The 56,476-nt window shown below is 61.1% G+C and carries 51 protein-coding genes (1 of these 51 cut by a window edge); 26 read left to right on the top strand and 25 right to left on the bottom strand.

The window, feature by feature from the left end; genetic code table 11:
- Both AC6CIA_RS16255 and uvrD read right to left on the bottom strand, forming a co-directional pair.
- Positions 1 to 366, bottom strand: partial view of a Tim44 domain-containing protein gene (locus tag AC6CIA_RS16255; protein ID WP_339529698.1) — the 5' portion only. 495 nt of this gene lie to the left of the window's left edge; 366 of the gene's 861 nt are visible here — the first part of the coding sequence; it begins with the start codon at positions 364 to 366; its stop codon lies off the left edge, out of view.
- Positions 367 to 670: 304 nt separating this feature from the next.
- Positions 671 to 2,854 carry a DNA helicase II gene (uvrD, locus tag AC6CIA_RS16250; protein ID WP_498313425.1) on the bottom strand — a complete coding sequence of 728 codons (2,184 nt, stop codon included), beginning with the start codon at positions 2,852 to 2,854 and terminating at the stop codon, positions 671 to 673.
- 279 nt (positions 2,855 to 3,133) lie between these two features.
- Here uvrD and AC6CIA_RS16245 point away from each other — a divergent pair, with 279 nt between their 5' ends.
- Together AC6CIA_RS16245 and hexR are read left to right on the top strand one after the other, a co-directional pair.
- Complete coding sequence (locus AC6CIA_RS16245; protein WP_498313423.1) at positions 3,134 to 6,007, top strand: putative bifunctional diguanylate cyclase/phosphodiesterase; 2,874 nt, start codon at positions 3,134 to 3,136, stop codon at positions 6,005 to 6,007.
- A 173-nt stretch (positions 6,008 to 6,180) separates the two neighbouring features.
- Positions 6,181 to 7,047, top strand: a complete 867-nt coding sequence (hexR, locus tag AC6CIA_RS16240; RefSeq protein ID WP_003177007.1) for a transcriptional regulator HexR — start codon at positions 6,181 to 6,183, stop codon at positions 7,045 to 7,047.
- A gap of 112 nt (positions 7,048 to 7,159) precedes the next feature.
- Here hexR and AC6CIA_RS16235 read toward each other — a convergent pair whose 3' ends face one another.
- Positions 7,160 to 7,339 (bottom strand): hypothetical protein, encoded by a 180-nt coding sequence (locus AC6CIA_RS16235; RefSeq protein WP_498313673.1) that lies wholly within the window; start codon positions 7,337 to 7,339, stop codon positions 7,160 to 7,162.
- Between AC6CIA_RS16235 and AC6CIA_RS16230 the strand changes: the two genes are divergently transcribed.
- Positions 7,277 to 7,474, top strand: coding sequence for a PA3496 family putative envelope integrity protein (locus AC6CIA_RS16230; protein WP_084378319.1), 198 nt, complete (start codon positions 7,277 to 7,279; stop codon positions 7,472 to 7,474). The two genes, AC6CIA_RS16235 and AC6CIA_RS16230, sit on opposite strands and share 63 nt — an antisense overlap.
- Here AC6CIA_RS16230 and AC6CIA_RS16225 read toward each other — a convergent pair.
- Positions 7,404 to 8,378: a LysR family transcriptional regulator gene (locus AC6CIA_RS16225; RefSeq protein WP_339529704.1), complete on the bottom strand. Its 975-nt coding sequence runs from the start codon at positions 8,376 to 8,378 to the stop codon at positions 7,404 to 7,406. The two genes, AC6CIA_RS16230 and AC6CIA_RS16225, sit on opposite strands and share 71 nt — an antisense overlap.
- A 195-nt stretch (positions 8,379 to 8,573) precedes the next feature.
- Between AC6CIA_RS16225 and AC6CIA_RS16220 the strand changes: the two genes are divergently transcribed.
- Positions 8,574 to 9,989, top strand: a complete 1,416-nt coding sequence (locus tag AC6CIA_RS16220; RefSeq protein ID WP_084378317.1) for an acetyl-CoA carboxylase biotin carboxylase subunit — start codon at positions 8,574 to 8,576, stop codon at positions 9,987 to 9,989.
- Positions 9,990 to 10,001: 12 nt separating this feature from the next.
- Positions 10,002 to 11,810: a sodium-extruding oxaloacetate decarboxylase subunit alpha gene (gene oadA, locus AC6CIA_RS16215; protein ID WP_498313421.1), complete on the top strand. Its 1,809-nt coding sequence runs from the start codon at positions 10,002 to 10,004 to the stop codon at positions 11,808 to 11,810.
- Positions 11,811 to 11,892: 82 nt separating this feature from the next.
- On the opposite strand, the gene AC6CIA_RS16210 is transcribed toward oadA, so the two are convergent.
- Complete coding sequence (locus tag AC6CIA_RS16210) at positions 11,893 to 13,215, bottom strand: autotransporter outer membrane beta-barrel domain-containing protein (RefSeq protein ID WP_498313419.1); 1,323 nt, start codon at positions 13,213 to 13,215, stop codon at positions 11,893 to 11,895.
- 110 nt (positions 13,216 to 13,325) lie between these two features.
- Entirely contained in the window at positions 13,326 to 16,289 is a 2,964-nt protein-coding gene (locus AC6CIA_RS16205) for an autotransporter outer membrane beta-barrel domain-containing protein (RefSeq protein ID WP_498313417.1), read from the bottom strand.
- A gap of 247 nt (positions 16,290 to 16,536) precedes the next feature.
- On the opposite strand from AC6CIA_RS16205, the gene AC6CIA_RS16200 reads away from it, so the two are divergent.
- Together AC6CIA_RS16200 and AC6CIA_RS16195 are read left to right on the top strand one after the other, a co-directional pair.
- On the top strand, positions 16,537 to 17,811 hold the full coding sequence (locus AC6CIA_RS16200; protein WP_498313671.1) for a HipA domain-containing protein: 1,275 nt from the start codon (positions 16,537 to 16,539) through the stop codon (positions 17,809 to 17,811).
- Entirely contained in the window at positions 17,808 to 18,086 is a 279-nt protein-coding gene (locus AC6CIA_RS16195; RefSeq protein ID WP_339529714.1) for a helix-turn-helix domain-containing protein, read from the top strand. Before AC6CIA_RS16200 ends, AC6CIA_RS16195 begins: the two co-directional genes overlap by 4 nt.
- Positions 18,087 to 18,089: 3 nt before the next feature.
- Here AC6CIA_RS16195 and AC6CIA_RS16190 read toward each other — a convergent pair whose 3' ends face one another.
- Both AC6CIA_RS16190 and AC6CIA_RS16185 read right to left on the bottom strand, forming a co-directional pair.
- Entirely contained in the window at positions 18,090 to 18,923 is an 834-nt protein-coding gene (locus AC6CIA_RS16190; protein ID WP_498313415.1) for an amino acid ABC transporter permease, read from the bottom strand.
- The gene (locus AC6CIA_RS16185; RefSeq protein WP_339529718.1) at positions 18,920 to 19,741 is read right to left on the bottom strand and encodes an ABC transporter substrate-binding protein; all 822 of its coding nucleotides are present in this window, start codon (positions 19,739 to 19,741) and stop codon (positions 18,920 to 18,922) included. The genes AC6CIA_RS16190 and AC6CIA_RS16185 overlap by 4 nt, the downstream gene beginning before the upstream one ends.
- 111 nt (positions 19,742 to 19,852) lie before the next feature.
- On the opposite strand from AC6CIA_RS16185, the gene AC6CIA_RS16180 reads away from it, so the two are divergent.
- Entirely contained in the window at positions 19,853 to 20,755 is a 903-nt protein-coding gene (locus AC6CIA_RS16180; RefSeq protein WP_498313413.1) for a homocysteine S-methyltransferase family protein, read from the top strand.
- 141 nt (positions 20,756 to 20,896) lie between these two features.
- On the opposite strand, the gene AC6CIA_RS16175 is transcribed toward AC6CIA_RS16180, so the two are convergent.
- The 3 genes from AC6CIA_RS16175 to AC6CIA_RS16165 are packed head-to-tail and all read right to left on the bottom strand — an operon-like array spanning position 20,897 to position 22,657.
- The gene (locus AC6CIA_RS16175; RefSeq protein WP_498313411.1) at positions 20,897 to 21,568 is read right to left on the bottom strand and encodes a GNAT family N-acetyltransferase; all 672 of its coding nucleotides are present in this window, start codon (positions 21,566 to 21,568) and stop codon (positions 20,897 to 20,899) included.
- Positions 21,569 to 21,578: 10 nt separating this feature from the next.
- A complete protein-coding gene (locus AC6CIA_RS16170; protein WP_498313409.1) occupies positions 21,579 to 22,025 on the bottom strand; it encodes a GNAT family N-acetyltransferase in 447 nt (148 codons plus the stop codon).
- On the bottom strand, positions 22,022 to 22,657 hold the full coding sequence (locus tag AC6CIA_RS16165; protein ID WP_498313407.1) for an FMN-binding negative transcriptional regulator: 636 nt from the start codon (positions 22,655 to 22,657) through the stop codon (positions 22,022 to 22,024). The genes AC6CIA_RS16170 and AC6CIA_RS16165 overlap by 4 nt, the downstream gene beginning before the upstream one ends.
- Positions 22,658 to 22,760: 103 nt before the next feature.
- Between AC6CIA_RS16165 and pdxR the strand changes: the two genes are divergently transcribed.
- On the top strand, positions 22,761 to 24,311 hold the full coding sequence (pdxR, locus tag AC6CIA_RS16160) for a MocR-like pyridoxine biosynthesis transcription factor PdxR (protein WP_498313405.1): 1,551 nt from the start codon (positions 22,761 to 22,763) through the stop codon (positions 24,309 to 24,311).
- A gap of 10 nt (positions 24,312 to 24,321) precedes the next feature.
- Here pdxR and AC6CIA_RS16155 read toward each other — a convergent pair whose 3' ends face one another.
- The 6 genes from AC6CIA_RS16155 to aspA all read right to left on the bottom strand — a co-directional run bounded on the left by AC6CIA_RS16155 (position 24,322) and on the right by aspA (position 31,988).
- A complete protein-coding gene (locus AC6CIA_RS16155; RefSeq protein WP_498313403.1) occupies positions 24,322 to 25,413 on the bottom strand; it encodes a polyamine ABC transporter substrate-binding protein in 1,092 nt (363 codons plus the stop codon).
- A complete protein-coding gene (locus tag AC6CIA_RS16150; protein ID WP_498313401.1) occupies positions 25,410 to 26,447 on the bottom strand; it encodes a histone deacetylase family protein in 1,038 nt (345 codons plus the stop codon). Before AC6CIA_RS16150 ends, AC6CIA_RS16155 begins: the two co-directional genes overlap by 4 nt.
- A gap of 155 nt (positions 26,448 to 26,602) precedes the next feature.
- Positions 26,603 to 27,595: an AraC family transcriptional regulator gene (locus tag AC6CIA_RS16145; RefSeq protein ID WP_498313399.1), complete on the bottom strand. Its 993-nt coding sequence runs from the start codon at positions 27,593 to 27,595 to the stop codon at positions 26,603 to 26,605.
- A 50-nt stretch (positions 27,596 to 27,645) separates the two neighbouring features.
- Positions 27,646 to 28,632, bottom strand: coding sequence for an asparaginase (locus tag AC6CIA_RS16140; RefSeq protein ID WP_498313397.1), 987 nt, complete (start codon positions 28,630 to 28,632; stop codon positions 27,646 to 27,648).
- Between the two features lie 72 nt (positions 28,633 to 28,704).
- Entirely contained in the window at positions 28,705 to 30,156 is a 1,452-nt protein-coding gene (locus AC6CIA_RS16135) for an alanine/glycine:cation symporter family protein (protein WP_339529734.1), read from the bottom strand.
- A gap of 407 nt (positions 30,157 to 30,563) precedes the next feature.
- A complete protein-coding gene (gene aspA / locus AC6CIA_RS16130) occupies positions 30,564 to 31,988 on the bottom strand; it encodes an aspartate ammonia-lyase (RefSeq protein WP_339529736.1) in 1,425 nt (474 codons plus the stop codon).
- A 181-nt stretch (positions 31,989 to 32,169) separates the two neighbouring features.
- Between aspA and AC6CIA_RS16125 the strand changes: the two genes are divergently transcribed.
- Positions 32,170 to 33,075, top strand: coding sequence for a LysR substrate-binding domain-containing protein (locus AC6CIA_RS16125; protein ID WP_498313395.1), 906 nt, complete (start codon positions 32,170 to 32,172; stop codon positions 33,073 to 33,075).
- Between the two features lie 43 nt (positions 33,076 to 33,118).
- Here AC6CIA_RS16125 and AC6CIA_RS16120 read toward each other — a convergent pair whose 3' ends face one another.
- Entirely contained in the window at positions 33,119 to 33,688 is a 570-nt protein-coding gene (locus AC6CIA_RS16120) for a zinc metalloprotease (protein WP_498313393.1), read from the bottom strand.
- 390 nt (positions 33,689 to 34,078) lie between these two features.
- Between AC6CIA_RS16120 and purE the strand changes: the two genes are divergently transcribed.
- The 4 genes from purE (at position 34,079) to AC6CIA_RS16100 (ending at position 36,631) form a co-directional block, all read left to right on the top strand.
- The gene (purE, locus tag AC6CIA_RS16115) at positions 34,079 to 34,570 is read left to right on the top strand and encodes a 5-(carboxyamino)imidazole ribonucleotide mutase (protein ID WP_084378277.1); all 492 of its coding nucleotides are present in this window, start codon (positions 34,079 to 34,081) and stop codon (positions 34,568 to 34,570) included.
- Between the two features lie 12 nt (positions 34,571 to 34,582).
- Positions 34,583 to 35,668, top strand: coding sequence for a 5-(carboxyamino)imidazole ribonucleotide synthase (locus AC6CIA_RS16110; RefSeq protein WP_498313392.1), 1,086 nt, complete (start codon positions 34,583 to 34,585; stop codon positions 35,666 to 35,668).
- A 104-nt stretch (positions 35,669 to 35,772) separates the two neighbouring features.
- Entirely contained in the window at positions 35,773 to 36,018 is a 246-nt protein-coding gene (locus tag AC6CIA_RS16105; protein WP_105521296.1) for a GlsB/YeaQ/YmgE family stress response membrane protein, read from the top strand.
- A 76-nt stretch (positions 36,019 to 36,094) separates the two neighbouring features.
- Positions 36,095 to 36,631 (top strand): DUF3299 domain-containing protein, encoded by a 537-nt coding sequence (locus AC6CIA_RS16100; RefSeq protein ID WP_498313390.1) that lies wholly within the window; start codon positions 36,095 to 36,097, stop codon positions 36,629 to 36,631.
- Between the two features lie 31 nt (positions 36,632 to 36,662).
- Here AC6CIA_RS16100 and AC6CIA_RS16095 read toward each other — a convergent pair whose 3' ends face one another.
- Both AC6CIA_RS16095 and AC6CIA_RS16090 read right to left on the bottom strand, forming a co-directional pair.
- Positions 36,663 to 37,562, bottom strand: coding sequence for a D-hexose-6-phosphate mutarotase (locus AC6CIA_RS16095; protein WP_498313388.1), 900 nt, complete (start codon positions 37,560 to 37,562; stop codon positions 36,663 to 36,665).
- A 56-nt stretch (positions 37,563 to 37,618) separates the two neighbouring features.
- Positions 37,619 to 38,023: an acyl-CoA thioesterase gene (locus tag AC6CIA_RS16090; RefSeq protein ID WP_003176975.1), complete on the bottom strand. Its 405-nt coding sequence runs from the start codon at positions 38,021 to 38,023 to the stop codon at positions 37,619 to 37,621.
- Positions 38,024 to 38,453: 430 nt separating this feature from the next.
- Here AC6CIA_RS16090 and AC6CIA_RS16085 point away from each other — a divergent pair, with 430 nt between their 5' ends.
- The 8 genes from AC6CIA_RS16085 to AC6CIA_RS16050 all read left to right on the top strand — a co-directional run bounded on the left by AC6CIA_RS16085 (position 38,454) and on the right by AC6CIA_RS16050 (position 48,914).
- A complete protein-coding gene (locus AC6CIA_RS16085) occupies positions 38,454 to 39,743 on the top strand; it encodes an MFS transporter (protein WP_498313386.1) in 1,290 nt (429 codons plus the stop codon).
- A gap of 252 nt (positions 39,744 to 39,995) precedes the next feature.
- Complete coding sequence (locus AC6CIA_RS16080; protein WP_498313384.1) at positions 39,996 to 40,982, top strand: phosphate ABC transporter substrate-binding protein PstS; 987 nt, start codon at positions 39,996 to 39,998, stop codon at positions 40,980 to 40,982.
- 230 nt (positions 40,983 to 41,212) lie between these two features.
- On the top strand, positions 41,213 to 43,498 hold the full coding sequence (locus AC6CIA_RS16075) for an ABC transporter permease subunit (RefSeq protein WP_498313382.1): 2,286 nt from the start codon (positions 41,213 to 41,215) through the stop codon (positions 43,496 to 43,498).
- A 15-nt stretch (positions 43,499 to 43,513) separates the two neighbouring features.
- Entirely contained in the window at positions 43,514 to 45,184 is a 1,671-nt protein-coding gene (gene pstA / locus AC6CIA_RS16070; protein ID WP_339529752.1) for a phosphate ABC transporter permease PstA, read from the top strand.
- A gap of 178 nt (positions 45,185 to 45,362) precedes the next feature.
- Entirely contained in the window at positions 45,363 to 46,196 is an 834-nt protein-coding gene (pstB, locus tag AC6CIA_RS16065; RefSeq protein WP_084381773.1) for a phosphate ABC transporter ATP-binding protein PstB, read from the top strand.
- 114 nt (positions 46,197 to 46,310) lie between these two features.
- Complete coding sequence (phoU, locus tag AC6CIA_RS16060) at positions 46,311 to 47,072, top strand: phosphate signaling complex protein PhoU (protein WP_339529754.1); 762 nt, start codon at positions 46,311 to 46,313, stop codon at positions 47,070 to 47,072.
- Positions 47,073 to 47,238: 166 nt separating this feature from the next.
- A complete protein-coding gene (locus AC6CIA_RS16055) occupies positions 47,239 to 48,138 on the top strand; it encodes a response regulator (RefSeq protein ID WP_498313380.1) in 900 nt (299 codons plus the stop codon).
- A 95-nt stretch (positions 48,139 to 48,233) separates the two neighbouring features.
- On the top strand, positions 48,234 to 48,914 hold the full coding sequence (locus AC6CIA_RS16050) for a peptidoglycan DD-metalloendopeptidase family protein (protein WP_498313378.1): 681 nt from the start codon (positions 48,234 to 48,236) through the stop codon (positions 48,912 to 48,914).
- Between the two features lie 4 nt (positions 48,915 to 48,918).
- Here AC6CIA_RS16050 and AC6CIA_RS16045 read toward each other — a convergent pair whose 3' ends face one another.
- The 3 genes from AC6CIA_RS16045 to phoB form a co-directional block, all read right to left on the bottom strand.
- Positions 48,919 to 50,259: a hemolysin family protein gene (locus tag AC6CIA_RS16045; protein ID WP_339529758.1), complete on the bottom strand. Its 1,341-nt coding sequence runs from the start codon at positions 50,257 to 50,259 to the stop codon at positions 48,919 to 48,921.
- A 123-nt stretch (positions 50,260 to 50,382) separates the two neighbouring features.
- Complete coding sequence (gene phoR / locus AC6CIA_RS16040; protein ID WP_498313669.1) at positions 50,383 to 51,669, bottom strand: phosphate regulon sensor histidine kinase PhoR; 1,287 nt, start codon at positions 51,667 to 51,669, stop codon at positions 50,383 to 50,385.
- Positions 51,670 to 51,810: 141 nt separating this feature from the next.
- Positions 51,811 to 52,500, bottom strand: a complete 690-nt coding sequence (gene phoB / locus AC6CIA_RS16035; RefSeq protein ID WP_003231714.1) for a phosphate regulon transcriptional regulator PhoB — start codon at positions 52,498 to 52,500, stop codon at positions 51,811 to 51,813.
- Between the two features lie 152 nt (positions 52,501 to 52,652).
- Between phoB and AC6CIA_RS16030 the strand changes: the two genes are divergently transcribed.
- On the top strand, positions 52,653 to 53,030 hold the full coding sequence (locus tag AC6CIA_RS16030; RefSeq protein WP_498313376.1) for a COG4315 family predicted lipoprotein: 378 nt from the start codon (positions 52,653 to 52,655) through the stop codon (positions 53,028 to 53,030).
- A gap of 124 nt (positions 53,031 to 53,154) precedes the next feature.
- On the opposite strand, the gene ubiA is transcribed toward AC6CIA_RS16030, so the two are convergent.
- Both ubiA and AC6CIA_RS16020 read right to left on the bottom strand, forming a co-directional pair.
- The gene (gene ubiA / locus AC6CIA_RS16025) at positions 53,155 to 54,045 is read right to left on the bottom strand and encodes a 4-hydroxybenzoate octaprenyltransferase (RefSeq protein ID WP_339529762.1); all 891 of its coding nucleotides are present in this window, start codon (positions 54,043 to 54,045) and stop codon (positions 53,155 to 53,157) included.
- Positions 54,045 to 54,608 (bottom strand): chorismate--pyruvate lyase family protein, encoded by a 564-nt coding sequence (locus AC6CIA_RS16020; protein WP_498313374.1) that lies wholly within the window; start codon positions 54,606 to 54,608, stop codon positions 54,045 to 54,047. Before AC6CIA_RS16020 ends, ubiA begins: the two co-directional genes overlap by 1 nt.
- Before the next feature lie 196 nt (positions 54,609 to 54,804).
- Between AC6CIA_RS16020 and AC6CIA_RS16015 the strand changes: the two genes are divergently transcribed.
- The 3 genes from AC6CIA_RS16015 to AC6CIA_RS16005 form a co-directional block, all read left to right on the top strand.
- Positions 54,805 to 54,972 carry a rubredoxin gene (locus tag AC6CIA_RS16015; protein WP_029289917.1) on the top strand — a complete coding sequence of 56 codons (168 nt, stop codon included), beginning with the start codon at positions 54,805 to 54,807 and terminating at the stop codon, positions 54,970 to 54,972.
- 51 nt (positions 54,973 to 55,023) lie between these two features.
- Positions 55,024 to 56,172, top strand: coding sequence for an NAD(P)/FAD-dependent oxidoreductase (locus AC6CIA_RS16010; protein ID WP_498313372.1), 1,149 nt, complete (start codon positions 55,024 to 55,026; stop codon positions 56,170 to 56,172).
- 191 nt (positions 56,173 to 56,363) lie between these two features.
- A partial coding sequence (locus AC6CIA_RS16005) for an HU family DNA-binding protein (protein WP_498313667.1) occupies positions 56,364 to 56,476 on the top strand: 113 nt, incomplete at its 3' end.

The raw sequence follows: 56,476 nt of genomic DNA, 5'->3' as shown, positions 1-56,476 counted from the left end.
TTGCTTGCGACGACGGGCGGCGATGAAACGGAAGATCACGAAGGCGATCAGCGCCATGATCAGGATGTCGAAAATCTGCATGCCCTGGAAGCCGTCACCCATGAACATGGAGGCGAGCAGGCCACCGGCGGCGATACCGGCCAGAGGGCCCAGCCAGCGCGAAGCACCGCCGGCTTTGGCAGCGGCACCCGCGGCGCCGGCCGTGGCAGCTGCACCGCCGGCACCGGCGGCTGGCGCCATTTTGCTGGTTTGGTGGCTCGGCGCGGAACCGAAGCTTTTGCCGCCGCCGAAGCGCTTGGCGTTGGCGTCGAGGCTCATCGTCAGGCCAATGCACAACGCCATGGCGATGCTAAGAAAACGTTTCATAAAGGGAATTCCCATTTGTGGATTGCACGCGCGCCATGTTGCACAGGTGTGATCTCAGTGGCTAGCGGCATAATGTTTCGGGCTTTTGCGTAAGACAGAATCCGAATGATCTGTAGGACTTATTACAGATATTGGCCCGCCGCGTGTAAAAACAAGTGTAGGCCCATAAACCTTTCATTGCAGGAGCGAGGGGGCGCCTAGCCCTTGCTCGCGAAAAACCTGAGGGCACCCTCAGGTCTTCCGTGTCATCGTTAACGCACTTCGCGAGCAGCTCGCGCCTACCGGGGCCCAATGCCGCCAGGTCTCATATCGCTTCGAGCTTGGCGTAGCCCATCATCAGCCACTTGCTGCCTTCGGCGAAGTTCACCTGCACCCTTGCCTGGGCGCCGGAACCTTCGAAGTTGAGGATCACGCCCTCCCCGAAGATTGCATGTTTGACCTGCTGGCCCAGGCTGAAGGGCGTCTCGGGAATTTCCGAACCGGCGAACAGGCTATTGTTGCTTTTCTGTTGGCTGCCGCCGAACGGACGGCTGACGCTGTTGGACAGCCGCACTTCCTGAATCAGTCCTTTCGGCACTTCCCGTACGAAGCGTGACACCTTGTTGTAGGTCTCGCTGCCGTACAGGCGACGGGTTTCAGCGTACGTCATCACCAGATTCTGCATGGCGCGGGTGATGCCGACGTAGGCCAGACGACGCTCTTCCTCCAGGCGGCCCGGCTCTTCCAGGCTCATTTTGTGCGGGAACAGGCCTTCTTCCATGCCGACCAGGAATACATAAGGGAATTCCAGGCCTTTGGCGCTGTGCAGCGTCATTAATTGCACGCTGTCTTCGTGCTCGTCGGCCTGGGTATCGCCGGCTTCCAGGGACGCATGGCCGAGGAAAGCCGCCAGCGGTGAAAGGTCGGCGTCTTCTTCGCTGTTTTCGAAGGCGCGGGCGGCGCTGACCAGTTCCTCGAGGTTTTCTACCCGGGCCTGGCCCTTCTCGCCTTTTTCCGCCTCGTGATAAGCGATCAGCCCGGATTGTTCGATCACGGTCTGGGTCATCAGGTGCAGGGGCATTTCCAGGCACTTGGCGGCGAGGTTGTCGATCAGCTCGACAAATACGCCCAAGGCGCCGGCGGCGCGGCCCGTCAGGCCTTTATTGGCGATCAGCAGGCGCATCGCTTCCCACATCGATACATCGCTGTGGCGCGCATGTTCACGAATCGCTTCGACGGTTTTCTCGCCGATGCCACGCGCCGGTACGTTGATCACCCGCTCCAGCGCTGCATCGTTGCCGCGACCTTCCAGCAAGCGCAGGTACGCCATGGCGTTCTTGATCTCGGCGCGCTCGAAGAAGCGTTGGCCGCCATAGATGCGATACGGGATGCGCTCGCGCAGCAACGCCTCTTCCAGCACCCGCGATTGGGCGTTGGAACGGTACAGAATGGCGATGTCGCTGCGGGCCAGGCCGGTTTTCAGGGCGCTTTCGATGGTTTCCACCACGTAGCGCGCTTCATCGTGCTCGTTGAAGGCGGCGTAGAGGTTGATCGCCTCGCCTTCACCGCCGTCGGTCCACAGCTCTTTACCCAGGCGCCCGGTGTTGTTGGCGATCAAGGCGTTGGCGGCCTTCAGGATGCCCGCGGTGGAGCGGTAGTTCTGCTCCAGGCGAATGGTCTCGGCGTCCGGGAAGTCTTCGGAGTACTGGTAGATATTCTCGATTTTCGCGCCGCGCCAGCCATAGATCGACTGGTCGTCATCGCCCACCACCATCAAGCTGTCACCGCCCTTGGCCAGCAGACGCAGCCAGGCGTACTGCACGGCGTTGGTATCCTGGAATTCGTCCACCAGGATATGCCGGAAGCGTTTCTGGTAGTGCGCCAGCAATCCCGGGTTGTCACGCCACAAGTCGAGGGCGCGCAGCAGCAGTTCCGAGAAGTCGATGACGCCGGCGCGCTGGCAGGCGACTTCGTAGGCTTCATAAATGCTGCGCATGGTCGCCAGGAACAGATCGCCACTGGCTTGAATATGCTGTGGGCGCAGGCCTTCATCCTTCTGGCCGTTGATAAACCACTGGGCCTGACGGACCGGCCAACGCTGCTCATCCAGGCCCAGCTCGCGAATCACCCGCTTGACCAGGCGTTGCTGGTCATCGCTGTCGAGAATCTGGAAGGTCTGGCTCAGGCCCGCTTCCTGCCAGTGAGCCCGCAACAAGCGGTGCGCCAGGCCGTGGAAGGTGCCAACCCACATGCCGGCCGGGCTGATGCCCATCAACTGCTCGATGCGGTGGCGCATCTCGGCAGCGGCCTTGTTGGTGAACGTCACCGACAGGATGGAGTGGGGGGACGCGTTTTCAACCTGGATCAACCAGGCGATACGGTGCACCAGCACTCGGGTTTTACCGGAGCCAGCACCGGCCAGGACCAACTGACGGCCAACGGGGGCGGCTACGGCCTGGCGTTGGGCATCGTTGAGAGAGTTCAGCAGAAGAGAGAGATCATCGCGCATCGGCGCATTCTAGGGTGCCGGATGAAGGGGGGCAAATCCCAATGCCGGGTGGTCGCTGGAAAAACACCGGCGCGGGGTCCGACAAGGCCTTGATCATCGCTCGGTGATGACTGGTTAGTCATCGCGTGCAGCCCGCAGCCTGTCTTGTTCAGGCGCTCTGGCATCGGCGTTTGTGCCTGTTTGTTCAGGTGTTTTTATGCTCCACGGGAGTTTGGTCTGTCGGCTTGCTTGTGTATGCTCCGTCGACGTTTCGGGCTCACCATTATAAGAACACTGCCTATGACCCTTAGCACTGACCCGTCTGGCCCTTCGGTAGCGCCAGCGCAGGTTATTCGCAAACACTACGCCATGGAGATGGCGGTCGAGCGCACGCGCCTGCTGTACCAAGGCTCATTGCTGCCCACTTTATTGATGTTGATTAACGGTTTGGTCTGCGCCTGGTTACTCTGGAGCCCGCAGCGCGCTGTCGTGGTCGGCATTGGGATGGTGTGGCTGCTGGCGCTGGTGGCACTGCGGGTGATTCAAGTCGCGGCGTTCGACTCCGCCATGCCCAGTCGCCAGGCGCAGCCGATCTGGCGGCGGATGTTCATGTTGGGCTCGGGCGCCAGTGGCTTGACCTTGGCCAGTGCAGCGATTGCCCTGGTGCCGGTGGACAGTTTCGTGCAGCAGGCCTGGGTTTTTGGGCTGATCGGGATGGCCACGCTTTCGGCCAGCGTGGCCTATGCCGTGAGCCTGCCGGCATTTCTGTCGTTTGCCTTGCCATGCCTGGTTCCGGCCATTGTTTATCTCTTCTGGAGGGGTGACCCGCAGCAGCAGGGCTGGGGTGTGCTCGGCCTGATTCTGCTGGCGTCCTTGAGCCTTGTAGCGTGGCAGGTCAATCGTCTGATCCAGCGCGGGTTGCTGCGGCGCTTCCAGAATCAGGCGTTGATCGAACATTTGCAGCACGCCCGGCAGCGTAGCGACCAGTTGAATCTGGAGCTGAGCCGTGAGGTCGAGCAGCGGCGCCAGGTGGAACAAGAGTTGCGCGAAGCCCAGGTCGGCCTGCAAAGCCGCGTTGAACAGCGGGGCCAGGAGTTGGACGCTGCCAGCCTGGCCTTGAGCAAAAGCGAGGCGCGGCTGGTGATGGCGTTGCAAGCCAGTGAACTCGGCTTGTGGGACTGGAACCTGCAGACCGACGAGGTGCATCACACGCAGATCAAGGAGCTGTTCGGTCTGGAGCCGGACGGTGTCAAGGCGATGCTCAGCCACCTCAAGCCGCGCCTGCATCCAGACGATTTACCATTGCTCAAGCGAGCGCTGGTCGAGCACTTGAAAGGCCGTAGCGAGGACTATCGGGTGGAATACCGGGTGCGGCATCACGCCGGACATTGGGTATGGATCCAGGACCGTGGGCGGGCGGTGGAGCGTGCCGCCAACGGGCGCGTCATCCGGATGCTCGGCACGCGGCGCGATATCAGTGCCGGCAAGGCCCTGGAAGAGCAACAGCGGCTGGCGTCGACAGTGTTCGAGGCCGCGAGTGAAGGCATCGTGATTCTCGACCCGGACTATGTCCTGATCGCGATCAACCAGGCCTTCAGCCGCGTCACCGGTTTTGATATCGGCGACATGCTGGGACGCAATGTGGTCGAACTGCCGTGCAGCCGCGATGCCCGGCGCCACTTCCCGGCGATTCGCCAGGCGTTGCTCAGTCACGGTACCTGGCAAGGGGAGCTGGTGGAGGCGCGCAAGAACGGCGAACTCTATCCGCAATGGCTGCAATTGAACGTGGTGCGCGATATCCGGGGAAAAATCAGCCATATCGTGGGGTTCTTTGCCGATCTGTCCGCCCGTCGTGAATCCGAGGAGCGCATGCGCTATCTCACCCACTACGACGAGCTGACCGGCCTGGCCAACCGTTCGCTGTTTCGCGAGCGCCTGCACGAAGCTCATCAACGCGTGCGCCAAGGCGGCCGCAGTCTGGCGTTGCTACACATCAACCTGGACCGCTTCAAACTGCTTAATGACAGCCTTGGTCACGAAGTGGCCGACCAGTTATTGCAGAAAATGGCCCGGCGCCTGATTAACGCGTTGCCGGAGGCCGACACCATTGCACGGCTGTCCGGTGATGAATTCGCGGTGTTGTTCGATGCCTACGGCAACCTGTCGAGCCTGGCGCGGGTCGCCACCCGCTTGCTCGCCAAACTGCGGGTGCCGGTGACGGTGGATGAGCATGAACTGGTGGTCAGTGCCTCAATGGGGATCAGCCTGTTGCCAGACAATGCGCGGGAAATTTCCGCGTTGGTGAGTCAGTCGAACATGGCCATGCAGCACGCGAAACACTTGGGCGGTAACAACTTTCAGTTTTATACCGACAGCCTGCAAGCCAGCACCCTGGAGCGTCTACAGTTGGAAAACCAGCTGCGCAAGGCGATTGATGAGCGGCAATTGAGCGTGTACTACCAGCCCAAGTTATGCCTGGCCACGGGCAAGATGAATGCCGCCGAGGCGCTGGTGCGCTGGGACCACCCGCAATGGGGCAGCGTACCGCCGGGCGACTTCATCGGTCTGGCCGAGGAAACCGGGCTGATTGTGCCGCTGGGGGAGTTCGTGCTGCGTCAGGCCTGTTGGCAGGCATGCGAATGGCAGCGCCAGGGCCTGGCGCCGATTCGGGTCTCGGTCAATCTTTCGGTGCATCAGTTACGCCAAGGCAAGCTGGTGAGCCTGGTGCGTCAGGTGTTGGAGGAAACCGGGCTGGCGCCGCAGTACCTGGAGCTGGAGCTGACCGAAAGCCAACTGCTCGACAGTGTCGAACACATTATCGCCACCTTCCAGCAATTGCGGGACCTGGGAGTGAAGCTGGCCATCGACGATTTTGGCACCGGCTATTCTTCTCTCAGCTACCTCAAGCGCATCCCGGTGGACTACGTGAAAATCGACCAGACGTTTATCCGTGGCCTGGGACAGAGTGGCGAGGACTCGGCGATTACCCGGGCGATCATCGCCATGGCGCATGGGCTGGCGCTCAAAGTCGTGGCCGAAGGCGTGGAGGATCAGCAGCAACTGGATTTTCTCCGGGCTGAACGCTGCGATGAAGTGCAAGGCTATTTGATCAGTCGGCCGATCGAGGCTGACGGCTTGGCGGATTTGTTACGAAAAAATGCAAATTTTCCGTAGCGCCGCCTGGGTTGCGCCAGCGGCTACACAGCAATTATCCGCTGAATCCCCGCTGAATCAGCGCCCAGCAGGGCGATTTAGTGACGCATCGAGCGGGCAAAACAACCATTCTTGTAGTATAACTACAAGCTTGCTACATCCCTGGCGCCTGCCAATAACAAGAGTCCTGCCCTTTGAACCTGTTGCAACATATCGCCCAGTCACGCCACCTGTTACGCAAATCGGAACTCAAGGTTGCCGATCACGTGCTGCTTGATCCTGCGGCTGTGATGCACAGTTCCATGGCTGACCTGGCCCACAGCGTGGGTATCAGCGAGCCGACCATCGTGCGTTTCTGTCGCGCCATCGGTTGCTCGGGGTTCCAGGACCTGAAGCTGAAACTGGCCCAGAGCCTGGCGGCCGGCGCGAGCTTCGGGCAGTTTGCGATTCACGAAGACGACTCCGTCGCCGATTACAGCCTGAAAATTTTTGACACCACCCTGCACACCCTGATGGAAGTGCGGGAAAAGCTCGACCCGGTGGAATTGCAAAAAGCCGTGACCGCCATGTCCCAGGCCCAGCGCGTGGAGTTTTATGGCTTCGGTGCGTCCGGCGCGGTCGCGGCCGACGCCCAGCACAAGTTTTTCCGCCTGCTGCTGACGGCGGCGGCCTACAGTGACCCGCACATGCAGGCGATGTCGGCGGTGACGTTGAAGCCGACGGACGTGGCGATCTGCATTTCCCAGTCCGGCCGCTCCAAGGATTTGCTGATCACCGCCAACCTGGTGCGTGAAAGCGGCGCCTCGCTGATTACCTTGTGCCCGAGCCAGACGCCGTTGGCGGAGCTGTCGACCGTGAACCTGGCGATCGATGTCCACGAAGACACCGAAATCTACACCCCGCTGACGTCGCGTATCGCCCATCTGGTGGTGATTGACGTGCTGGCGATGGGCGTGGCAATGGCGCGCGGCCCCAGCCTGGTCAACCACCTCAAGAGCGTCAAGCGCAGCTTGCGCAGCCTCCGTCTGTCACCCAAGTCCGTCAAAGCCCTCGACGACTAAATGTGGGGCTTGTGTGGGAGCGGGCTTGCTCGCGATGGCGGCGTGTCAGTCACCTTATGCGTGTCTGACCCACCGCTATCGCGAGCAAGCCCGCTCCCACACAAGCCCGCTCTCACATTTTGAATGGCGGCATGTCCAGAAGATTCATCAGCTTGTCATCCTCGCGCCGCCAAACCGTCATCCAGTGCGCCCATCCTGAACTCCCCGTAATCGCATTGGGAGACTCGAAATGGCCCGGCACTACGAAGACAGCACCAGCACCGTCAAGACCCGTCGTCAGCAGGAAGACCAGCGCCGCATGGCGTTCCGTCGTGCAATTGAAGACCGTTGCGAACAACGCCAACTGCTCCAAAGCATCAGTGACTATCCGGAACTGCACTGGCAGGCGCCCGTGGCTGCCCAGCGAAACGCTCAGCCAACGCGCTGATCTGCACCCGCTCGCTGCGGATAAAGCCCAGGAATGCATGGGCCACCGGTGACAGGCGCTTGGCCTTGGCCTGCACCAGGCACCAACTGCGGTACAGCGGCAATTCTTCCACCGGCAGCTCCTTGAGCCCGCCGGTGGCCAGTTCCAGTTTCAAGGCGTGGCGCGTCAGCAGTGCGACACCCAGCCCCGCGACCACACACTCACGCTGCGCTTCGGCCGAGGCCACTTCCACCGTCTGGCTGAAGTGCACGCGTTTCTCCTTGAAGTACTCCTCGCAGGCCAGCCGCGTCCCGGAACCGGGCTCGCGCAGCAACAGCGTGTACGGTTCCAGGTCTTGCAGGCGCAGCGGCCCTTGCAGACTCAAGGGATGGTCGGGCGGTGCCACGGCGACAATCGGATTGTTGAGGAACGGCAGGAATTCCAGGCCCATGTCCTGCGGCACCATGGACATGATCACCAGGTCGTCACGGTTGTCGGACATTCGGCGTATCACCTGGGCCCGGTTCACCACTGTCAGATGCAACTGCACCTCCGGGTGTTGGCGTTTGAAGGCGGCAAACAAATGCGGCACGAAATACTTGGCGCTGGATTCCACCGCCAGTTTCAATTGTCCCTGCAGCGAGCCCTGCATGTCCGAGAGCTGCATGTCGAGGTTTTCCAGGCGGCCGAAAATATCCCGGCTGGCCTTTTGCAAGGCCTCGGCCGCTTCCGTCATGTAGAGTTTCTTGCCGACGTAATCGAACAGCGGCTGGCCGATCAGCTCCTCCAGCTGCCGAATTTGTAGGCTGACGGCCGGCTGTGTGAGAGACATTTCCTCGGCTGCACGGCTGTAGGAGCGCAAATCACAGACTTCATTGAAAATCTGCAGCTGACGCAATGTCATTCGCATCAATGACTTACGCATTATCCAGGTACTCCCGCCGTCGCTCGAAGCGACAACTATAAGTCTTTACTTATACACGACCCAATAATTATTGATTTTTGTTAATCCCTCCCGGGGCATAGTGTGTGTCACGCGACTGGCATGAAACATTTAGTCACGCGCCGACCCGCTCCAAAAGGTCGAAGAACGCAGCAATCGGCTCAAGGGAATTTCCAAGTGATAAAAAAGATCCTGATCGCCAACCGTGGTGAGATTGCCGTACGAATCGTGCGTGCCTGCGCCGAGATGGGCATTCGCTCGGTCGCGGTCTATTCCGACGCCGACCGTCACGCGTTGCACGTCAAACGTGCCGACGAGGCCTACAGCATTGGGGCCGAGCCGTTGGCCGGCTACCTGAACCCGCGCAAACTGGTGAACCTCGCGGTGGAAACCGGTTGTGACGCGCTGCACCCCGGCTACGGCTTCTTGTCGGAAAACGCCGAGCTGGCGGACATTTGCGCCGAACGCGGCATTAAATTCATCGGTCCGGCCGCCGAAGTCATTCGCCGCATGGGCGACAAGACCGAAGCCCGCCGCAGCATGATCAAGGCGGGCGTACCGGTGACACCTGGCACCGAAGGCAACGTTGCGGATATTGCCGAAGCGCTGACTGAAGGCGACCGCATCGGGTATCCGGTGATGCTCAAGGCCACCTCGGGCGGTGGCGGTCGGGGTATCCGTCGTTGCAACAGCCGCGAAGAACTCGAACAAGCCTTCCCCCGGGTTATTTCCGAAGCCACCAAGGCATTCGGCTCGGCGGAAGTGTTCCTGGAAAAATGCATCGTCAATCCCAAGCACATCGAGGCGCAGATCCTCGGTGACAGCTTTGGCAACGTCGTGCACCTGTTCGAGCGCGATTGCTCGATCCAGCGTCGCAACCAGAAACTCATCGAAATCGCCCCAAGCCCCCAACTGACCCCGGAACAGCGCGCCTACATCGGCGATCTGTCGGTACGCGCCGCCAAGGCCGTGGGCTACGAAAACGCCGGTACCGTGGAGTTCCTGCTCGCCGAGGGCGAGGTGTACTTCATGGAAATGAACACGCGGGTGCAGGTGGAACACACCATTACCGAAGAAATCACCGGCATCGACATTGTCCGTGAACAGATTCGTATTGCTTCGGGCCTGCCGCTGTCGGTCAAGCAAGAAGACATCCAGCACCGTGGGTTTGCGTTGCAGTTCCGGATCAACGCCGAAGACCCGAAGAACAATTTCCTGCCGAGCTTCGGCAAGATCACCCGTTACTACGCTCCCGGCGGACCAGGTGTGCGCACCGACACGGCGATCTACACCGGTTACACCATTCCGCCGTTCTACGACTCCATGTGTCTGAAGCTGGTGGTGTGGGCGTTGACCTGGGAAGAGGCGATGGACCGTGGCCTGCGCGCCCTCGACGATATGCGTCTGCAAGGCGTGAAGACCACCGCCGCCTATTACCAGGAAATCCTGCGTAACCCGGAATTCCGCAGTGGCCAATTTAATACAAGCTTTGTGGAAAGCCACCCTGAGCTGACCAACTATTCGATCAAGCGCAAACCCGAAGAGCTGGCCCTGGCCATCGCCGCCGCCATCGCCGCCCACGCAGGCCTGTGAGGAATCAGAACAATGTCCAAGAAAATCTACGTTACAGACACCATCCTGCGTGACGCTCACCAATCGTTGCTGGCGACCCGCATGCGCACCGACGACATGCTGCCGATCTGCGACAAGCTCAACAAAGTCGGCTACTGGTCCCTGGAAGTCTGGGGTGGCGCGACCTTTGATGCCTGCGTGCGCTTTCTGAAAGAAGATCCGTGGGAGCGCTTGCGCAAACTGCGTGCTGCGCTGCCTGACACCCGCCTGCAAATGCTGCTGCGCGGCCAGAACCTGCTGGGCTATCGTCACTACAGCGATGATGTGGTCAAGGCCTTTGTCGCCAAGGCCGCCGTCAACGGTATCGACGTGTTCCGCATCTTCGACGCGATGAATGATGTGCGTAACCTGCGGGTGGCCATCGAGGCGGTAAAAGCCGCCGGCAAACATGCCCAAGGCACCATCGCCTACACCACCAGCCCGGTGCACACCATCGACGCTTTCGTGGCCCAGGCCAAGCAGATGGAGTCGATGGGGTGTGACTCGGTGGCGATCAAGGACATGGCCGGGCTGTTGACGCCTTACGCCACTGGCGAATTGGTCAAGGCGCTGAAAGCCGAGCAAAGCCTGCCGGTCTTCATCCACTCCCACGACACCGCCGGTCTGGCCGCGATGTGCCAACTCAAGGCGATCGAGAACGGTGCCGATCATATCGACACCGCCATCTCCAGCTTCGCCTGGGGCACCAGCCACCCAGGCACCGAATCGATGGTCGCGGCCCTTAAAGGCAGCGAATTCGACACCGGCCTGGACCTGGAACTGCTGCAGGAAATCGGCCTGTACTTCTACGCCGTGCGCAAGAAGTACCACCAGTTCGAAAGCGAATTCACCGCCGTCGACACCCGTGTGCAAGTCAACCAGGTGCCGGGCGGGATGATTTCCAACCTGGCCAACCAGCTCAAGGAACAGGGCGCGTTGAATCGCATGGGTGAAGTGCTGGCCGAGATTCCGCGGGTGCGTGAAGACCTCGGTTTCCCTCCGCTGGTGACGCCGACCTCGCAGATTGTCGGTACCCAGGCGTTCTTCAACGTGCTGGCCGGCGAGCGTTACAAGACCATCACCAACGAAGTGAAACTGTACCTGCAAGGCGGCTACGGCAAAGCGCCGGGCACCGTTAACGAAAAACTGCGTCGTCAGGCGATTGGCAGCGAAGAGGTCATCGATGTGCGTCCGGCCGATCTGCTCAAGCCGGAAATGACCAAGCTGCGCGGCGAAATCGGTGGGTTGGCCAAGTCCGAAGAAGACGTGCTGACCTATGCGATGTTCCCGGATATCGGGCGTAAATTCCTCGAAGAACGTGAGGCCGGTACCCTCAGTCCTGAAGTGCTGTTGCCGATCCCGGAAGCGGGCAGTGTCGCCAAGGCGGGCGGTGAAGGCGTGCCGACCGAGTTCGTCATCGATGTGCACGGCGAAAGCTACCGTGTCGACATCACCGGTGTCGGCGTCAAGGCCGAAGGCAAGCGTCACTTCTATCTGTCCATCGACGGCATGCCCGAAGAAGTGGTGTTCGAACCGCTCAACGAATTCGTCGGCGGCGGCACCAGCAAGCGCAAGCAGGCCAGCGAGCCAGGGCATGTCAGCACGTCGATGCCGGGCAATATTGTCGATGTACTGGTCAAGGAAGGCGATGTGGTCAAGGCCGGCCAGGCCGTGCTGATCACCGAAGCGATGAAAATGGAAACCGAAGTCCAGGCCGCCATCGCCGGCAAGGTCAGCGCCGTCCACGTAGCCAAGGGCGACCGGGTCAATCCTGGCGAAATCCTGATCGAAATCGAAGGCTGATCCCAGCCTTCGAGACTACCGCTTAATCCTCGGGGGGGCATGTGCCCCCTTTTTTTTGCCTGGGCGAAAGCCCGTCAGCGCTTTAGAACGTCATCGTCCATTGCCCGCTCAGGCCCTGGCTGCGGCTGTTGCTGCCGAACTCGCCGGTGTAGGCCAGGCCCACGCTGTGTTGGGCTGACAACGCGAGGTCGAGGCCGGTGTGCAGCGCCAGGCTGTCGCGGTCCAGCGAGGTGCCACCCACCGTGAATTCGCGGCGCGAGGCGTCCCTTTGATCCCCGGCGAACGACTGGCGCACGCTGCTGCCGACATCGCCATACAGGTGTTTCCAGCGGGTGCTCAGGTGGGGTGTGAGGACCATCTGGTTGTCCAGCGTGAAGTCGTGGGTCACGCGCAGGCCGAGGCTGCTGCTGAGATTCTGCTGGGTCTGCGCGCCGACATTGAGAGCGCTGTCGCCGCCTTTTTCCTGGAAGCGATCACGCTGGTAGCGTTGGTAGCCGAGGCTGGCGAAGGGCTCGGCGCGCAGGCCGCCGCTGTCCCACTGATAGCCCAGCTCGGCGAAGGCGTTTTGGCTCTGGGCCTTGTAGGTGCCCTTGAGGTGTTCGCGGTAATCGACGAAGGCGAAGTCAACATCGCGCCGGTTCTGCCCGGCATGGCTGCTGTAGATCGCCCCCAGGCGCAGCGCCAAAGGGCCGTCCTGGCGGACTGCGTAGCCGCCCAGGTGCCAGCTGTCCAAATCCCCTTTGAAGCGTTTGGCGTTCAAGTCGCTGGTGGATTTGCCGCCCATCACGCCGATTCGCCAGGCGTGGTCCAGCGACCAGTCGGCGCCCAGCAACAGGCCTTGGCTGCGCTGTTGCACACCGGCGCTGCCGTGTTGAGCGTCGAGGGTGCCGGTATTGCCCAGGCCCTTGAACCACACCCGGCTATTTTCCGAGGTGGTGTTATCCACTTGGCGCAGCGCCGACAGCAGGCCGTTGTTCACCTGTTGCAGAGTGTTTTGCGTGGCGCTGCCGAGGTTGGCGTTCTGGCTGCCGGCCAATTGTTCCAGCAGGGCGCCCAAGCGGCCTGGCGCGAGGCCGTACCGATAACGCTCGGCAAACGCGGGATTGGAGGCCCACTGATTCAGGCGGCGTGGTGTCGACGGGGCACTTCCCACCGAATCCAGTACCCGCGCCACGCTCAAGCCATTGCGGCTGGTGGCGTGGGCGGCGAAGGACGAACCTCTGGGCTTGGGCAGGGCGGGTGTCGCAATCCCCGCGTCGATGGGCGGCCGTTGCTGCTCCACCAGGGTTTGGTTGAGCCAGCCTGGCGCGCTGTCGAGATTGCCGTGGGCGTGGGCGCATTGAGCGCCGATGGTTCCCATCGCCAGGGTGATGGTGAGTGCGAGCTGTTTTTGTACGAGCGGCATGTAAACCCAACCTCTATCTGTATGAGGTCGGGAATTTAGCGGGACGCAGGGGGGATAACTGTCAGGCCAGGCACCCCTCGTTTGCGGGAGAAGTCTCTAGTGGGCTGCGATTAAAAACTCATCTGCCATTGCCCGATCAGGCCATGAGTGCGGCTGTTACTGCCTATTTCGCCGCTGTAGCCCACCCCCAGGGACTGGCGTGCCGACAGACCGACATCCAGGCCCGCTTCCAGCAACAGACTGTCGCGATCCAAGGCGCTGCCTTCGACGTTGAACGCTGTTCCGCCCATCAGGAAGGCTTGGCGAGTGGTGCTGTCGACGTCGCCATAGGTGTGTTTCCAGCCGGCGGTGAGGCGAGGGGTGAGGCTGATGCCGTTGTCCAGTTGACTCAGGTGAGCCAGGCGCAAACCGAGGGTACTGCTGACGTTATCCTGGGTTTGCCCGTCGATATGCAATGCGGCGGCGCCACCTTTCTCGGTGTAACTGTCGCGGTGATAGCGCTGGTATCCCAGATTGGCGAACGGTTCGGCGCTCAGGCGTCCGCTGCCCATGGCATAGCCGACCTCGGCAAAGGCCTGCTGACTGTTGGCGTCGTAGTCGCCCTTGGGGCGATCGTTGAAACCGTTGAACGCCACGCTGCGTTTGCTATCGCCCTGGTGCCCGCTATACGCGGCGCCCAGGCGCACGGCCAAGGGCCCGCTCTGGCGCATCGCATAGATACCGGCGTGCCAACTGTCGACGCCGCCGTCCACGCCCGTGGTGTCCAGATCGGTCTGCGAATAGCCGCCCAGGACACCCACGCGCCACTCGGGGGTGAGCGCCCAATCGGAACCGAGCACGCCGCCCTTGGTGCGTTGCGTCATGCCGTGGCTGCCATGCTCGCCGTCAAGCTTGCCGTAGCTGCCAATGCCTTGCAGCCACAGGCGGCCCTGGGCGTTCGGGTCGTTGAGATTGCGTGCCGCGGCTGGTACGCCGGTGGCGGCGAGTACCGGTGTTGCGCGTTGATCCAGCCCCGTCAGCAAGCCAGCCCCGGCGCCTGTTTGATGCATGGCCGCGAGCATGCTGGCGCCGACCTGGGCGCTGGCGCCGAGGGTGGCGCTGGTCAGATTGGCGGTAGTGGCGCCGGCCAGTTGCTCGATGGCTGCGCCGGCACTTGCCTGAGTGGTGTTGAGCAAAGCGTTATACAGCGCGTTGTGCTTGCCCAGCGTGGCCAGGCTATTGGCGGCGTTGCTGCCGTTGCCGGTGTTGGCGAACTGGTTGAAGGCGATGTCGTTGCGGGTGTACGTCAGGTCGACCTGGGTGGGGCGGTAATTCAGGGTTGGGGTCAGGAAGGCATAATCACTGGTGACCTTGCCGAACGTGCCATTGACGCTCCCGGCCTGCAGGACGGTGTACTGGCTTTGCCACGGGTACGTGCCTGCGCCGGGATTGATCGCCAGGGTGGCACCATTCAGGTTGGCCGAGCCCCCGACCTTGATCGGCGCGCTGCTGCCATCGGCGTTGACGCCATAGGCCAGGGTTGAACCGCCGCTCATGTGCAAGTCGCGGGTGACGGTGGCGGTGCCCAGCGCCGTATTGGTCTGCAAGGTGCCCAGGACCCGCAGGCTGCCCACCGTGCCGCCGCCGGCGTAGACACCGCCTGCGTCGACCGTTACATCACCGGCGATCCCGCCTTGGTTGATCAGTGTGGCACCGTTGGCGATTGCGCCGCCGTCGCTGAAGTCGCCGCTGCCGGTGAGCGTCCAGGCACCTTGTCTGACGTCCAGCCATTCGAGGTTGCGACTGTCGCTGAAGCTGCCGCCGGCCGTGTCGTTGAGGATCAGGCGATCGTAGCCGCCGCCGCCGTCCACCACGCCGGTAAACCGGCTGCCTGCAAGCAGCGTCAGGCGGTCATCCCCGCCGCCCAGGTCCAGGGCCAGGCCATTGCTGCCACTGATGGTGCCGCTGTTGATCACGCTGTCGGCAAACTCGCCGACGAACTTTACGCCAAACCCGTCAAGACCCTGGATGACGCCATGGTTTTCCAGGGTGGTGGCGGCCAGCCCTGAACCGTCGCTGCCGTCGTCCACCAGAATGGCGTTGTTGGCACCGCTGACCCGTGCGTCGACGCCGTTGAATACATACCCGCCGCCGAGGGCGATGCCTTCACTGCCGTTGGCAAAGCCGTTCTTGTCGACACCGCCGGCTCCAGCGCCCTCGATGACTCCGTAGTTTTCGATATGGGCGATTTTGTCGATGTCTACGCCATCGCCGTCGCCATCGGGTTGCAGCCCGGAAAACCCGCCAGTGATCGTGCCGTGGTTGATCACCGTACCGTCGCCATCGGAGCCGAAGCCCGAGCCATTGCGGCCGATCACGGTGCCGTAGTTGTTCAGCGTCGCGCCCAGGTCGGTGGTGATGCCGTGGCGGCCACCGGAAATGCTCCCGTGGTTGGTCACGGTCACACCGCTGGCCGAGTCGATATCGACGCCGTCGAACTTGTCGTCCCGGGAGAAGGTATCGCCTGTGGATATCTCGCCGTAATTGGTCAGGGTGGCGTTGGCGCCGGTTTTCATGCCGTCGCTGGCTTCGCCACGAATCAGTGCGCCTGTGCGATTGATGATGGTGGTGCTGACGTGGTCGCTGCGGATCGCATCCAGGTCCAGCCCCTGGCCGGTGCTGGAGCGGATGTTGCCGCTGTTATCGATCAACAGGCTGCCGCTGGCGAAATCGCTGTCAATGCGCAATGCATCGTTGGCCCCCTGGATCACCCCACCGGCGCGGTTGTAAATGCTGTAGTTGCGCGTCCCCGCGAGGTCGCCCGAACTGTCGATGGCGCGCCCTTGGGTGGAGATGATCTGGCCGGCGTTTTCAATCACCACGCCCTGGCCGCTGGTAGCGTCCTTCAACTTGACGGCAACCTTGGCGGTACTGATGTTCCCCGACGCCGAGACTCTCAAGGAATCACTGCCACTCAGGCTTTGCGCGGTGTGGGTGGGTGTGTCGATCTGAATCGCCTGGGACGCCGCTGCAGCCCATCCGCTGCTGGTCAGCAGGGCGATGGCGAGCGCAAGACGGTGGGGGCACGAGGGCATGGCGGACGACCTTGTTATGGGAACGAGTCGACCTGTATAGCGAAGGGTGTTTACAGGAATGTGTCGGGAAGGTTACGAAAGGGCGTGGTTGCATTTTAATGCGTCTATAACCCAACCAAGTTGATATTTATGCACTATATTGCAAATAAGAAAGCCTATTTTGACCTATGGGTGCATTAAATTGCAGATTGATTCGTCTTTCAAATTGACAGTACAGGTATTTGAAGCGGGGCGATGGCAGGACGCCATGCTCCTGACGTTTGTCGACCTGCAGAACGGGTTTGCCGGCCCGTGCCGATTCGGCTACGAGTCGGCGTACCTGACTGAACATCTCGATCACATTGATACGCTGTTCGCGCCAGCGGTCAGCGTCAGGGTGCGGCCCATCTGGGGGCAAGAGGCGCATACACATGCGCCGGCCTTCCTGTACGACATTGCGCCGGCGGGGGCCGCCAAGCGCTTTCTTTTGGGGCTCATGGGGCAGGCAAAACCCGAGGGCATGAGCGCCGACCTGTTCCTGTTGGCGCATAGCACCCCCGCGCCCATTGGCCATATGCGTATCAAAGAATCGGTTCGGGTTGAGGAGAACCGGCCCGCGATCGGATTTTCACGCAAAGACGTGGTTGACCGCGATAACCGCTTCCTTGAATACGCTTATGAGCAAGGCGCCGCCATTGGCGGGGCGACGGGGGCAGGAGGCGAGGCCCCGAAGTTGTTGCTGACGCAAAGTCATGATGGGCTGTTGTACCCGGATGCGGTGGTGGATGATGCTCAGGTCAGCCAGCACTGGTTTATCAAGTTCGCCCGCCATCGGGCCTTGCAACGGGATCAGGACATCCTTAGAAGTGAATACCACTACTACAAGGCTTTACAGGCGCTCGGCATCGAGACGGTTGCCATTGACGGACTCGCGCTGGAGGAGGCCAGCCGACCCAGCTTGTGGATGCATCGTTTTGATCGCAAGGTAGGTGCTCAAGGGGTTGAGCGTTTACCGGTCGAGTCGCTTTATTCGGCGGCAGGCGTCATCGCGCCGGGCAGCAGCATGGATCACATGCGAGTGGTGCAGATGCTGGTGAATTTATGGCGGTCGGCGGGCCAAGAGGCGCAAGTGGCTGATCTGGTGGCGGACTATTTACGGCGCGACTTGCTGAACAAGATCCTTGGCAACTCCGACAACCATGGACGTAACACCTCAATCATCCGGGAGCATGACCGCCTGCGTCTGGCGCCGATTTACGATTTGGCGCCCATGGTGATGGACGATGAAGGTATCACCCGCACAACTAAATGGCCCAGTCCACTGGAGGTGGCGGGTGATATCGATTGGCGTGGCGTCTGCGACGCGCTCTCTCCGCTGGTTGATCCTGAGAAGACGTTTGAGGGGCTGCGTCAGGACGCTGAGCGACTGCGGGCTCTGCCGGACATCTTGCTGACGGGCGGTCTGCCGGAGGTGACGTGGCGTCATCCGCGGATCGCCCTGCGACATCTGGATCAACGCTTGACCGATTGGGGGCTCAGATGAGTATTTCGATAGAGCAGCGTGCACAGTTGATCGAGCACATCGAACAACGGTTGGCTGACGGCTCGCTTGAGTTGGGCGATGCCGTACGGCGCTTGCGCGTTGAGGTCACGGGATTGCACCAGAGCCAGTTCGCCCGGATGTGTAAAATCTCTGTGCGCACCCTCGTGCATATCGAGCACGGTGAGGGTAACCAAACGCTGAAATCGATGAACGCGGTGCTTCGGCCTTTCGGTTTGCAGATGGGTGTGGTCCAGGCTCGACGCCCCATGTATTGAGCTTCACCCTCGCCGCACATACCCCTTGCCGTAATGCCGTTCCATGCGCGCCTGGATCAGTTCCAGGCCAAGGGACATGATCCAGTAAATGATCGCGGCCGTCGTGAGCATCTCGATGTAGCGGTAGCTCGAGCGGCCGTAGGATTGCGCCAGGAACATCACCTCCCAGACACCCATCACCGAGATCAGGGACGAGTCCTTGAGCATTGAGATGAATTGGTTGGTCGCCGGCGGAATGATGGTGCGCATGGCCTGGGGCAGGGTGACGTGCCAGAAGATCGCACGGTCGCGCATGCCCAGGGCCAACGCGGCTTCCCGTTGGCCGTGAGGGACGCCGAGGATGCCGGCGCGGAAAATTTCGCTCAGGTAAGCGCCGTAGTTCAGCGACAGGGCGATCACCCCGGCGGTGATGGCGCCGGGTACCAGGCCCAATTGCGGCAGGCCGAGGTAGATCAGCAGGATCTGGATCAGCAACGGCGTGCCGCGAAAGAACGAGGCGTAGAAACTGGCGATGCCGAACGCCACGGCGCTCTTCGACAAGCGCCCCAGCGCGGTGATAAAGCCCAGCACCGACGACGCCGCAATCGAACACAGACACAGGAACAGCGTCAGCGCCGCGCCTTGCAGGAAACCGTTGGGGGCCAGGTGCAGGCCCACCAGGTTAGGCAACTTGTCGAGAATGATCGAGAACTTCAGGTCAAAGCTCAGGAAGAAACTGGCGAACAGCGCGAACAGCGCCGCCCAGGTCAGATACAGGCGCGTGCGAAAGCCCAACAGCCGCAGCAGCGCTGTCTTGCTCACCGGCGGCCTGGAAGAAGGAGGCTGGAACGCAGTCATTGGCTGATATCGGCGCCGATCCATTTCTGCGACAGCTGACTCAAGGTGCCGTCCTGTTTGAGCTGCGCAAAGACTTCACGCACTTTGCTGTTCCACTCGGCGTCGCCTTTTTCGATGGCCACCGCATTGGGCTCCGAGTACAGCGGTTCGCCGGCAAGCTTGAAGCGCTGGTCCTGGCTCAGGCGCGGCTGGGCGGTCACCAGATTGGTGAGGATCGCATCCAGGCGCACGCCAGCACCCAGGCCCAGGTCCTGGAAGGCCACGTTGTCGGTGTCGTACGGCGCGATCTGGACATTTTCGAAAGGGTACTGAAGGTGGGTGTCTTCGGCGCCTTCAATCACCAGGTTCTTGTTCAAGTAGCTCTCATAACTCGAGGCGCTGGTGAGGCCGACTTTCTTGTCGCTCAGGTCTTTTGCGCCGTGGATGCGATCGTCCTTGGCATTGACCACGATCACCGCCGGCGATGCGTAGTACTCCACCGGGAAATCAAAGACTTGCGCGCGGGCCTTGCTCGGGGTCATGGAGCAGATGCAAATATCGTAGCGACCGCTCCAACGGCCCGCCGCGATCACGTCCCAGGACGGGGTCTCCAGGCGCAGTTTCACGCCGAGCTTTTGCGCCACCGCCTTGGCCACGTCGACGTCGAAGCCGTCGAGCTGGTTCTGCTCGTTGAGAAACGAGAACGGCGGGTAGCTTTCCATCAATACGCCGACCAGTTCTTTCCTTTGCTCGATGCGCTCCAGGGTGGCACCGCCAAAGGCTTGGGTAGAGGCGGCCAGAATCGTCAGGCCCAGGGCCAGCAGCGGTTTAAGTTTCACAATCGACACCTGAAAAAAAGAGGTTGTTATTAACCGAGTGGTACGCATTAAATAGTTATAAGAACGACTCTCATAGTGAGTTATTTTCATAAGCTTATGAGTAAAAAGCATATGGGCTCAGCAAACACAGTAATTCTCGATGGCGGCATGGGCCGTGAACTGCAACGTCGCGGTGCGCCATTCCGGCAGCCGGAATGGTCAGCTCTGGCCTTGAGCGAAGCCCCGCAGGCCGTGGAAGCGGTGCATGCGGCTTATATCCAGAGCGGCGCCAACGTGATTACCAGCAACAGTTACGCGGTGGTGCCGTTTCATATCGGCGAAGCGCGGTTTGCGGCCGAAGGCCAAGCCCTGGCGGCGCTGGCGGGTGAGCTGGCGCGACGGGCGGTGGAGGCTTCAGGCAAGGCCGTGCGCGTGGCCGGTTCGCTACCGCCGTTGTTTGGTTCTTACCGTCCCGATCTGTTTGAAGCGCAGCGCGTTTCGCAATTGCTGGCGCCGCTGGTGCAGGGGCTGGCGCCACATGTCGATGTGTGGCTAGCGGAAACCCAGAGTTCGATCGTCGAAGCGCGGGCGATTCATGCCGGTTTGCCCCGGGACGGCAAGCCGTTCTGGCTGTCGTTCACCTTGAAAGATGAAGACACCGACGAAGTGCCGCGCCTGCGTTCCGGCGAGCCTGTGGCGGACGCAGCGGAGGCGGCGGCGCAGTTGGGTGTGCAGGTGCTGCTGTTCAATTGCAGCCAGCCGGAAGTAATCGGCGCGGCGATCGACGCCGCGCGCCAAACCTTCGAGCGGCTGGGCGTGACGATTCACATCGGCGCCTACGCCAACGCTTTCCCGCCGCAGCCCAAGGAAGCCACGGCCAACGACGGCCTGGACCCGCTGCGTGAAGACCTCGACCCGCCGGGCTACCTGCACTGGGCGGCCGACTGGCAAGCGCGCGGAGCCAGCCATTTAGGTGGCTGCTGCGGGATCGGGCCGGAGCATATTGCGCTGTTGGCGCAGAATCTGCGCGGTTGATCCATTCCTGAGGCCAACTGGATCAAATGTGGGAGCGGGCTTGCTCGCGATGACGGCGTGTCAATCACCTTATGCGTATCTGACCCTCCGCCATCGCGAGCGAGCCCGCTCCCACATGGTGTTCTGCGTTAAGGGGCAGAACTAGGCCCGGCATTGTGCCAGGCTTCTCACCTGTCGATCGCCGTGCTGATTTTCCGCTGACAACCACGCCTCGAACCCCGCCTCGATCACCGGCCACTCCGGGTCGATAATCGAGTACCACGCGGTATCGCGGTTCTGGCCCTTGACCACCATGTGCTGGCGAAACACCCCTTCAAAGCTGAACCCCAACCGCTCGGCGGCGTATCTGGAGCGGGCGTTGGCGTTGTTGCACTTCCATTCCAGGCGACGGTAGCCCTGCTCGAAAGCGTATTTGGCCAGCAGGTAAACGGCTTCTGTGCTTTTCGGTGAGCGCTGCATCGGCGCCCCGAAGGTGACGTGGCCGATCTCGATACGGCCCTGTGCCGGGACGATCGACATCAGGCTGAGAATGCCCTGCACCTCACCGCTGGCGCGATCGATGACGCTGAAAAAATACGGGTCGCTGTTGGCCGCGTGATTGTTCAACCACGCGTCGAAAGCGGCGCGCTCGGAAAATGGTCCATAGGGCAAATAGTCCCACAGCTTGGGGTCGGCGCCAGGGCCTTCGAGGGCTTGCCACAAACCGTCGCCGTGGCGGACCGGGTCGAGTTTTTCGAGGCGGATGAAGCGCCCTTCAATCAGTTGCACGGTGGGCGCCGGGACGCCTTTCCAATCTGCCAGCGATGTCGACATGCGGTACTCCTTAAAGACCTTTGCGAAACTGGATCAAGCCAGGTCGTTCGGCAATGCGTTCGTAGAGTTGAATGGCGGTGGCGTTGCTTTCGTGGGTCAGCCAATGGACTTTGCCGCAGCCGTCGGCCTTGGCGGTGGCGTAGACAAACTCGATCAGTTGGCGGCCGATACCGGTGCCACGTTGGTCCTGACCCACAAACAGGTCTTGCAGGTAGCAGGAACTCTCGATGCTCCAGTTGGAGCGGTGATAGATGAAGTTGACCATGCCCACCGCCTTGCCGGCCTGCCAGGCCAGGGCCGAGTGGGTTGGCTCGCTGGTGTCGAGCATCCGCTGCCAGGTGCTGATGCTGACGGCATCGCTCAGTTCGGTGTTGTAAAAGCGCAGGTACGCCTGCCACAACGGCAGCCAGGCGGCGTGGTCGGCGGCGGTTACCGGACGAATGTCGATCGGGCTCATGCGGGCTCCTTGGGAATCAGGCGCGAGAGGGCCTGGTCGCGCACATCGGGACTGGCGACCAGCCCTTCGCGCACGCCGGCGATATCTGCCGCGCTACGGTTCTGGCTCAGTTTGCGCTTGCCCTCCAAACGCTCGATCGGCAGGGCAAAGCCGACAATCGCCTTGAGCATGCCTTCAATGTAGTCGGTCGGGGCGTCGCTGACGGCCCAGGGCTGGGCGCGCTCGGTTTCGTGACGCTGGGTCAGGGCGCTGACCAGCTCAAGCAGGCGCTCGGCGTCGGTAAACACCTCGGCCTGGCCATAAGCGTGGACCGCGAGATAGTTCCAGGTAGGCACCACTTTGCCGTGTTCTGCTTTGGCCGGGTAAAACGCCGGGCTGATATACGCCTCGGCGCCAGCAAAAATCACCAGCGCCTCGCCGCCGTTTTGCAAGTCCTGCCATTGGCGATTGGCTTTGGCCATGTGTCCGTAGAGCGTGCCGTTCGGGTCTTCATCGGGGTTGAGCAACAGCGGCAAGTGGCTGGCTTGCAGGCCTTGTTCGCCAAAGGTCACTAATTGCGCCAGACGCGTGTGCTGGATCAATTGCTGGATCTGGGGCAAATCGTCGAAGGCAAAAGCGCGCGGTGTGTACATAAATATTTTCCTTGGCGAATGCCCGCATCCTAGGCAGGCTAATGGTTCGTTGTAAGAGCCATCTTTGCTCCATTTCATGGGTCCAATTTCCGGAGTGTTCGCCATGTCCCCAGAGCCGCCGCTGTCGTTCAATCCCGCTGGAATCGAGCTGGATCGGCGCCTGGGGCTGACGCGCCAGTTGTATCAGGCATTGCGCCAACGGGTGTTGGACGGTCGCTTGGTCGGCGGCACACGCTTGCCGGCGAGTCGGGATTTGGCGACGGCCTTGTCGATCTCTCGCAACAGTGTGGTCAGGGCCTACGATCAGCTCTACGCCGAAGGCTTCATCGAGGGCCGAGTCGGCGACGGCACTTACGTCGCGCAGTTGCCGACAACCGCAGACGCTGCAAAAAAACTATCCACAAAACCATCCACAGGGTTTTCAACAGGCTTATCCCCAGCCTTATCCACAGACCGACTGGATTTGTCGGATGGTTTGAGCCGAAAAGTTATCCACAGTCCGGCCCTGGATCGCTTGCAAGGTAATCATCTACCACTGCCACCTACCGGGCCGCCACGGGCTTTTCGGGTCGGTGTACCGGCCTTCGATCTGTTCCCGTTTGACGTCTGGGCCAAGCTGAATGCGGCTTTCTGGCGTAAGCCGGACCTGCAACAGCTGTGTTACGGCAACCCGGCGGGTGATGAACGTTTGCGGGGATTGATCGCTGCCTATCTGCGCAGCTCGCGGGGCCTGCAGTGCACGGCTGAACAAATAGTGATCACCAGCGGCGCCCAGCAGGCAATAAGTCTTTGTGCACAGCTGCTGGTGGCGCCTGGGGACAGCGTGGCGATTGAAAATCCGGGCTATCGGGCGGCCGGGCATGCGTTCGCAAATGCCGGCGCAAGCCTCCACGGCGTGGCCGTGGACAGTGAAGGCATCGACTGCGCGGCCCTGAATGCGCTCAACGAGTGCCGGCTGGTCTACGTCACACCGTCGCATCAATACCCGACGGGCGTGGTCATGAGTCTGGCCCGGCGCCTGGAGTTGCTGGCCTGGGCCGAGCGCAGCGACGGTTGGATCATCGAGGATGACTACGACGGCGAGTACCGTTACAGCGGTGCGCCCCTGGCGCCTTTGGCGGCGCTGGACCGCAGTGGTCGGGTGGCGTACGTCGGTACGTTTGGCAAGGTGGCCTTTCCCGCGCTACGCCTCGGTTACCTGGTATTGCCGCCGGGATATGTGGAAGCATTCACCCGGCGCCGCGCCGTGGATGTTCGGCATTCGGAAGTCAGCACCCAGGCGGTGATGGCGGAGTTTATGGCCGCCGGGCACTTCCAGCGCCATATCCGGCGCATGCGCCGTGCCGCGTTGAGTCGGCGCAATGCCTTGCTGGCCGGCTGGCCCACGGATGTACCCGGCGTTGGCAGCGTGCCCGGCGTCGCGGCGGGGTTGCACCTCACGGTACGCGTGGACAGCCTGGCTCGTGAGCAGGAACTGCTGGCCCAGGCCCGGGCGGCGCAGGTCGAGGTCACGGGGTTGAGTAGCTATTGGCTAGCGGATTCCAGCACCCCGCCGGATCAGCGCGCCGGCCTGGTGCTGGGGTTTGCAGCGGTGCCGGAAGCCGCCATCGCCGAGGCATTGCTACGTTTGCGCACGGCGTGGCAGGCGCGATAACCCCGCGACGTCAGGTTCCGGACTTGATCTTGGTCCAGGCGCGGGTGCGGGCACGCTCGGCCTTGGCGTCCAAGGGTTTCAAGGTATACAGCGTGGTCATCGCCGCTGCGGTCGGGTACAGGTTGGGATTGTTGCGGATCGCGGGGGCCACCTGTTCGGTTGCGTCCTTGTTGGGGTTGGGGTAACCGACGAAATCACTGACCGGCGCAATGACGCTCGGTTGCAGCAGATAATTGATGAAGGTGTAGGCGGCCTGCGGGTTCTTGGCGCCCTTGGGAATGGCGAGCATATCGAACCAGATCGGCGCGCCTTCCCTGGGCAGGCGCATGTCTACGGTCACGCCGTTCCTGGCTTCCTTGGCGCGGTTGGCGGCTTGGGAGAAGCTGCCGGAATAACCGACGGCGACGCAGATGTCTCCGTTGGCGATGTCGGCCATGTACTTGGAGGAGTGGAAGTAGGTGATGTACGGACGGATCTTCATCAACAGCGCTTCGGCCTTGAGGTAATCCTTGGGGTTGCTGCTGTTGGGATCCAGGCCCAGGTGTTGCAGGGCCAGCGGCAGGATTTCCGACGGTGAGTCCAGCAAGGCGACCCCGCATTGCTTGAGCTTGCTGATGTTCTCTTGCTTGAAGATCAGGTCCCAGCTGTCCACCGGCGCGTCGGCGCCCAGCGCGGCCTTGACCTTGTCCGGGTTGAAGCCGATGAGGATGGTGCCGTACATGTAGGGCACGGCGAACGTGTTGTCCGGATCGTTGGCTTCGATCAACTGCATCAGCTTGGGATCAAGGTGATGCCAGTTCGGTAACTGGCTGCGGTCGAGGGGCTGGAATACGCCGGCCTCGATCTGCTTGGCGAGGAACACATTCGATGGCACCACGACGTCATAGCCGGAGTTGCCCGTCAGCAGCTTGGCTTCCAGGGCTTCATTGGTGTCGAAAATATCGTAGACCAGTTTGATCGCGGGGTTTTGCGTCTTGAAGTCATCCAGCGCCTTGGGCGTGATGTAGTCGAACCAGTTATAGACCCGCAAGGTATTTTCTTCTGCGTGTGCGATGCCAGTCACGAGGGCGGCACACAGAACCAGCGATTTGAGCCTGTTCATCGGTTTGACTCCTGTTCGAAGCCTTCGAGTACGTTGACGGCATTGATGCCGATTTCTTCCACGGCATAACCGCCTTCCATGACGAACAGCGTGGGCTTGCCAAGTTGCGCGATACGTTGGCCCATCACCAGGTAATCCGGACTGTCGAGCTTGAACTGCGAGATCGGATCCTCCTTGAACGTATCCACACCGAGGGAGACCACGATGACCTCGGCGCCGTAGCGCTCGATTTCGTTGCAGGCGTCCTCCAGGGCAGCACTCCAACGGCTCCAGTCGGTGCCGGCCGGCAGCGGATAGTTGAAGTTGAAACCTTCTCCCGCGTCTTCGCCCCGCTCATCGGCATAGCCCAGGAAGAACGGAAACTCAGCCTCCGGATGCCCGTGGATCGAGGTAAACAGCACGTCGCTGCGCGCATAAAAAATCGATTGCGTGCCGTTGCCGTGGTGATAGTCGACGTCCAGGATCGCGACCTGTTTATGGCCCTGGTCGAGAAAGGCCTGCGCGGCGATAGCCGCGTTGTTGAGGTAGCAGTAACCGCCCATCAGGTCGCTGGCGGCGTGATGTCCCGGCGGTCGGCACAGCGCGAAGGCACTGCGTGCGCCCTGTTGGATCGCCTGCTGGGCGGTCAATGCGACCTGGGCAGCGCTATAGGCGGCTTGCCAGGTTCCGGCGGTGATGGGCGCGCCGCCGTCGAAGCTGTAGTAGCCCAATTGGCCGTGCAGGCTGGTGGGCAAGACCTGGCGCAGGGTCCGGGCCGGCCAGGTGTAGGGCAGCAGGTCGCCCTCCTGGTTGAAGGCGGTCCAGCGCTGCCAGGCATCTTTGAAGAAGTCCAGGTAAGCGCGGCTGTGGATACGTTGCAGCGGCGCGAGACCAAAGTCCTGAGGCGCATGCACCGGACCCAGTCCGCGCTCCTTCACGCGTTGCAACACATGATCGGCGCGGGAGGGCATTTCAAAACACGGCATCAGTTGCCCGTCCATCAATTCGCAACGGCCGTGGTGCAGGTGGTGATCGTCCGAGTAGATCGTCAGCATGTATTGTTCTCCGCAGGCGGTATCGGTACCTGCAGTCTTGCGGTGGAGCCGCGGTATGAGAACGGCAGGAGCGGCCAAAAGGGGATAAATACGGCCAAATTATCTGTCCATAATTCGCCCTATCGGCGAGCGGACAGCCTCAACACAGTGCAGGCTCAAGCGCGAAACGCGCTCGGTGCAACACCGCTCCAGCGCACAAATGCATGGCGGAAGCTGGCGGTTTCGCTGAAGCCCAATTGCTCGGCTATACGGTAGATCGGCAGTTGATCCTCCCCCAGCAACTGCTTGGCACGTTCAAAGCGCAGCTCGTCGAGCAGTTCCTGGTAGCTGCAACCCAGGTGATGCAGGTGCCGGCGCAGGGTGCGGGCCGAACAGTTCATTTGTTCGGCCAGGCCTTCAATGCCGGGTGCGGCGCTGAGCTGGGCCGCGAGCAATTGCCGGATTCTGCCCAGCCAGGCCTGACGCCCGGTGAACTCCAGGTTCTGTTTGCGGCAGCGCTCGGCCATGGTCTGGTGGGTAATGGCATCGGCCAGGGGCAGCGGCTGGTCCATCCAGCGTTTGTCGAAGGCAAAGGCGTTGTCGCCCGCCTCGAAGTGCAACGGGCAGGCGAAGCGTTCCGCATACCGCGCACGATAAACCGGCGCGCGGTATTCAAAACGCGCGCCCAGCAGCGGCAGCGGCTGGCCGAGCAGGTCGTCACAGATGACTTTCAGCGAGGCCAGGCACAACTCGACGTTGAATATCGCCATGGCCGGCATTTCCCGGTAATCGCTGGCGGTGAACCAGATGCGCTCGTCGTCTTCTTGCAGGCTCAGTGCGAAAAGTGTTCCCAGCAGCGCCGGATAGCGCAGCGCCAAGTGCAAGGCGTCACCAAAGGTGGTACTGGTGAGCAGCGCATAACCGAGCATGCCGTAGGACGAAACGTGCATCTGCCGGCCGAGGTCCAGGCCGATATCCTCTCGCAGCGCCACGGCATTGGCGCAGACGCGCATTTCCTGGTTGGTGGTGATGCGGGCGTCGGGACGGCTCAAGTCCGCCGTGCAGATACCGCTGCCGGCGAGCAGGTCTTCAGGCGGCAGGCCTTCACCCGTGAAGGTATTGAGCACCAGGGAGACGGCATTGAGGGTGGTGAGGTGGGAATGCAGCATGGCATCTTCCAGCCAGGGGATGGCTGGAAGATGAGCAAGTTATATGCCGCTCAGCGCAGCTCGCCGCACAGGTCCAACTCGACCAGACGGCGGACTTCGCGGGTGTCGAGCCCGGCACCGAGCAACGCATTGAGTTTGCCGAACGCCGCTTCCCGGGTCATTCCGCCACCGGACAACACGCCCACGCCGCGTAAACGGCTGCCGGCTTCGTAGACGTCCAGATCCACGCCACCTTCATGACATTGGGTGAGGGCGACGACGACCACACCCTGATCCTGTGCGCGCTGAAGGCTGGCGAGGAACTCGGGGTTGTCGCTCGGCCCGGTGCCGCTGCCGAAGCACTCCAACACCAATGCCTGGATGCCGCTGTTGACCATTGCATCCAGTTGCGCCGCGCCAATGCCCGGCACCAATGGCAAGACGCCGACGTTCGCCACTGTCTTGGCGTGACGGAAACCCAGCGTCTGCGGGATCGAATCGGCCATGGCGACCCCGCCGGTGCGTTGCAACGCGGCAAACGGATGCCGGCCAAAGCTGCGAATCTTTGCGCAACGGGTCGGCGCCATCAGTGCGCCGTGGAAGTACAGGTGCACACCCGCTGCCAGGCCTTCGCCCAACGCGACCAGCGCACCGCTGACATTTTCCCAGGCATCGCTGTCCGGCACGCCGGCGGGCAACATGGAACCGGTGAACAGCACCGGCGCGGACAGCCCCAACAGTTGGAAGCTCATGGCCGCCGTACTGTAGGCCAAGGTGTCGGTGCCATGCAGGATCAGCACGCCGTCGCAACCGTCGTCCACCGCTTCGATCACGGCCACACGCAAACGCTGCCAGTAGTCCGGGGTCATGTTGGCGCTGTCGATCAGCGGCGCCATTTCCCGGAAGCGCCATGCGGGTACAGTGAGTTGGGGTTGTCCGGCGAGGTACTCGCTCATCCGGGCTTCGAACCCCGAGGCCGGGGCCAGGCCATTGGCGCTGGCCTGCATGCCGATGGTGCCACCGGTGTAGAGCACCATGATGTTATTTGCTGAGGACATCGAACCTTCTCCTGAATGAAAAGCACCGCGTGCCCCAGAGCATGCCCAAGGCCACACGGTGTGTCACTGCTCTTAGCGTTGCGCTTGAGCGTTCGATTCAGCAGCGGCCGTGGCCACAGGCCCAGTGGTTGCCGGGTTGGCCGGCCAGGCCTTGCGGTCCAGGTCCAGATCCGGGAACTGGCTGGAATCGAATACCGGCGTCTTGATCCCCGCGGCGCGCTGGCCGTCGTAGTCACGCAGGATGCGCATGGCGATCTTGAACAGGAACGCCAGGGCGAACAGGTTGACGAATGCCAGCAGGGTCATGGTGATGTCGGCGAACGCGAACACCGTGCTGAGGTTTTCGACCGAGCCCCAGAAAATCAACACTAATACCAGCGTGCGGTAACCAATCAGCATCTTGCGGTTGTTGCCGAGCAAAAAGCGCAGGTTACTCTCGCCGAGGTAGTAGTTGTACATGATCGAGGTGAACACGAATAACGCCAGGGCCACCGAGATGAACATCCGGCCCCAGTCGCCAACCACGGCCGCCAGCGAGTTCTGGGTCAGGGCAATGCCGTCGCCTTCGAAGCCGGGGGTGTAAAAACCCGACAGCAGGATCAGCAGCGCGGTGCAGGTGCAGATGATGAAGGTGTCGAGGAACACGCTGAACGCCTGGACCACGCCTTGGGCGACCGGGTGTTCGACCGAGGCCACCGCGGCGACGTTGGGCGCGCTGCCCAGGCCCGCTTCGTTGGCGAATACGCCGCGCTTGACGCCCATGATAATCGCGCTGCCGACCAGGCCACCGAAGGCCTGGTCGAGACCGAAGGCGCTCTTGACGATGGTCATCAACATGCCCGGCACCTGATCGAATTGCAGCACGATCACGTAGAGGGTCACGGCGATGTAGACCAGGGTCTTGACCGGCACCAGCAGGTCGGCGATCGAGGCGATGCGCTTGATCCCGCCGATGAACACCAGGCCCAGCAAGGCCACCAGCGCCAGGCCGGTGTAGGTGGTATCGAAGCCGAAGGCATTATTCAGCGAGTGCGTCACTGCGTGAGCTTGCAGGCCGTTGAAGGCAAAGCCGAACGTCACCAGCAGCAGGAATGCCATCACCATCCCCAGCCAACGCTTGTGCAAGCCATGCTGGATGTAATAGGCCGGGCCACCCCGGTAGGTGCCTTCGGCGTCAGTGCGTTTGTAGAGTTGGCCGAGGGAGCACTCGATAAAGCTTGAGGACATGCCCACCAAGGCAGTCACCCACATCCAGAACACCGCGCCCGGTCCACCGAGCGTCACGGCAATGCCGACGCCCGCGATGTTACCGGCCCCGACGCGCCCGGCCAGGCTGAGCATCAGTGCCTGGAACGAGCTGAGTTGACCGGCGCTGCTTTTCAGGCTGTCGCGAAATACCGCGAACATATGAAAGAAGTGACGAAATTGAACGAAACGCGAGCGGATCGTGAAGTAACCACCGAGCCCGACAATGAGCCCGATCAGTACTTTTCCTGAGAGGAAGTCGTTGATGACTTCAAGCATGGAGTATTCCTCGCTGTTTTTTGTAAAGGCAGAAGCCGGACGGTTCGACACATCGAGTTACACACCATCGTGCAGGCAGCACAATAGGTGGATCGGGTGCTCGTCCCGGTTCCAATTCGCGGGTTGTTATTAGTTCGGCGTTCGCATGGCTCGGGTCTCGTTACCGACGACCGTACATGCGAAGAGGGGCGGCACTATACCTAGGTGCGCGTGATCCGTCTGCACGGGCTGATTAAAGGTTTCAGCCGGGGTGTTTCGGAGAAGGGGGACTGGCAGGGCAATTGTTGTTTTTTTATAGGCATCATTTCACAACCTTGAGGCAAAAAAAGGGCCTGAAGAACGAGCCTTCAGGCCCTCAAAAGGTGAGAGGTGTCTAGTCCCTCAACCTGGTGAGCGGTGCAGCGCGATCAGGCCTTCAAAGGCACCAGGCGCGGGGCAATCATGTTTTCCGGGCGCAGGATGTCGTCGAGCATGGCGTCGTCGAGCAAGCCTTCTTCGCGCACCAGTTCCAGCACCCCGCGGCCGCTTTCAAGCGCGATACGCGCAATGCGGGTGGCGTTTTCATAGCCGATGTACGGGTTCAGCGCGGTGACCAGGCCGATGGAGTGTTCCACCAGCTCGCGGCAGCGGGCTTCGTTGGCGGTGATGCCGGTGATGCAGTGTTCGCGCAGCATGTCCATGGCACGTTGCAGCAGGCGGATCGAGTCGAAGATCTTGAAGGCGATCAGCGGCTCCATCACGTTCAGTTGCAGTTGGCCGCCTTCGGCAGCCATGGTCAGGGCCAGGTCGTTGCCGATGATCTGGAACGCCACTTGGTTGACCGCTTCCGGGATCACCGGGTTGACCTTGCCGGGCATGATCGAACTGCCTGGCTGGCGCGCCGGCAAGTTGATTTCGTTGATGCCGGTACGTGGGCCGCTGGACAGCAGGCGCAGGTCGTTGCAGATCTTCGACAGCTTCACCGCGGTCCGCTTGAGCATGCCGGAGAACAGTACAAAGGCGCCCATGTCGGACGTGGCTTCGATCAGGTCGGCGGCCGGTACCAGCGGTTGGCCGCTGATGGTTGCCAGGCGCTGAACGGCCAGGGCCTGGTAGCGCGGGTCGGCGTTGATGCCGGTGCCAATGGCGGTGCCGCCCAGGTTGACTTCGGTCAACAGTTCTGGCGCCAGGGTTTTCAGGCGGGCCAAGTCTTCACCCAAGGTGGTGGCGAAGGCGCGAAATTCCTGGCCGAGGGTCATCGGCACAGCGTCTTGCAGTTGCGTACGGCCCATTTTCAACACGTGGCCGAACTCGAGACCTTTGGCGGCGAACGCCTGGATCAGGCTGTCGAGGCTGGCCAGCAACGCGTCATGGCCCAACAGCAGACCCAGGCGGATCGCGGTCGGGTAGGCGTCGTTGGTCGACTGCGCCATGTTCACGTCGTTGTTGGGATGCAGGTACTGGTATTCGCCCTTGTTGTGGCCCATGGCCTCCAACGCGATGTTGGCGATGACTTCGTTGGCATTCATGTTGGTCGAAGTGCCAGCGCCGCCTTGAATCATGTCCACCACGAACTCTTCGTGAAAGTCACCGCGGATCAGGCGGGCACATGCTTCGCTGATGGCGGCGTGCTTGGCTTCACTGAGCTGGCCCAACTCACGGTTGGCGTCAGCGGCAGCCTGCTTGACCATTGCCAGACCGACCACCAATTTCGGGTAATGCGAAATCGGAACGCCGGAGAGACGGAAGTTATTCACCGCTCGCAGGGTCTGGATGCCGTAATACGCTTGAGCCGGTACTTCGAGTACGCCAAGCAGGTCTTTTTCGGTGCGGAATGATGCAGCAGAGGACATGACGGAAATCATCTCAATATGGACCCGGAACTGGCCGGAACGCTGCGAATGCTAGGCTTGCAGAAGTTTTTGGGCCAATGCTGTTACGCGCTGGCCTATGCAGAAACGGCATAATGTTGATGTGACGCGGTTATCATGACGGGCGTGTGTGCCAAAATGGTGCATGCCCTGGGAGAATCTGATGAACCTTGAAAGTAAATGGCTGGAAGACTTTAGCGCCTTGGCGGCGACCCGCAGTTTCTCCCAGGCCGCAGAGCGGCGCTTTGTCACGCAGCCGGCGTTCAGCCGCAGGATCCGCAGCCTTGAGGCGGCGTTGGGGCTGACACTGGTCAACCGCTCGCGCACGCCCGTCGAATTGACGGCGGCGGGGCAGTTGTTTCTGGTGACCGCGCGCACCGTGGTCGAACAACTCGGCGAAGTCTTGCGCCACTTGCATCATCTGGAAGGCGGTCAGGGCGAGGTCATGCAGGTTGCGGCCGCGCACTCGCTGGCGCTGGGTTTTTTCCCACGCTGGATTGCGCAGTTACGCAACGAAGGATTGAACATTGCGACACGCCTGGTGGCGACCAACGTGGGTGACGCCGTGCATGCCTTGCGCGAAGGGGGTTGTGACCTGATGCTGGCGTTCTACGATCCGGATGCGGCGATGCAGATGGATGCCGAGATCTTCCCGTCGCTGCACCTGGGCAATACCGAGATGCTGCCGGTGTGCGCCGCGAATGCCGACGGCACGCCCTTGTTTGACCTGGAAGGCGAGGGCAGCGTGCCCCTGTTGGCCTATAGCGCCGGGGCGTTTCTCGGGCGCTCGGTGAACTTGTTGCTGCGCCAGCGCGCGTTGCGCTTTACCACCGTCTACGAAACCGCGATGGCCGATAGCCTGAAAAGCATGGCCCTGGAAGGGTTGGGGATTGCCTGGGTGCCTCGCTTGAGCGTGCGTGCCGAACTGGCTCGGGGGGAGTTGGTGGTGTGCGGCGGCCCGCAGTGGCATGTGCCGCTGGAGATTCGTCTGTACCGCTGCGCGTTGGTGCGCAAGGCGAACGTACGCTTGTTGTGGCGCAAGCTCGAGAGTGGCGCTCAAACGGCATGAGCCGTGGCCTTGCGTGTACAGGCGAGGCCACGGGACACTGGGGTCAAGCCAGGTTTTTCAGAAAGTCTTGAATGCGCTCCCGATTGATCGTGCTGTAGCGCAACAGGTTGCCTGTACCCACGTCTTTGCCGGTGGCCATGTAGCTTGAGCGAAAATGCCCGGGATTGTCTGGGTCGGGGACCTGCATCACGCCGGTGTGCTTGGCATTGAACGTGTGGCCCACTTCGTGAGCGAGGGTGGTGGCGTCGATGGTGGACGCGATCAGCGAGTTGCCGGTTTTTCCAGCCGTCTGGGCGACGCCCGCGACTTGGCCGGTGATGAAGCCATCGATCACCAGCACGTTACGGTCAGTCTGGGTCGGAGTGATGCCGATTTTTTCGGCGTATTGGTTGGCAACGCCATTCCATTCATTCACTTTCGCCCCGGCATTGGGGCCCTGGTAGTCGAAGTTGGTGACGCCCGGTACATATTCGTGAAAGCAAATGTTGACCTGGCGGCCACTGACGTTCGCCAGTTCTTCGACAAAGTGATCGAGTTGCCGGGTTTTGAGGTGCTGGTAGGTCGTATCGGAAACACTGTCATGAATGAAGGTATTAAGGTTGATGGGGCGCATGGGAATCCTCACGTGAAGGGGCAATGTGCGTCGCCTGGACGCTGCGAGGTTGAAGATTAGCGGCGGGCCCGGGGCCGCAGGGCGGTGGCATTTCTGTATGTGCGGTAGCTCTTTTCGCCAGCGTATGTGGCCGAGTTTGCAGGTGACGGGAAGGTGCGTTGCCGGGTGCCGAAGGCTTGACCTGCAGGTCAGCAAAACCGTGGGTTTGTAGGATTTAAACGGGTGTAGACGGATGGTCATCCAAGGGGCTGTTTATCTGCTGCATTGCGGTATACTGCGCGGCCTTCGGCCGGTCCGTCCGGCCATTTTTCGTACAATCAAGCCACGCATTCTGCGTGGTTTGTTGTTTTTCGACGCGCCTGCGGGCGCCCAGAGAGAAGAGGCGCGACGATGAGTGCATTGGTTGGCGTGATCATGGGCTCCAAGTCCGATTGGTCCACCCTTAGCCACACCGCCGATATGCTGGAAAAACTCGGCATTCCGTACGAAGTGAAGGTGGTTTCGGCCCACCGCACCCCGGATTTGCTGTTCCAGTATGCCGATGAAGCAGAATCCCGTGGCATCGAGGTGATTATCGCCGGTGCCGGTGGCGCAGCCCACCTGCCGGGCATGTGTGCGGCCAAGACCCACCTGCCGGTACTCGGTGTTCCGGTGCAGTCGTCGATGCTTTCGGGGGTGGATTCACTGCTCTCCATCGTGCAGATGCCAGCCGGTATTCCAGTGGCGACCCTGGCGATCGGCAAGGCTGGCGCCATCAATGCCGCGCTGCTGTCCGCAAGTATCCTGGGCGCCAAGCACCCGCAGTTCCACACGGCACTGAAAAAATTCCGCGACGAGCAGACTGACAGTGTCCTGGACAATCCAGACCCACGCATTGCCTGAGGTTGTTGATTGATGAAAATCGGTGTAATCGGTGGCGGCCAACTGGGCCGTATGCTCGCCTTGGCGGGCACCCCGCTGGGGATGAACTTCGCTTTCCTGGACCCCGCGCCAGACGCATGTGCCGCTGCGCTGGGTGAACACCTGCGCGCTGACTACAGTGACCCGGACCACTTGCGTCAATTGGCCGATGAAGTCGACCTGGTGACTTTCGAGTTCGAAAGCGTCCCGGCTGAAACCGTGGCTTTCCTGTCGCAGTTTGTCCCGGTGTACCCGAGCGCCGATGCCCTGCGCATTGCGCGTGACCGGTGGTTCGAGAAGAGCATGTTCAAGGACCTGGGCATTCCGACCCCGGCTTTCGCCGATATCCAGTCCCAGGCGGACTTGGAGGCGGCTGTCGCCAGCATCGGCTTGCCTGCCGTATTGAAGACCCGCACCCTGGGTTACGACGGCAAGGGCCAGAAAGTCCTGCGCACCGCCGATGATGTGGTCGGCACCTTTGCCGAGCTGGGCAGCGTGGCCTGTCTGTTGGAAGGTTTCGTGCCGTTCACCGGTGAAGTCTCGTTGATCGCGGTGCGTTCCCGCGAGGGCGAAACCCGCTTTTATCCGCTGGTGCATAACACTCACGACAGCGGCATCCTCAAGCTGTCCGTCGCCAGTACCGATCACCCGTTGCAGGCGCTGGCGGAAGACTATTCCGCTCGCGTGCTGAAACAACTGGATTACGTCGGCGTGATGGCTTTCGAGTTCTTCGAAGTCGACGGTGGCCTCAAGGCCAACGAAATTGCGCCGCGCGTACACAATTCCGGGCACTGGACCACTGAAGGCGCCGAATGCAGCCAGTTTGAAAACCACCTGCGGGCGGTGGCGGGCTTGCCGTTGGGATCCACGGCCAAGGTCGGCGAGAGCGCGATGCTCAACTTCATCGGTGTGGTTCCGCCCGTGGAGCAGGTGATCGCCATTGAAGATTGTCATCTGCACCACTACGGCAAGGCCTTCAAGGTCGGGCGCAAAGTGGGTCATGCCAACCTGCGTTGCAAGGACCGCGCGACGCTTGACGCGCAGATCCTCAAGGTCGAAACGCTGATCGCCGCGCAATAACCTGCAGATCGGCGGGAACCATTGGTGACCGCCATCCTCTGATTGCAGGATGCCAAAGTCTGGCTAGGCTTTGGCATAGTTCACTTCACTCAGAGGGAAATGGCATGGGTATTATTGGAACCATCTTTATCGGTTTGATCGTCGGCCTGCTGGCGCGTTTCCTGAAACCGGGTGATGACAGCATGGGTTGGATCATGACCATCCTGCTGGGTATCGCGGGCTCCCTGGCGGCCACCTATGGCGGTCAGGCGCTGGGTATCTATCAGGCTGGCCAAGGTGCGGGTTTCCTCGGTGCGCTGGTCGGTGCCATCGTACTGCTGGTGATCTACGGCCTGATCAAAAAGAAGTGATTTATCGTCTGGCCCTCTGCGCTGCGCAGGCGTAGAGGGCTAGAATGCCGGCACTGTTTATTTGCCGAGTCAATTCATGCGCCGTCTTCTGTTGACTGTCCTTTTGCTGGGTTCAAGCCTGGCCCACGCCTCCGAGCTACCGGAAACCGACTGGCTGGAACTGATGCCCAAGTCGGACCAGAAAGCCCTCGAACACATGCCGGAAATCGACCACAACTCCCCTGAAGCCATGGGCACCTTTACCGAAAAAGGTGGCTTGAAGCAGAGCAAGGGCCTGCCGGCGGTGATGTACTCGAGCAAGACCGTGGCCGCCATGAATGGCAAATCGATTCGCCTGGGCGGTTATCCCGTCCCGCTGGAAACCGATGCCAAGGGCCGCAGTACCCTGTTTTTCCTGGTGCCGTACCCCGGCGCCTGCATCCACGTGCCGCCACCGCCGCCGAACCAACTGGTGTTGGTGCGCTATCCCACGGGTTTGAAGCTGGATGACATCTACACACCGCTGTGGGTGACGGGCATGTTGAAGGTGGAGAAGGTCAACAACGACCTGGCGGATGCCGCCTACGCGCTGGATGCGAGCAAGGTGCGAGTGGTGCAGGAAGCCGATCTCTAGGCCTGAACACACAACCCATTTGTGATTGGGTCTACAGGGCGATAGTGGTGATGCTCACGCCTAACGTATGGCTTTCGCCCGGTGCCAGGCTCACCACGTCATCCAGCACGTTGGCTGTCTCGATGCACAGCATGTCCTGCCAGCCATCGTCGGCCATGTCGTCCAGGGCCTTGGCGCGTTCGGTCCATGGGTTCCAGATCACGGTCGACTTCGAGCCCTGGCTGCTGAGCTGGATGCGCCGTTGCCAGTCCTGGTCGACAATCTGCAACTGGGCCGGCGTGTCGAGGTAGATGCGATCGGTCTCGCCGGTAAAGTGCAAGAGGCCGGATTGTTGCTTGGCCTGCCAGCCGTCCGCCGTATCGATGTACTGCAATCCGTCCAACCCTTCGACCTGCACATTGCGCACATCGCTGACCGCGAAGTAACTGTGCAGCGCCTGGCTGAGGGTCACGGTGTCGGTGCCGCGGTTGTGGCTGGTCAGTTGGATGTGCAGTTGATCGTCCAACAGCAGGTTCAGGCTCAAGTCGACTTGATGCGGCCAGTCGGGAAAACCGCCCGCGGGCGCCGGCAATAGCAGATTCACGCGTAGCGCCTGGCCCTGGTTTTCAACGCTTGCCAGTTGCCACGTCGCGGTGCGCACAAAGCCGTGGGCGCCCGCCGGCTCGTCACTTTGACGCATCGCCTGCACACTTTGCGGGTTACGCTCGAAAACCCCGAACCACGGCCAGCACACCGGAACGCCGGTACGGATGCCTTTGCCTTGCTTGAACATCGCCTCATCGTTGGGCCAGATCAGAGGCTGCTCGCCCTGACGCTGGTAACTGACGATGTGTGCACCTTGCTGGGCTAGCAACAGTTCGGCGCCGTTATGGCGGATGCGCCAGCAGTCCAGCTCATCCAGTTTCACGGGTTCAATGTGGGGCATCGACATACAAGCACTCTCAATGGCAGGCAATGGGGCAATTGACCGTCAAAACGCAACGAGGTTTAACGGGCTCGTGAGGGAACCGAGCGCGTGCGGCCACTGCCATCGATGGCGACGAACACAAACACCGCCTCGGTGACCTTGCGCCATTCACTGGACAGCGGATCGTCGCTCCACACTTCGACCATCATCTGGATCGAGCTGCGGCCAATTTCCAGGGCCTGGGTATAAAAGGAAAGCTGTGCGCCGACCGCTACCGGCACCAGGAAAGCCATGCGATCAATCGCGACGGTCGCCACGCGCCCGCCTGCGACCTTGCTGGCCATTGCCGTGCCGGCGAGGTCCATCTGAGCGACCAGCCAGCCACCGAAGATATCGCCAAAACCGTTGGTTTCCCGCGGAAGTGCGGTGATTTGCAGGGCGAGATCGCCTTGCGGGATAGGATCTTCCTGTTCGAGTTCGATCATGCCGGGGGTGCCTCTGGCCCGTGACGCTTTTTAGGATGTTTCAAGTGGGTAGCCGACTGCCAGGGAAGCGCTTCAATACGGACGTATTCCGTTCTACGCGTTTCTCGTCAGGCGTACTAACGGGGAAACTCTGCCAAACCGGCTGGAACAGCCAACGGCGCTTTGGCACAGCAACCCCTCAAGGATGCGGGTTTGGCGATTGCAAGGCCGAGTATATCGAGCCCTTATCGCTACGACGACCACCTGAGGCTCATTTGGTCGGTAAATAGTCGCTGTATCGGGGCTTTACCGGGCAACTGTGCTACTGGCACCGTCTGGGGCACGCTTGGGCGCTGTGCTTTTGCAAACGATTTGCTATCTTGCCAGACCCGCTCCAGGCAATGCCTGTGGCCGGGTTCGTCGTCCTGACTACTATAAGAGAAGCCTTGCCATGTCCTCCGTGCCCGCAAGCAGTGCGCAACCTTCGCGCCCGCTGACCCGCAACGACTACAAAACCCTGTCGCTGTCTGCCTTGGGCGGGGCGCTGGAGTTCTACGACTTCATCATTTTCGTATTTTTCGCCACCGTGGTCGGGAAACTGTTCTTTCCCGCGGACATGCCTGAATGGCTGCGCCTGATGCAGACTTTCGGCATCTTCGCGGCGGGCTATCTGGCACGCCCGCTGGGCGGGATCGTCATGGCTCACTTCGGCGACCTGCTGGGTCGCAAGAAGATGTTCACCTTGAGCATCTTCATGATGGCCGTACCGACCCTGATCATGGGACTGTTGCCAACCTACGCGCAGATCGGCCTGTGGGCACCGATCCTGTTGCTGCTGATGCGCGTCATCCAGGGCGCGGCGATTGGGGGCGAGGTGCCTGGCGCCTGGGTCTTCGTGTCCGAACACGTGCCACCCCGGCATATCGGCTACGCCTGCGGCACCCTGACCAGTGGCCTGACCGGCGGGATCCTGCTGGGGTCACTGGTGGCCACCGCGATCAACACGCTCTACACCCCTGAGCAGGTCTCGGATTACGCCTGGCGGATCCCGTTCCTGATGGGCGGCGTATTCGGCCTGTTTTCGGTGTACCTGCGTCGCTGGCTGCATGAAACGCCGATCTTCGCCGAGATGCAGCAACGCAAGACACTGGCGGCCGAGCTGCCTTTGCGCACGGTATTGCGTGACCACCGGAGTGCCATCGTCCTGTCGATGTTGCTGACCTGGCTGTTGTCGGCCGGCATCGTCGTGGTGATCCTGATGACCCCGACCGTGTTGCAAACGGTTTACCACTTCAGCCCGACGGTTGCATTGCAAGCCAACAGCCTGGCAATCGTGACCCTGAGCCTGGGGTGCATCGCCTCCGGCGCCCTGGCCGACCGATTCGGCGCGGGGCGCGTGCTGGTGACGGGATGCCTGTTATTGCTGGCGACTTCATGGACGCTCTATCACAGCCTTGCCAACCATCCCGACTGGCTGTTCCCGCTGTACAGCCTGACGGGCCTGTTCGTCGGCGTGGTCGGTGTGGTGCCTTACGTGATGGTGAAAGCGTTCCCGCCCGTGGTGCGCTTCAGCGGTCTGTCGTTCTCCTACAATGTTGCCTACGCTGTGTTCGGTGGCCTGACACCGTTGGTGGTGTCGCTGCTGATGAAGGAAAGCGCGATGGGCCCGGCCTACTACGTGGCCGTCATCTGCATCATGGGCATGGTGGTGGGTGGTTATCTGTGGAAGCGCGGTCGCTGAAAACCGCTGCTTGGGCGGTAATCGTTCCTGCGCAGTAGCGTGGGAACGATCAGCAATCCGTTGTTGGTCCTCAATAATTACAGCGTATTTCCGATTCCTCGCAACGTCCCCGTTCCAGGCAATTCCTCTCTTTCGCCCTCTCGCTCCAATGCTGGCCTTTCATCTAATTGTCACATTACGGACATAGAGTGTTCACACGGCCTCCCGATACTTGGCCCCGATCCAACTATCCCTATCTGCTAGGAGTAAGGCATGAAACTGAAGCGTTTGATGGCGGCAATGACTTTTGTCGCTGCTGGCGTTGCGACCGCTAACGCGGTAGCCGCTGGTGTTGACCCGGCGATCCCGGCCTACGTGAAGACCTCTGGTGTCTCGGGCAACTTGTCCAGCGTTGGTTCCGATACCCTGGCGAACCTGATGACCTTGTGGGCCGAGGGTTACAAAAAGGAATACCCGAACGTCAACATCCAGATTCAGGCCGCGGGTTCTTCCACCGCGCCACCTGCGCTCACCGAAGGCACCGCCAACCTGGGCCCGATGAGCCGCAAGATGAAGGACAACGAGCTGCAGGCCTTCGAGCAGAAGTACGGCTACAAGCCAACCGCTATCCCGGTCGCCGTGGATGCCCTGGCAGTGTTCGTGCACAAAGACAACCCGATCAAGCACATGACCATGGAACAGGTCGACGCGGTGTTCTCCTCGACTCGCCTGTGCGGCGCCAAGGCTGAAGTCAAGACCTGGGGCGACCTGGGTGTGACCGGTGACCTGGCCAACAAGCCGCTTCAACTGTTTGGTCGTAACTCGGTATCCGGCACTTACGGTTACTTCAAGGAAGAAGCCCTGTGTAAAGGCGACTACAAGTCGAACGTCAACGAGCAACCAGGTTCGGCTTCGGTCGTGCAGTCCATCAGCTCTTCGCTGAACGGTATCGGTTACTCGGGCATCGGCTACAAGACCGCCAGCGTGAAGACTGTGGCCCTGGCCAAAAAAGGCAGCACTGACTTCATCGAAGACACCGAAGAAAACACCCTGAACGGCAAGTACCCGCTGTCGCGTTTCCTCTACGTGTACATCAACAAAGCGCCGAACAAGCCTCTGGCCCCGCTGGAAGCCGAGTTCGTGAAGCTGGTTCTGTCCAAACAGGGCCAGGAAGTTGTAGTGAAAGATGGCTACATCCCGCTGCCAGCCAAAGTGGCCGCCAAGGCCCTGGCTGACCTGGGTCTGAAAGAAGGCAACTAAGCCTGCACTACCTGGTGTAGATGCGGGTCCTGTGGGAGCGGGCTTGCTCGCGATAGAGTCGACGCGGTGTATCTGTTGCACCGCAGCGCCGGCATCGCGAGCAAGCCCGCTCCCACAACAAGCCTGCCTACACCCCAATTTTTTGTCCGCTGCCGGCTCTGTCATGCGGCGGATTTCGTGCGTCACTACATTGTCATCTTTCTGTCATATAGGATCGCTAGGGTGTGCGCATGAATGATCTGGCCAATTCCACTATGACGACGACATCTCCCCCCAAGCGTATTGACTTCAATACGCCTGAGCTGCAACGCAAGCGCCGCACTCGTGCGCTCAAGGATCGCCTGACCCGTTGGTATGTCCTGGTCGGCGGTCTCGCCGTGCTCGGTGCCATCACGCTGATTTTCTTCTTTCTTGGCTATGTGGTCGCACCGCTGTTCCAGGGCGCCAGCCTGACCAAGGATGACGCTCTGACGCCGGCCTGGATGCAGGACGCTGGCAAGCCGTTGCTGATCTCCATGGAAGAACAGAATCAGGTTGCGATGCGGGTTTCCGACAAGGGCCAGGCGTTGTTCTTCAGCGTCGAGGGCGGCGCCGAGTTGTCCCGGGTCGACCTGCCGCTGCCTGCCGGTACCAGCGTGGTATCCATAGGTAAAGACCAGCCGGGCAGCCCGCTGGTGATTCTTGGTTTATCCAACGGCCAGTCCCTGGTGTTCCGTCACACCTACAAGGTGTCTTACCCGGACGGCAAGAAGACGATCACGCCTGCCATCGAGTATCCGTACGGCGAAACGCCGATCGTGCTCGACGAAGAAGGCCGTGCGCTGGAGCATGTCGCACTCAACGCCACCGATTCGACGTTGGTGATTGCCGGTTCCGCCGGTTCGCACTTGAATGTGCTGTCCTTGAGCCGCGAAGAGAACATGATGACGGGCGAAGTCACCAGCGAGCAGACGCGTATCGAGCTGCCGCAAATGACCGAGCCGGTTAAAGCGATCTTCGTCGACCCGCGCCAGCAATGGCTGTATGTGATCAACGGTCGCGCCCAGGCTGATGTGTTCAGCCTGCGGGAAAAGAATCTCAACGGTCGCTACAAACTATTGGAAGAGGGCGATGCCGAAGTCACCGCCAGCACCCAATTGGTGGGTGGCATCTCGCTGATCATCGGTAGCTCCAAGGGCGGCCTGGCGCAGTGGTTCATGGCCCGCGACCCGGATGGCGAGCAGCATCTCAAGCAGATCCGCACGTTCCAGATGGGCACCACGCCTATCGTTGAAATCGCCGCCGAAGAGCGGCGCAAAGGCTTCGTCGCTCTCGATGCTTCCGGCAAGTTCGGGGTGTTCCACAGCACCGCGCACCGCACCTTGCTGGTGGACCCGGTGGTAGAAGGCCAAGGCATTTTCGGCATGTCGCCACGAGCCAACCGTGTGATCGTCGAGGCCGGCGGCAAGCTGCAACCGTTGACGCTGGACAACCCGCACCCCGAAGTCTCGTGGAGCGCGTTGTGGAGCAAGGTCTGGTACGAGAGCTACGACGAGCCTCAATACGTCTGGCAATCGACCGCCGCCAACAGCGATTTCGAGCCCAAGATGAGCCTCGCGCCGTTGACCTTCGGTACGCTGAAGGCGGCGTTTTACGCCATGCTGCTGGCGGCGCCGCTGGCCATTGCGGCGGCCATCTACACCGCCTACTTCATGGCGCCGAGCCTGCGCCGCAAGGTCAAGCCGGTGATCGAGTTGATGGAAGCGATGCCGACGGTGATCCTCGGGTTCTTCGCCGGCCTGTTCCTGGCGCCTTATGTCGAAGGGCATCTGCCGGGGATTTTCAGCCTGTTGATGTTGCTGCCGATGGGCATTCTGCTGTCTGGTTTCATCTTCAGCCGCCTGCCTGAGTCCATCCGCCTGCGGGTACCGGATGGTTGGGAAAGCGCGATGTTGATCCCGGTGATCCTGTTCGTGGGTTGGCTCTCGTTGTACATGAGTCCGTACCTGGAAAACTGGTTCTTCGGCGGCGATATGCGGATGTGGATCTCCCACGACCTGGGCATTACCTACGATCAGCGCAACGCACTGGTTGTCGGCCTGGCCATGGGTTTTGCGGTCATCCCGACCATCTACTCGATTGCTGAAGACGCGGTGTTCAGCGTGCCGCGCGGCCTGACCCTGGGCTCTCTGGCCCTGGGCGCCACGCCATGGCAGACCATGACGCGGGTTGTACTGCTGACCGCCAGCCCGGGGATTTTCTCGGCGCTGATGATCGGTATGGGGCGTGCGGTCGGTGAAACCATGATCGTACTGATGGCCACCGGCAACACCCCAGTCATGGAAATGAACCTGTTTGAAGGCCTGCGCACCCTGGCGGCCAACGTCGCGGTAGAAATGCCCGAGTCGGAAGTTGGCGGCAGCCACTACCGCGTGCTGTTCCTCTCGGCACTGGTGCTGCTGTTGTTCACCTTCATCATGAACACCCTCGCCGAGCTGATTCGTCAGCGTCTGCGCAAGAAATACTCGTCGCTTTAAGAAAGGTAGAAGTCTGTGAAACAGAACTCCCTGAATGGATGGTTCAAGAGCGGCGCCCCGGGCGTCTGGATCAGCGGTGGCGCGGTCGCCATCGCGGTCATCATGACCATTGGTTTGCTGGCAGTGATCGCGGTCCGTGGTTTGGGCCACTTCTGGCCGGCTGACGTGATCCAGGCCAACTACAATGTACCGGGCCAGCCCAACCATGTAGTCATCGGCGAAGTGGTGCAGAAAGAACAAGTGCCTCGCGCGCGTCTGAAGAGTGCTGGGTTGCCGGTGCCGGATGAAGGCCCGGAATTCATGACCCGCGAGCTGATCAAGGTCGGCAACCGGGACTTGAACGGCAACGACTTCACCTGGGTCGTCGGCGAGTGGCTGACCAGCCAGACCAAGCCTGCTGAACTGATGGCCATCGAGCGTCGCGAGTGGGGCAACTTCTACGGCACCCTGGTCAACGTCAAGCAAGATGGCAAGGTTATCGCCGAGGGGCAGGCCGCCTGGCCGGAACTGCAAGCGCGTGTTGACCGGGTCAACGCGCTGGCCGCCGAACTCAAGACCCTTGAGAAGTCAGATATCGGTGCGATCAACGCCGGTCTTGAGCGCCTTCGCCTGCAGGGTCGCAAGCTGGAACTGAACGGCAAGCTCGACGCCGCCGCCCAGGCTGACATGGACGCCGACCGCGCTGAACTCGACGCTCGTTATAAGGGTGTTGAAGCGCGCCTGATGGACCTGCACGCCCAGTTCAACCGCGATAGCCTCACCGCCCGCGATGCCAACGGCAAAGAAGTGGAAATCAGTATCGGCCACGTGGTGCATGCCTACCAGCCGAACGCCATGGGCGTCATGACCAAGATCGGCTTCTATATCAGCAAGGTCTGGGAGTTCCTGAGCGACGATCCGCGAGAAGCCAACACTGAAGGCGGGATCTTCCCGGCGATTTTCGGCACCGTGATGATGACGCTGATCATGGCGGTCATCGTCACCCCGTTCGGCGTGCTGGCGGCGGTTTACCTGCGTGAATACGCCAAGCAGAACACCCTGACCCGGATCATCCGTATCGCCGTGAACAACCTGGCGGGCGTTCCGGCCATTGTCTACGGGGTGTTTGGCCTGGGTTTCTTCGTTTACGTACTGGGCGGCTCGGTCGACCGTCTGTTTTTCCCCGAAGCCCTGCCGGCACCGACCTTCGGTACCCCGGGCCTGTTGTGGGCCTCGCTGACCCTGGCGCTGCTGGCGGTTCCGGTGGTGATCGTCGCCACCGAGGAAGGTCTGGCCCGGATCCCGCGCACCGTGCGTGAAGGCTCTCTGGCACTGGGCGCGACCAAAGCGGAGACGCTGTGGAAAATCGTGTTGCCGATGGCCAGCCCGGCGATGATGACCGGCATGATCCTCGCTGTGGCGCGTGCCGCGGGTGAGGTGGCTCCGCTGATGCTGGTGGGTGTGGTGAAACTGGCGCCGTCGCTGCCGCTGGACGGCAACTATCCTTACTTGCACCTTGACCAGAAAATCATGCACTTGGGCTTCCATATCTACGACGTCGGCTTCCAGAGCCCCAACGTCGAAGCGGCACGCCCGTTGGTGTACGCCACCGCGTTCCTGCTGGTGCTGGTGATCGCCACGCTCAACCTCTCGGCGGTGTGGATTCGTAACCACCTGCGCGAAAAGTACAAGGCGCTGGACAGTTGATAACCCTGTAGGAGCGAGCTTGCTCGCGAAAAGCGCAAGGTCGCCGCGTTCATCCTGGCTTCCCGCGTTATCGTTAACGACCTTCGCGAGCAAGCTCACTCCTACAGAAGAATGATGTAACCGCTGGCCCAATGACCGGCGGCTCACTGAAACGAATTGGCAGCACAGGGAGCATCCCATGCAACATGAAACCCATTCCCACGGCATCAACATGTCAGCCCTGGGTCGCGACAAGCAGAGCCTGAGCCTGGAACAGGAAACCGTGGCCATCGAAGTGCCGGGCCTGAGCCTGTACTACGGTGAAAAACAAGCGCTGTTCGACGTCAGCATGAACATTCCCAAGCAGCGCGTGACCGCCTTTATCGGTCCGTCCGGCTGCGGCAAGTCCACGCTGCTGCGCACCTTCAACCGGATGAATGATCTGGTGGACGGTTGCCGTGTGGAAGGCGCGATCAACCTCTACGGCAGCAACATCTACCGCAAGGGCGAGGATGTGGCCGAGCTGCGTCGCCGGGTCGGCATGGTGTTCCAGAAGCCTAACCCGTTCCCCAAGACCATCTATGAAAACGTGGTGTATGGGTTGCGCATCCAAGGCATCAACAAGAAGCGCATTCTCGACGAAGCGGTTGAGTGGGCGCTCAAGGGCGCGGCGCTGTGGGAGGAGGTCAAGGACCGCCTGCACGAATCGGCACTGGGCCTGTCCGGTGGTCAACAGCAGCGCCTGGTCATCGCCCGCACCATCGCGGTAGAGCCGGAAGTATTGCTGCTCGACGAACCGTGCTCGGCACTCGACCCGATCTCCACCCTGAAAGTCGAAGAGCTGATCTACGAGCTCAAATCCAAGTTCACCATCGTCATCGTGACCCACAACATGCAACAGGCGGCGCGGGTTTCCGACTACACCGCGTTCATGTACATGGGCAAACTGGTGGAATTCGGCGACACCGATACGCTGTTCACCAATCCGGCGAAGAAACAGACCGAAGACTACATCACCGGTCGTTACGGCTAGGTGAGGCAGCTGCAAGCCGCAAGCTTCAAGCGGCAAGCATGAGCGGTTCGAGGAACGACACAAATCAGCTTGCAGCTTGTAGCTTGCGGCTTACAGCTTTTGCGGAGCAGAACCATGATTTCGAAGGAAGGCTTAACCCATCACATCTCTGCGCAGTTCAACGCCGAGCTCGAGGAGGTGCGCAGCCATCTCCTGGCCATGGGCGGGCTGGTAGAGAAGCAAGTCAACGACGCCGTCACCGCGCTGATCGAGGCCGACTCGGGTCTGGCCCAGCAAGTGCGCGAGATCGATGACCAGATCAACCAGATGGAACGTAACATCGACGAGGAATGCCTGCGCATTCTGGCCCGCCGCCAGCCTGCGGCGTCCGACCTGCGCTTGATCATCAGCATCTCCAAGTCGGTGATCGATCTCGAGCGGATCGGCGACGAAGCCACCAAGATCGCCCGTCGTGCCATCCAGTTGAGCGAAGAAGGTGAAGCGCCGCGCGGTTATGTCGAAGTGCGCCACATCGGTGATCAGGTGCGCAACATGGTCCGTGATGCCCTGGATGCCTTTGCCCGGTTCGACGCTGAACTGGCGTTGTCGGTGGCCCAGTACGACAAGATCATCGACCGTGAATACAAGACCGCACTGCGCGAGTTGGCGACTTACATGATGGAAGATCCGCGCTCTATCTCGCGGGTGTTGAACATCATCTGGGTCCTGCGTTCCCTGGAGCGGATTGGCGATCACGCACGCAATATCTCGGAATTGGTGATCTATCTGGTGCGGGGTACCGATGTGCGTCACATGGGCCTCAAGCGAATGAAGGCCGAAGTTGAAGGCACGGTCGATCAAATCCCTAATGTTCCGCGCGAATCTGACGATAAATAAGATTGCCCGAGTAAAAAACGCCCGACCTCTGGTCGGGCGTTTTCGTTTGTGGCGTGTGAGTTTTGCGCGGTGGATGCAAAAAAGTCCCGGCGTGACTGTAGAGTTTTAGCGAAATGCCATCAGTGAAGCGTTATGCTTGCCTGGGGTTTTATAGGATGAAGGGTCGATGAGTAAAGTCAGTGTATTGGTGGTGGATGACGCCTCGTTTATTCGCGACCTGGTGAAGAAGTGCCTGCGCAACTACTTCCCTGGTATCAAGATCGAAGATGCGGTGAACGGCAAAAAGGCCCAGGCCATCCTGATGCGCGAAACCTTTGACATGGTCTTGTGCGACTGGGAAATGCCCGAGATGTCAGGTCTGGAACTGTTGACCTGGTGCCGTGAGCAGCCCCAACTCAAGACAATGCCGTTTGTCATGGTCACCAGCCGTGGCGACAAGGAAAACGTGGTTCAGGCCATCCAGGCCGGCGTTTCCGGCTACGTCAGCAAGCCCTTCACCAACGAGCAGTTGCTGAACAAGGTCAAGCATGCGCTGAACAAGGTCGGCCGCCTCGACGCCTTGCTCGCCAGCGCGCCGACCAAGATGAACTCCGCGTTCGGTAACGATTCCCTTAGCGCCCTGACCGGCGGCAAGCCCGAAGCGGTCAAGACGGCCCCCGTGGCCGCGCCCAGCAAAGGCTTGCTCAACACCCCGCCCGTGCAGGCGAGCGCCGCGCCATCGCCCGCCAGTGGGCGTGGCCAGGGCCAGTTGCGTTTGCCCAGCGGGACCCAGCAATGCGTCATCAAGGCCCTGAGCATCAAGGAAGCGCTGCTGGTGGTGCGCCGTGGCGAGGTCCTGCCCCAAGTGCTGGAAAGCGCTGTGCTGGACCTTGAACAAGGCGAGAATGCCGAAACAGCTCGTCTCAACGGCTATCTGCACGCGATCGTCGCCTACGAACCGCGCCCCGACAGCGACTGGTTGCAGCTGACCTTCCGCTTTATCGACCAGGACGCGCAGAAGCTCGATTACATTTCACGGCTGATTGCCCGTGGCACGGCACAGAAGCATTTTGTGCCGGGTGCCTGATCTCCAACAGGGGTAACCAGCCCGCCAGGGCATGGCACAGCATTGTCATGATCCCTTGTTAGCCTGCCGTTCAGTCGTTTCGGCAGGTCTGCCTCATGCTTACGCGCTCATTGCTGTTTTGCGGACTGTGCATGGTCGCTTCGTCGACCCTGGCCATGACCCTCTACAAATCCACCGATGCCAATGGCGTGGTGGTTTTCAGCGACCGGCAAACCCCCGGGGCGCAGGCCTTTGTATTCCAGGAGCGGAGCGTGTCGCCAGTGAAGCGATCGACGCGTGATACCCGCAATGCCGGTGACTCAACGTACACGCAGACCTATCGTTATCCCTTGCCCTGGCGCGGCGGGCCCTTTCGACTCTCCCAGGGCCCAGGCGGTACTTTCAGCCATTCCGACCGCAAAAGCCGCTATGCCATGGACATTGCCATGCCCGAGGGGACGCCGATCATCGCGGCGCGAAGTGGTGTGGTGGTGAAAATCCAGAACAACCAATCCGGGCGTGGCAGTGACCCGTCGGGCAACTTCGTGCGGGTGTTGCACAACGATGGCACTCAGAGTGTGTACCTGCACCTCAAGCAAGGCTCGGTCAGCGTCCGGGAAGGGCAGCGCGTAGCGGTTGGCGGTGCGCTGGCGTTATCGGGCAATACGGGGAAAAGCAGCGGGCCGCACCTGCATTTTGTGGTGCAGCGCGAGACGCGATCGGGGTGGGTTTCGATTCCGTATGAATTCGCTCACCCGGTGGAGGCGCTACCCAACTTTGCGTTGGGCGCGCCGTGAAGCGTTAGTCCAGCATCAGCACCTTGGCCAGGACGATTTTCGGGCCTTTCATCTTCTTGATGATGATCCGCAGGCCTTCCACTTCCATGACTTCTTCCTCTTCCGGCACCCGTTTCAGGGTGTCGTAGATCAGGCCCGCCAGGGTTTCGGCTTCGATATGGTCAAGGTCGATGCCCAGCAGACGCTCGATCTTGAACAGCGGCGTGTCACCGCGTACCAGCAGCTTGCCCGGCTGATAGGCGAGGATGCCACGCTCGGCCTTGCGGTGTTCGTCCTGAATATCGCCCACCAGCACTTCCAGAACGTCTTCCATGGTCAGGTAGCCGATGATGTTGCCATCGGCCTCTTCCACCAGGGCGAAGTGCGCGCCGCCTTTGCGAAACTGCTCCAGCAGTTGCGACAGCGGCATGTGCCGCGAAACGCGTTCCAGCGGGCGCGTCAGTTCGGCCAGGTTGAACGACTCGGGAATGTGGTCCAGGGCTGCCAGCTCCAGCAACAGGTCCTTGATATGCAGCAATCCGACAAATTCGCCACGCACGGCGTCATACACCGGGTAGCGGCTGAATTTGTGACGGCGGAACAACGCGAGGATTTCCTTGAGCGGCGCGTTGAAATCCAGCGTCACCAGGTCTTCCCGGGAGTTGGCCCAGTCGACCACTTCCAGCTCGCCCATTTCCACGGCCGATGCCAATACGCGCATGCCCTGGTCGCTCGGGTCCTGGCCACGGCTGGAGTGCAGGATCAGCTTGAGTTCTTCACGGCTGTAATGATGCTCGTGATGCGGGCCGGGTTCGCCCTGGCCGGCGATGCGCAGGATCGCGTTGGCGCTGGCGTTGAGCAGGTAGATCGCCGGGTACATGGCCCAGTAGAACAGGTACAGCGGCACGGCGGTCCACAGCGACAGCAGCTCGGGTTTGCGAATCGCCCAGGACTTGGGCGCCAGTTCACCGACCACAATATGCAGGTAGGAAATCACGAAGAACGCCGCAAAGAACGACACCCCCTTGATCACTTCGGGTGATTCGACGCCCATGGCGCCCAGCAAGGGCTCCAGGATATGCGCGAAGGCCGGTTCGCCGACCCAGCCCAGGCCCAGGGAGGCGAGGGTGATACCCAACTGGCAGGCCGACAGGTAAGCGTCGAGCTGGCTGTGTACGGTGCGCAGGATCTGACCGCGCCAGCCGTTGGTGTGGGCAATCGCCTCGACCCGGGTGGAGCGCAGTTTGACCATGGCAAATTCCGCCGCAACGAAGAAACCGTTGAGCAGTACCAGGATCAGTGCAAATAGAATCATGCCGAAATCGGCGAAGAGCGTGGCGAGGGTGATACCAGGGGAAGGGTCCATGATGGGGTTTTGCGGGTTCCGTGTGTTCAAAAAAGGTGGCAGGTGTGCCCGACAGGCAGGCGCAAGTCAGGCAATGTAGCGGCTGAACGGGCGCTTGCCTAGTGGCGGCTGCCGGGCGGGGAGCTACTCGTCCTGAGTGACTGCCGGCGAACGTGTCACCTGCGCCGGCGCGAAATGGCAGGTGAACGTGCTGCCCTGACCCGGCACACTGCTGATTTCCAGGCGCGCGCGATGGCGCAACAGCACATGCTTGACGATCGCCAGGCCCAGCCCGGTGCCACCGGTGTTGGAGTTGCGACTGGAGTCGACCCGGTAAAAACGTTCGGTCAGACGCGGCAAATGTTTGGCGTCGATGCCGATCCCCGAGTCCTGCACGCTCAGGTGCGCGCCCTGCTGATCGGCCCACCAGCGGATGCGGATCGCGCCTGTGTCCTGGGTGTACTTCACCGCGTTGAATACCAGGTTGGAAAAGGCGCTGCGCAACTCGCCCTCGCTGCCCTTGAGCAGCACCGACGGGTCGGCTTCGAGGGTGATGTGCTGCCCACGTTCGCCAGACAGGGCCTGGGCATCATTCTTGATGGTCTGCAACAGGCTCTGTACCGTCACCGGTTGATTGTCCGAGGGATAATCGGTGGCCTCAAGCTTGGCCAGCAGCAACAGGTCGTTGAGCAGGGTCTGCATGCGTGAGCCTTGCTGCTGCATCTGCTGCAGGGCACGGCCCCAGCGCGGATTGACCTCTTCGACGTTGTCCAGCAGCGTTTCCAGGTAGCCACAGATCACGGTCAGCGGCGTGCGCAGCTCATGGGAGACGTTGGCGACGAAGTCCTTGCGCATCTGTTCCAACTGATGAATCCGGGTCACGTCGCGCACCAGCATCAGGTGTTCGTTATTGCCGTAGCGCGTCAGGTACAGCTGGATGCGCACCCGGTCGTTGGTCGGTGATGGAATCTCCAGCGCTTCTTCGAAGTTGTCCTGCTCGAAGTACTCCTTGAAGCGCGGATGGCGCACCAGGTTGGTGACGGGCTGGCCGCTGTCCTGCGGGGTCTTGAGACCGAGCAAGGTTTCGGCGGCGCGGTTCCACCATTCCAGGTTGCCATCGCTGTCGAGCATGATTACCGCGTCTTTCAGCGCGGCGGTGGACTCCTGGACCCGGTCTATCACCGCTTGCAGGCGTCCGCGTACCCGTTGGTCGCGGCGTTGCAGGTGGTAAATGCTGTCGAACACTTCGCCCCACAGGCCGTAGCCGTCGGGTGGTGGTTCATCGGGTTTATGCTGACGCAGCCATTCGTGCAAGCGCAGCAGTTGTTTGAGCGTCCAGCCCAGATAGAGCCCCAGGCCCACGGCCAGGCTCCAGCCGTAGTAACCGCTGATCAACCCCACCAGCAGGCAGCCGGTGATCAACAGAAGCATGTGGCGAATCAGGGTGCCGTGCCAGTTTTGGTTCACTAATGCGTCCTTCGGAGCAGTTGCAGGTTTCAAGCTGCAAGCTTCAAGTCAGAGCGAAGCGGTGTCCATCTTGCCGCTTGTCGCTTGAGGCTTACCGCTGCCTCATCAGCCTTTGGTGGAAAACCGGTATCCAGTGCCGCGTACGGTTTGTACCAGATTCTCGTAGGCGTCGCCCAAGGCTTTGCGCAGACGGCGGATATGCACGTCGACGGTACGCTCCTCGACGTACACGTTGCCGCCCCAGACTTGATCAAGCAATTGCCCGCGCGTGTAGGCACGCTCCTGGTGGGTCATGAAGAACTGCAGCAGACGGTATTCCGTGGGGCCCATCTCGGCCGGCGTGCCGTCGATGGTCACGCGGTGGCTGATGGGGTCGAGGATCAGGCCGCCGACTTCGATGGGCGCCTCGCCATCGGTGGGGCCGGCGCGACGCAGCACGGCTTTCAGGCGCGCGACCAGTTCCCGTGGGGAAAACGGCTTGGTGATGTAGTCATCGGCGCCGACTTCCAGGCCCTGGATCTTGTTGTCTTCTTCACCTTTGGCGGTGAGCATGATGATCGGGATGTCCCCGGTCAGTTCGTCGCGCTTGAGGCGGCGAGCCAGCTCGATGCCGGAGGTGCCGGGCAGCATCCAGTCCAGCAGAATCAGGTCCGGCTTACGGTCGACGATAATGGCATGGGCCTGCTGGGAGTTCTCCGCCTCCAGGCAGTCATAGCCGGCCATTTCCAACGCAACGGCGATCATCTCGCGAATGGGCGCTTCGTCGTCAACGATCAGAATGCTCCTGCCAACCATGCTAAGTCCTCTTGTCATTTAACTGTCTTGCGCCGCATTAGATAACGGAATTATTGCAGTCGTGTGACAGTATTTTAGAGGCTTGCGCAATTGGCGCGATGCTGAACTACGCTTTGAGTCCGAATCCTGACAACCACATAAGGATACTTGCGATGAATCACAGTACTTTTTCCTGCAAAGCTTTGCTGGTGATGGTGGCCTTGGCGCTGCCGAGCCTGGCGTTTGCGATGGAGCCGGCGATGGCCAAGGGCGGGATGCTGGTGGACCATACCGGGATGACGCTCTACACCTTCGACAAGGACGCAGAGGGAAAATCAGTGTGCAAGGATCAGTGCGCAACGAACTGGCCACCGCTGAAAGCCGAGTCCACCGATACGCCAACGGGTAAGTGGACGGTCATCACCCGTGACGATCAGACCAGCCAGTGGGCGTATGACGGCAAGCCGGTCTACACCTACAAGGACGACAAGCAGGCCGGCGACAAGGTCGGTGATGGCAAAGGCGGCGTCTGGCACATCATCAAACCCTGATCATCACAATCATTGTAGGAGCGAGCTTGCTCGCGAGAATCGACAACGCTAACGCGCGAAACCTGACACCCAACGGTGCTCTCGGGTTTTTCGCGAGTGAACTCGCTCCTACCGTATTGAGCTGTCAGCGAAACGTGTAGTCGGCGACAATCCCGACGAAAATTGCCAGCCCCGCCCAATGGTTGTGCAGGAACGCCTTGAAGCACTTCATCCGGTCCCTGTCGCGGGTGTACCAGAACTCCCAGGCGAAGCACCCGGCCGCCGCCAGCAGGCCCAGGTGGAACCAGCCGCCCAACTCAAAGCGCGTCCCCGCCAGCAGCAGACAGACCAAGGCCAATCCCTGCAAGGTCAGGATGATGATCCGGTCGGCGTCGCCGAACAGAATCGCCGTGGATTTCACGCCGATTTTCAGATCGTCATCGCGGTCCGTCATTGCGTAATACGTGTCGTAGCCCACGGTCCACAGCAGGTTCGCGATGTACAACAACCACGCCGCGGCGGGCAGGCTGCCGGTCTCGGCGGTAAATGCCATCGGCATGCCCCAGGAAAACGCCGCCCCCAGCACTACCTGCGGGTAATAGGTGTAGCGCTTCATGAACGGATAGCTGGCCGCCAGTGCCAGACCGCCCAATGACAGCCAGATCGTCGTCGCATTCGTCATCAGTACCAGCAGGAAACTGACGAACATCAACACCGCAAAGAACCCCAGCGCTTCTTTGGAACTGATTTTGCCGCTGACCAGCGGCCGTTGCTCCGTGCGCTTTACATGACCGTCAACCTTGCGGTCGGCCCAGTCATTGATCACGCAGCCGCCCGCGCGCGTCAGGACCACGCCGAGCACGAAGATCACGATATTGCTCCAGGAAGGCGAGCCTTCGCCGGCGATCCACAGCGCCCACAGTGTCGGCCACAGCAGCAGGTAGATGCCGATTGGCTTGTCCATGCGCGTCAGTTGAATAAAGTCCCAGGCCCTGGGGTTCAGACGATTCATGGACTTGAGCAAGCGCTGGTACATCAGCAATTCTCCGGATTGTCGTTCACGGCGTGCCACAGGCTCGGCAGGAACACTTCCGCCACCAGCACGCTCAGCGGCCCGCGATCAAAGCGCGAACGGCGCGCCCACAGGTCATCGGCCTGATCCACCGCGGGCAGCCAGGCGCGTGGATAGCGGCACACTTCGATGGCCTGGCGGGTGAAAGCCTGGTCACAAAACAGCAGTTCGCCCAACGAGCGGCTGCCCAGTTCGTCCATCTGTAAGCCATCGCCCTGCAGCGCGCTGCGCGCTGCCACGCTGCGCGCAAATACCCAGGGCTCTGCATGTCCACGCAAATACACCTCGCGCACCCAACCCATGCTCGTTGGCGGCAGGTCGAGGGCGGCGCATTCGTCGTCTCGCAGCGGCTGCCAGCCTTCGAACAACGGGGTGACGCTGAAGCCGTTGCTGGACAAGCGCGTCAGGCGCCGTGTCAGCGAGTCTTCATCGAACAGCCAGTCGAGGATCAAAGGGGCGGGTGAAGGGCTCAGAAGGCTCTGGGTCAGCCATCGGCAAGCATCGGGAACGGCAATTGAGTGCGGCACAGAGAGTCGTTATTGGCAGTCAATGAGGCGGCGAGCTTACCATGGCGACTTGAGTTTTTGCCGGGGTGCGCGGCAACCGTGGGTCGAACATGCTTGCATCTGGACGCACCGATCAGTACAAAACGCCCTGAGCCGAGCGGCAATGCTGTATCTATCGACTGTCGGCCAGTAAGCCTGGACCCTGAGGAAGCAAGTAATGAAGAAGTGGCAATGTGTAGTCTGCGGCCTGATCTACAACGAAGCGGACGGTTGGCCGGATGACGGAATCGCTCCAGGCACCCCGTGGCAGGACGTCCCGGAAGACTGGCTGTGCCCGGACTGCGGCGTCGGCAAGATGGATTTCGAAATGATCGAAATCGGCTGATTGGTTGATCCCAAGAAGCGAATTCCAGAAACGTACTGCAAGGAGAAAGGCATGAGCGCACCTGTCGTGATCGTTGGCACGGGATTGGCCGGTTACAACCTGGCGCGGGAGTTTCGCAAGCTCGATGGCGAAACCCCGCTGCTGCTGATCACTGCGGATGACGGGCGCTCTTACTCCAAGCCCATGCTGTCCACCGGTTTTGGCAAGAACAAGGACGCCGACGGCCTGAGCATGGCAACACCGGGCGCGATGGCCGAGCAACTCAAGGCCGAAGTGCGGACCCACACGCGAATCAGCGGTATCGACCCGGGCCACAAGCGCCTGTGGATCGGCGAGGAAGCGGTGGCCTATCGCGACCTGATTCTGGCCTGGGGCGCGGAAACCGTGCGTGTCCCGGTGCAGGGCGATGCTGCTGAACTGATTTTCCCGATCAACGACCTGGAAGACTATGCACGCTTTCGCGCCGCCGCTGCCGGCAAGCGCCGAGTGCTGCTGCTGGGCGCCGGCCTGATCGGCTGCGAATTTGCCAACGATCTGATGCTCGGTGGTTATGAAATCGACCTGGTAGCACCGTGCGAGCAAGTCATGCCGACCCTGCTGCACCCGGCAGCCGCCGCAGCGGTACAAGCCGGGCTGGAAAGCCTGGGGGCGCGTTTCCACCTGGGGCCGGTGCTCAACCGCCTGCAGCGCAGCACTGACGGCCTTGAGGCCCACCTGTCTGATGGCGAAGTGATTCAGTGTGATCTGGTGGTCTCGGCCATCGGCTTGCGTCCACGGGTAGACCTGGCGGCTGCGGCCGGTTTGCAGATCAATCGCGGGATCGTGGTCGACCGCCACCTCAAGACTTCCCACGCCAACATCTATGCCCTGGGTGACTGCGCCGAGGTCGATGGCCTGAACCTGCTGTATGTGATGCCGCTGATGAGCTGCGCCCGAGCCCTCGCCCAGACCTTGGCGGGCAATGCCACGGCGGTTACTTACGGACCGATGCCCGTCACCGTCAAGACGCCGGTGTGCCCGCTGGTGGTCTCGCCCCCGCCCCGGGGCCGCGAGGGCGCCTGGAGCGTCGAAGGACAGGGCGCCGACATCAAGGCTCTGTGCCGCGACAGCGACGGGCGCCTGTTGGGTTATGCGCTGACCGGCACTGCAGTCATGGAAAAACTTGCCCTGAACAAGGAGCTTCCGCCGCTGCTGGCGTAAATGCCGGTCGTTCTGTCGGATTAAGCACCGTCTTGGGCATAGAAAGGTCGCCGCGAGACTGGCGCGGGCACCGTTGGCATGCCATCCTCACTCCCGTCTGCCGCAGAGTAGAGCCTGCGGCGCCTTGGGCGCTGCTCCAGCAGAGAGCAGCACGGACATAACAACAAAAAACCGTCAAAGAGGCTTCACTTATGCGTAAACCAGAACTCGCAGCCGCCATTGCTGAAAAGGCAGACCTGACCAAAGAACAGGCCAGTCGCGTCCTCAACGCCGTTCTCGAAGAAATCACCGGCGCCCTGCACCG

The organism is Pseudomonas sp. GQ91 (assembly GCF_059758795.1).
This window is presented reverse-complemented; position numbering and strand designations above follow the sequence as displayed.

Excerpts from the sequence above, each read along its gene's own strand:
- uvrD (WP_498313425.1), bottom strand. The coding sequence starts at position 2,854 with ATGCGCGATGATCTCTCTCTTCTGCTGAACTCTCTCAACGATGCCCAA.
- AC6CIA_RS16245 (WP_498313423.1), top strand. The coding sequence starts at position 3,134 with ATGACCCTTAGCACTGACCCGTCTGGCCCTTCGGTAGCGCCAGCGCAG.
- AC6CIA_RS16230 (WP_084378319.1), top strand. The coding sequence starts at position 7,277 with ATGGCCCGGCACTACGAAGACAGCACCAGCACCGTCAAGACCCGTCGT.
- AC6CIA_RS16225 (WP_339529704.1), bottom strand. The coding sequence starts at position 8,378 with ATGCGTAAGTCATTGATGCGAATGACATTGCGTCAGCTGCAGATTTTC.
- oadA (WP_498313421.1), top strand. The coding sequence starts at position 10,002 with ATGTCCAAGAAAATCTACGTTACAGACACCATCCTGCGTGACGCTCAC.
- AC6CIA_RS16210 (WP_498313419.1), bottom strand. The coding sequence starts at position 13,215 with ATGCCGCTCGTACAAAAACAGCTCGCACTCACCATCACCCTGGCGATG.
- AC6CIA_RS16205 (WP_498313417.1), bottom strand. The coding sequence starts at position 16,289 with ATGCCCTCGTGCCCCCACCGTCTTGCGCTCGCCATCGCCCTGCTGACC.
- AC6CIA_RS16200 (WP_498313671.1), top strand. The coding sequence starts at position 16,537 with ATGCTCCTGACGTTTGTCGACCTGCAGAACGGGTTTGCCGGCCCGTGC.
- AC6CIA_RS16195 (WP_339529714.1), top strand. The coding sequence starts at position 17,808 with ATGAGTATTTCGATAGAGCAGCGTGCACAGTTGATCGAGCACATCGAA.
- AC6CIA_RS16190 (WP_498313415.1), bottom strand. The coding sequence starts at position 18,923 with ATGACTGCGTTCCAGCCTCCTTCTTCCAGGCCGCCGGTGAGCAAGACA.
- AC6CIA_RS16180 (WP_498313413.1), top strand. The coding sequence starts at position 19,853 with ATGGGCTCAGCAAACACAGTAATTCTCGATGGCGGCATGGGCCGTGAA.
- AC6CIA_RS16175 (WP_498313411.1), bottom strand. The coding sequence starts at position 21,568 with ATGTCGACATCGCTGGCAGATTGGAAAGGCGTCCCGGCGCCCACCGTG.
- AC6CIA_RS16170 (WP_498313409.1), bottom strand. The coding sequence starts at position 22,025 with ATGAGCCCGATCGACATTCGTCCGGTAACCGCCGCCGACCACGCCGCC.
- AC6CIA_RS16165 (WP_498313407.1), bottom strand. The coding sequence starts at position 22,657 with ATGTACACACCGCGCGCTTTTGCCTTCGACGATTTGCCCCAGATCCAG.
- pdxR (WP_498313405.1), top strand. The coding sequence starts at position 22,761 with ATGTCCCCAGAGCCGCCGCTGTCGTTCAATCCCGCTGGAATCGAGCTG.
- AC6CIA_RS16155 (WP_498313403.1), bottom strand. The coding sequence starts at position 25,413 with ATGAACAGGCTCAAATCGCTGGTTCTGTGTGCCGCCCTCGTGACTGGC.
- AC6CIA_RS16150 (WP_498313401.1), bottom strand. The coding sequence starts at position 26,447 with ATGCTGACGATCTACTCGGACGATCACCACCTGCACCACGGCCGTTGC.
- AC6CIA_RS16145 (WP_498313399.1), bottom strand. The coding sequence starts at position 27,595 with ATGCTGCATTCCCACCTCACCACCCTCAATGCCGTCTCCCTGGTGCTC.
- AC6CIA_RS16140 (WP_498313397.1), bottom strand. The coding sequence starts at position 28,632 with ATGTCCTCAGCAAATAACATCATGGTGCTCTACACCGGTGGCACCATC.
- AC6CIA_RS16135 (WP_339529734.1), bottom strand. The coding sequence starts at position 30,156 with ATGCTTGAAGTCATCAACGACTTCCTCTCAGGAAAAGTACTGATCGGG.
- aspA (WP_339529736.1), bottom strand. The coding sequence starts at position 31,988 with ATGTCCTCTGCTGCATCATTCCGCACCGAAAAAGACCTGCTTGGCGTA.
- AC6CIA_RS16125 (WP_498313395.1), top strand. The coding sequence starts at position 32,170 with ATGAACCTTGAAAGTAAATGGCTGGAAGACTTTAGCGCCTTGGCGGCG.
- AC6CIA_RS16120 (WP_498313393.1), bottom strand. The coding sequence starts at position 33,688 with ATGCGCCCCATCAACCTTAATACCTTCATTCATGACAGTGTTTCCGAT.
- purE (WP_084378277.1), top strand. The coding sequence starts at position 34,079 with ATGAGTGCATTGGTTGGCGTGATCATGGGCTCCAAGTCCGATTGGTCC.
- AC6CIA_RS16110 (WP_498313392.1), top strand. The coding sequence starts at position 34,583 with ATGAAAATCGGTGTAATCGGTGGCGGCCAACTGGGCCGTATGCTCGCC.
- AC6CIA_RS16105 (WP_105521296.1), top strand. The coding sequence starts at position 35,773 with ATGGGTATTATTGGAACCATCTTTATCGGTTTGATCGTCGGCCTGCTG.
- AC6CIA_RS16100 (WP_498313390.1), top strand. The coding sequence starts at position 36,095 with ATGCGCCGTCTTCTGTTGACTGTCCTTTTGCTGGGTTCAAGCCTGGCC.
- AC6CIA_RS16095 (WP_498313388.1), bottom strand. The coding sequence starts at position 37,562 with ATGTCGATGCCCCACATTGAACCCGTGAAACTGGATGAGCTGGACTGC.
- AC6CIA_RS16090 (WP_003176975.1), bottom strand. The coding sequence starts at position 38,023 with ATGATCGAACTCGAACAGGAAGATCCTATCCCGCAAGGCGATCTCGCC.
- AC6CIA_RS16085 (WP_498313386.1), top strand. The coding sequence starts at position 38,454 with ATGTCCTCCGTGCCCGCAAGCAGTGCGCAACCTTCGCGCCCGCTGACC.
- AC6CIA_RS16080 (WP_498313384.1), top strand. The coding sequence starts at position 39,996 with ATGAAACTGAAGCGTTTGATGGCGGCAATGACTTTTGTCGCTGCTGGC.
- AC6CIA_RS16075 (WP_498313382.1), top strand. The coding sequence starts at position 41,213 with ATGAATGATCTGGCCAATTCCACTATGACGACGACATCTCCCCCCAAG.
- pstB (WP_084381773.1), top strand. The coding sequence starts at position 45,363 with ATGCAACATGAAACCCATTCCCACGGCATCAACATGTCAGCCCTGGGT.
- phoU (WP_339529754.1), top strand. The coding sequence starts at position 46,311 with ATGATTTCGAAGGAAGGCTTAACCCATCACATCTCTGCGCAGTTCAAC.
- AC6CIA_RS16055 (WP_498313380.1), top strand. The coding sequence starts at position 47,239 with ATGAGTAAAGTCAGTGTATTGGTGGTGGATGACGCCTCGTTTATTCGC.
- AC6CIA_RS16050 (WP_498313378.1), top strand. The coding sequence starts at position 48,234 with ATGCTTACGCGCTCATTGCTGTTTTGCGGACTGTGCATGGTCGCTTCG.
- AC6CIA_RS16045 (WP_339529758.1), bottom strand. The coding sequence starts at position 50,259 with ATGGACCCTTCCCCTGGTATCACCCTCGCCACGCTCTTCGCCGATTTC.
- phoR (WP_498313669.1), bottom strand. The coding sequence starts at position 51,669 with ATGCTTCTGTTGATCACCGGCTGCCTGCTGGTGGGGTTGATCAGCGGT.
- phoB (WP_003231714.1), bottom strand. The coding sequence starts at position 52,500 with ATGGTTGGCAGGAGCATTCTGATCGTTGACGACGAAGCGCCCATTCGC.
- AC6CIA_RS16030 (WP_498313376.1), top strand. The coding sequence starts at position 52,653 with ATGAATCACAGTACTTTTTCCTGCAAAGCTTTGCTGGTGATGGTGGCC.
- ubiA (WP_339529762.1), bottom strand. The coding sequence starts at position 54,045 with ATGTACCAGCGCTTGCTCAAGTCCATGAATCGTCTGAACCCCAGGGCC.
- AC6CIA_RS16015 (WP_029289917.1), top strand. The coding sequence starts at position 54,805 with ATGAAGAAGTGGCAATGTGTAGTCTGCGGCCTGATCTACAACGAAGCG.
- AC6CIA_RS16010 (WP_498313372.1), top strand. The coding sequence starts at position 55,024 with ATGAGCGCACCTGTCGTGATCGTTGGCACGGGATTGGCCGGTTACAAC.